55 protein-coding genes and 1 tRNA gene (2 of these 56 cut by a window edge) are annotated in these 57,671 nt (G+C 33.0%); 48 read left to right on the top strand and 8 right to left on the bottom strand.

The window, feature by feature from the left end:
- Nucleotides 1-963, bottom strand: partial view of an ABC transporter permease gene (locus AC28QF_RS12270; protein WP_488202042.1) — the 5' portion only. 360 nt of this gene lie to the left of the window's left edge; 963 of the gene's 1,323 nt are visible here — the first part of the coding sequence; the start codon lies at nucleotides 961-963; its stop codon lies beyond the left edge, outside the window.
- A 5-nt stretch (nucleotides 964-968) separates the two neighbouring features.
- A complete protein-coding gene (locus AC28QF_RS12265; protein WP_488202043.1) occupies nucleotides 969-1,898 on the bottom strand; it encodes an ABC transporter ATP-binding protein in 930 nt (309 codons plus the stop codon).
- 189 nt (nucleotides 1,899-2,087) lie between these two features.
- Between AC28QF_RS12265 and AC28QF_RS12260 the strand changes: the two genes are divergently transcribed.
- From AC28QF_RS12260 to AC28QF_RS12235, 6 genes are all read left to right on the top strand, one after another.
- Complete coding sequence (locus tag AC28QF_RS12260; protein WP_488202044.1) at nucleotides 2,088-2,546, top strand: MarR family winged helix-turn-helix transcriptional regulator; 459 nt, start codon at nucleotides 2,088-2,090, stop codon at nucleotides 2,544-2,546.
- Between the two features lie 17 nt (nucleotides 2,547-2,563).
- Nucleotides 2,564-4,969: a 3-hydroxyacyl-CoA dehydrogenase/enoyl-CoA hydratase family protein gene (locus AC28QF_RS12255; RefSeq protein ID WP_488202045.1), complete on the top strand. Its 2,406-nt coding sequence runs from the start codon at nucleotides 2,564-2,566 to the stop codon at nucleotides 4,967-4,969.
- A 5-nt stretch (nucleotides 4,970-4,974) separates the two neighbouring features.
- Nucleotides 4,975-6,165: an acetyl-CoA C-acyltransferase gene (locus tag AC28QF_RS12250; RefSeq protein ID WP_488202046.1), complete on the top strand. Its 1,191-nt coding sequence runs from the start codon at nucleotides 4,975-4,977 to the stop codon at nucleotides 6,163-6,165.
- Nucleotides 6,166-6,183: 18 nt separating this feature from the next.
- Entirely contained in the window at nucleotides 6,184-7,980 is a 1,797-nt protein-coding gene (locus AC28QF_RS12245; RefSeq protein WP_488202047.1) for an acyl-CoA dehydrogenase family protein, read from the top strand.
- A gap of 728 nt (nucleotides 7,981-8,708) precedes the next feature.
- Nucleotides 8,709-10,550: a PLP-dependent aminotransferase family protein gene (locus AC28QF_RS12240; protein ID WP_488202048.1), complete on the top strand. Its 1,842-nt coding sequence runs from the start codon at nucleotides 8,709-8,711 to the stop codon at nucleotides 10,548-10,550.
- A 16-nt stretch (nucleotides 10,551-10,566) separates the two neighbouring features.
- Nucleotides 10,567-10,926 (top strand): cupin domain-containing protein, encoded by a 360-nt coding sequence (locus AC28QF_RS12235; protein WP_488202049.1) that lies wholly within the window; start codon nucleotides 10,567-10,569, stop codon nucleotides 10,924-10,926.
- Nucleotides 10,927-10,984: 58 nt separating this feature from the next.
- Here AC28QF_RS12235 and trxB read toward each other — a convergent pair whose 3' ends face one another.
- Nucleotides 10,985-11,923 (bottom strand): thioredoxin-disulfide reductase, encoded by a 939-nt coding sequence (gene trxB, locus AC28QF_RS12230; RefSeq protein WP_488202050.1) that lies wholly within the window; start codon nucleotides 11,921-11,923, stop codon nucleotides 10,985-10,987.
- Nucleotides 11,924-12,098: 175 nt separating this feature from the next.
- Here trxB and AC28QF_RS12225 point away from each other — a divergent pair.
- The 36 genes from AC28QF_RS12225 (at nucleotide 12,099) to AC28QF_RS12050 (ending at nucleotide 49,111) form a co-directional block, all read left to right on the top strand.
- Nucleotides 12,099-12,173: transfer RNA gene (locus AC28QF_RS12225), tRNA-Pro, on the top strand.
- Nucleotides 12,174-12,376: 203 nt separating this feature from the next.
- A complete protein-coding gene (locus AC28QF_RS12220; protein WP_068704605.1) occupies nucleotides 12,377-13,636 on the top strand; it encodes a site-specific integrase in 1,260 nt (419 codons plus the stop codon).
- Between the two features lie 54 nt (nucleotides 13,637-13,690).
- A complete protein-coding gene (locus AC28QF_RS12215; protein ID WP_068704607.1) occupies nucleotides 13,691-14,104 on the top strand; it encodes an HYC_CC_PP family protein in 414 nt (137 codons plus the stop codon).
- 108 nt (nucleotides 14,105-14,212) lie between these two features.
- Nucleotides 14,213-17,920, top strand: a complete 3,708-nt coding sequence (locus AC28QF_RS12210) for an efflux RND transporter permease subunit (protein WP_488202051.1) — start codon at nucleotides 14,213-14,215, stop codon at nucleotides 17,918-17,920.
- A complete protein-coding gene (locus AC28QF_RS12205) occupies nucleotides 17,917-19,152 on the top strand; it encodes a TolC family protein (protein WP_488202052.1) in 1,236 nt (411 codons plus the stop codon). Before AC28QF_RS12210 ends, AC28QF_RS12205 begins: the two co-directional genes overlap by 4 nt.
- 27 nt (nucleotides 19,153-19,179) lie before the next feature.
- Nucleotides 19,180-19,773 (top strand): DUF3347 domain-containing protein, encoded by a 594-nt coding sequence (locus AC28QF_RS12200; protein WP_068704612.1) that lies wholly within the window; start codon nucleotides 19,180-19,182, stop codon nucleotides 19,771-19,773.
- Nucleotides 19,774-20,229, top strand: coding sequence for a heme-binding domain-containing protein (locus tag AC28QF_RS12195; protein WP_068704614.1), 456 nt, complete (start codon nucleotides 19,774-19,776; stop codon nucleotides 20,227-20,229). It abuts the gene before it with no gap.
- Between the two features lie 73 nt (nucleotides 20,230-20,302).
- Nucleotides 20,303-22,795: a heavy metal translocating P-type ATPase gene (locus AC28QF_RS12190; RefSeq protein WP_215968330.1), complete on the top strand. Its 2,493-nt coding sequence runs from the start codon at nucleotides 20,303-20,305 to the stop codon at nucleotides 22,793-22,795.
- 4 nt (nucleotides 22,796-22,799) lie between these two features.
- Nucleotides 22,800-24,569 (top strand): efflux RND transporter periplasmic adaptor subunit, encoded by a 1,770-nt coding sequence (locus AC28QF_RS12185; protein WP_488202053.1) that lies wholly within the window; start codon nucleotides 22,800-22,802, stop codon nucleotides 24,567-24,569.
- Nucleotides 24,570-24,604: 35 nt separating this feature from the next.
- Nucleotides 24,605-25,099 carry a heavy-metal-associated domain-containing protein gene (locus tag AC28QF_RS12180; RefSeq protein WP_218773173.1) on the top strand — a complete coding sequence of 165 codons (495 nt, stop codon included), beginning with the start codon at nucleotides 24,605-24,607 and terminating at the stop codon, nucleotides 25,097-25,099.
- A 138-nt stretch (nucleotides 25,100-25,237) separates the two neighbouring features.
- On the top strand, nucleotides 25,238-25,549 hold the full coding sequence (locus AC28QF_RS12175; protein WP_218773174.1) for a DUF6660 family protein: 312 nt from the start codon (nucleotides 25,238-25,240) through the stop codon (nucleotides 25,547-25,549).
- 123 nt (nucleotides 25,550-25,672) lie between these two features.
- A complete protein-coding gene (locus AC28QF_RS12170) occupies nucleotides 25,673-30,073 on the top strand; it encodes a CusA/CzcA family heavy metal efflux RND transporter (protein WP_488202054.1) in 4,401 nt (1,466 codons plus the stop codon).
- Nucleotides 30,074-30,091: 18 nt separating this feature from the next.
- Nucleotides 30,092-31,348: an efflux RND transporter periplasmic adaptor subunit gene (locus AC28QF_RS12165; RefSeq protein WP_179022171.1), complete on the top strand. Its 1,257-nt coding sequence runs from the start codon at nucleotides 30,092-30,094 to the stop codon at nucleotides 31,346-31,348.
- A gap of 115 nt (nucleotides 31,349-31,463) precedes the next feature.
- Nucleotides 31,464-31,802 carry a P-II family nitrogen regulator gene (locus AC28QF_RS12160; protein WP_179004455.1) on the top strand — a complete coding sequence of 113 codons (339 nt, stop codon included), beginning with the start codon at nucleotides 31,464-31,466 and terminating at the stop codon, nucleotides 31,800-31,802.
- 16 nt (nucleotides 31,803-31,818) lie between these two features.
- Nucleotides 31,819-32,241: a Fur family transcriptional regulator gene (locus tag AC28QF_RS12155; RefSeq protein WP_488202055.1), complete on the top strand. Its 423-nt coding sequence runs from the start codon at nucleotides 31,819-31,821 to the stop codon at nucleotides 32,239-32,241.
- 44 nt (nucleotides 32,242-32,285) lie between these two features.
- Nucleotides 32,286-32,639 (top strand): SpoIIAA family protein, encoded by a 354-nt coding sequence (locus tag AC28QF_RS12150; protein ID WP_099647762.1) that lies wholly within the window; start codon nucleotides 32,286-32,288, stop codon nucleotides 32,637-32,639.
- Nucleotides 32,640-32,681: 42 nt separating this feature from the next.
- Nucleotides 32,682-32,903 carry an SHOCT domain-containing protein gene (locus AC28QF_RS12145; protein ID WP_026775389.1) on the top strand — a complete coding sequence of 74 codons (222 nt, stop codon included), beginning with the start codon at nucleotides 32,682-32,684 and terminating at the stop codon, nucleotides 32,901-32,903.
- Nucleotides 32,904-32,909: 6 nt separating this feature from the next.
- Nucleotides 32,910-33,713, top strand: a complete 804-nt coding sequence (locus tag AC28QF_RS12140; protein WP_488202056.1) for an AlbA family DNA-binding domain-containing protein — start codon at nucleotides 32,910-32,912, stop codon at nucleotides 33,711-33,713.
- A gap of 5 nt (nucleotides 33,714-33,718) precedes the next feature.
- Nucleotides 33,719-33,973, top strand: coding sequence for a zinc ribbon domain-containing protein (locus AC28QF_RS12135; RefSeq protein WP_026775387.1), 255 nt, complete (start codon nucleotides 33,719-33,721; stop codon nucleotides 33,971-33,973).
- 126 nt (nucleotides 33,974-34,099) lie between these two features.
- Entirely contained in the window at nucleotides 34,100-34,417 is a 318-nt protein-coding gene (locus AC28QF_RS12130; RefSeq protein ID WP_488202057.1) for a hypothetical protein, read from the top strand.
- Nucleotides 34,418-34,438: 21 nt separating this feature from the next.
- Nucleotides 34,439-35,329 carry a bestrophin family protein gene (locus AC28QF_RS12125; RefSeq protein ID WP_488202058.1) on the top strand — a complete coding sequence of 297 codons (891 nt, stop codon included), beginning with the start codon at nucleotides 34,439-34,441 and terminating at the stop codon, nucleotides 35,327-35,329.
- A 14-nt stretch (nucleotides 35,330-35,343) separates the two neighbouring features.
- Nucleotides 35,344-35,769, top strand: coding sequence for an MgtC/SapB family protein (locus AC28QF_RS12120; protein WP_488202059.1), 426 nt, complete (start codon nucleotides 35,344-35,346; stop codon nucleotides 35,767-35,769).
- Nucleotides 35,762-37,753 (top strand): heavy metal translocating P-type ATPase, encoded by a 1,992-nt coding sequence (locus tag AC28QF_RS12115; RefSeq protein WP_488202060.1) that lies wholly within the window; start codon nucleotides 35,762-35,764, stop codon nucleotides 37,751-37,753. Before AC28QF_RS12120 ends, AC28QF_RS12115 begins: the two co-directional genes overlap by 8 nt.
- 119 nt (nucleotides 37,754-37,872) lie before the next feature.
- Entirely contained in the window at nucleotides 37,873-38,232 is a 360-nt protein-coding gene (locus AC28QF_RS12110; RefSeq protein ID WP_488202061.1) for a SpoIIAA family protein, read from the top strand.
- Nucleotides 38,233-38,257: 25 nt separating this feature from the next.
- Complete coding sequence (locus AC28QF_RS12105) at nucleotides 38,258-38,524, top strand: hypothetical protein (RefSeq protein ID WP_248400097.1); 267 nt, start codon at nucleotides 38,258-38,260, stop codon at nucleotides 38,522-38,524.
- Nucleotides 38,525-38,694: 170 nt separating this feature from the next.
- Entirely contained in the window at nucleotides 38,695-39,243 is a 549-nt protein-coding gene (locus tag AC28QF_RS12100; RefSeq protein ID WP_248400095.1) for a hypothetical protein, read from the top strand.
- Nucleotides 39,244-39,288: 45 nt separating this feature from the next.
- Nucleotides 39,289-41,241 (top strand): heavy metal translocating P-type ATPase, encoded by a 1,953-nt coding sequence (locus tag AC28QF_RS12095; RefSeq protein WP_488202062.1) that lies wholly within the window; start codon nucleotides 39,289-39,291, stop codon nucleotides 41,239-41,241.
- An 89-nt stretch (nucleotides 41,242-41,330) separates the two neighbouring features.
- Nucleotides 41,331-42,176, top strand: a complete 846-nt coding sequence (locus AC28QF_RS12090; RefSeq protein ID WP_215968337.1) for an RteC domain-containing protein — start codon at nucleotides 41,331-41,333, stop codon at nucleotides 42,174-42,176.
- Nucleotides 42,177-42,495: 319 nt separating this feature from the next.
- Entirely contained in the window at nucleotides 42,496-42,774 is a 279-nt protein-coding gene (locus AC28QF_RS12085) for a helix-turn-helix domain-containing protein (protein ID WP_068704635.1), read from the top strand.
- Between the two features lie 33 nt (nucleotides 42,775-42,807).
- A complete protein-coding gene (locus tag AC28QF_RS12080) occupies nucleotides 42,808-43,473 on the top strand; it encodes a hypothetical protein (RefSeq protein ID WP_068704637.1) in 666 nt (221 codons plus the stop codon).
- A 48-nt stretch (nucleotides 43,474-43,521) separates the two neighbouring features.
- Nucleotides 43,522-44,184, top strand: coding sequence for a P-loop NTPase family protein (locus AC28QF_RS12075; RefSeq protein ID WP_068704639.1), 663 nt, complete (start codon nucleotides 43,522-43,524; stop codon nucleotides 44,182-44,184).
- 120 nt (nucleotides 44,185-44,304) lie between these two features.
- Nucleotides 44,305-45,210 carry a sce7726 family protein gene (locus AC28QF_RS12070; RefSeq protein WP_488202063.1) on the top strand — a complete coding sequence of 302 codons (906 nt, stop codon included), beginning with the start codon at nucleotides 44,305-44,307 and terminating at the stop codon, nucleotides 45,208-45,210.
- A complete protein-coding gene (locus AC28QF_RS12065; RefSeq protein ID WP_068704643.1) occupies nucleotides 45,171-46,106 on the top strand; it encodes a sce7725 family protein in 936 nt (311 codons plus the stop codon). Before AC28QF_RS12070 ends, AC28QF_RS12065 begins: the two co-directional genes overlap by 40 nt.
- 2 nt (nucleotides 46,107-46,108) lie before the next feature.
- Nucleotides 46,109-47,149 (top strand): RES family NAD+ phosphorylase, encoded by a 1,041-nt coding sequence (locus AC28QF_RS12060; RefSeq protein ID WP_242176711.1) that lies wholly within the window; start codon nucleotides 46,109-46,111, stop codon nucleotides 47,147-47,149.
- Between the two features lie 1,168 nt (nucleotides 47,150-48,317).
- Complete coding sequence (locus tag AC28QF_RS12055; RefSeq protein WP_068704647.1) at nucleotides 48,318-48,722, top strand: DUF6943 family protein; 405 nt, start codon at nucleotides 48,318-48,320, stop codon at nucleotides 48,720-48,722.
- Nucleotides 48,723-48,733: 11 nt separating this feature from the next.
- On the top strand, nucleotides 48,734-49,111 hold the full coding sequence (locus tag AC28QF_RS12050) for a DUF2493 domain-containing protein (RefSeq protein WP_068704649.1): 378 nt from the start codon (nucleotides 48,734-48,736) through the stop codon (nucleotides 49,109-49,111).
- A 26-nt stretch (nucleotides 49,112-49,137) separates the two neighbouring features.
- Here AC28QF_RS12050 and AC28QF_RS12045 read toward each other — a convergent pair whose 3' ends face one another.
- From AC28QF_RS12045 to AC28QF_RS12030, 4 genes are read right to left on the bottom strand one after another with little or no spacing between them, the layout of a single operon-like run.
- Nucleotides 49,138-49,326, bottom strand: coding sequence for a hypothetical protein (locus tag AC28QF_RS12045; protein ID WP_068704837.1), 189 nt, complete (start codon nucleotides 49,324-49,326; stop codon nucleotides 49,138-49,140).
- A 4-nt stretch (nucleotides 49,327-49,330) separates the two neighbouring features.
- Complete coding sequence (locus AC28QF_RS12040; RefSeq protein WP_068704652.1) at nucleotides 49,331-49,549, bottom strand: hypothetical protein; 219 nt, start codon at nucleotides 49,547-49,549, stop codon at nucleotides 49,331-49,333.
- Nucleotides 49,527-49,949: a DUF5675 family protein gene (locus tag AC28QF_RS12035; RefSeq protein ID WP_068704654.1), complete on the bottom strand. Its 423-nt coding sequence runs from the start codon at nucleotides 49,947-49,949 to the stop codon at nucleotides 49,527-49,529. Before AC28QF_RS12035 ends, AC28QF_RS12040 begins: the two co-directional genes overlap by 23 nt.
- Before the next feature lie 2 nt (nucleotides 49,950-49,951).
- A complete protein-coding gene (locus AC28QF_RS12030) occupies nucleotides 49,952-50,707 on the bottom strand; it encodes a hypothetical protein (protein WP_068704656.1) in 756 nt (251 codons plus the stop codon).
- 223 nt (nucleotides 50,708-50,930) lie between these two features.
- Here AC28QF_RS12030 and AC28QF_RS12025 point away from each other — a divergent pair, with 223 nt between their 5' ends.
- From AC28QF_RS12025 to AC28QF_RS12000, 6 genes are all read left to right on the top strand, one after another.
- The gene (locus AC28QF_RS12025; RefSeq protein ID WP_068704658.1) at nucleotides 50,931-51,125 is read left to right on the top strand and encodes a hypothetical protein; all 195 of its coding nucleotides are present in this window, start codon (nucleotides 50,931-50,933) and stop codon (nucleotides 51,123-51,125) included.
- Between the two features lie 565 nt (nucleotides 51,126-51,690).
- Nucleotides 51,691-54,111: a TonB-dependent receptor gene (locus AC28QF_RS12020; protein ID WP_488202064.1), complete on the top strand. Its 2,421-nt coding sequence runs from the start codon at nucleotides 51,691-51,693 to the stop codon at nucleotides 54,109-54,111.
- A 32-nt stretch (nucleotides 54,112-54,143) separates the two neighbouring features.
- On the top strand, nucleotides 54,144-55,415 hold the full coding sequence (locus AC28QF_RS12015) for a DUF4374 domain-containing protein (protein WP_488202065.1): 1,272 nt from the start codon (nucleotides 54,144-54,146) through the stop codon (nucleotides 55,413-55,415).
- 112 nt (nucleotides 55,416-55,527) lie between these two features.
- On the top strand, nucleotides 55,528-56,139 hold the full coding sequence (locus AC28QF_RS12010; RefSeq protein ID WP_488202066.1) for a DUF4230 domain-containing protein: 612 nt from the start codon (nucleotides 55,528-55,530) through the stop codon (nucleotides 56,137-56,139).
- Complete coding sequence (locus tag AC28QF_RS12005) at nucleotides 56,139-56,504, top strand: MmcQ/YjbR family DNA-binding protein (RefSeq protein ID WP_488202067.1); 366 nt, start codon at nucleotides 56,139-56,141, stop codon at nucleotides 56,502-56,504. The genes AC28QF_RS12010 and AC28QF_RS12005 overlap by 1 nt, the downstream gene beginning before the upstream one ends.
- Nucleotides 56,505-56,506: 2 nt before the next feature.
- Nucleotides 56,507-57,055: a 5-formyltetrahydrofolate cyclo-ligase gene (locus AC28QF_RS12000; protein ID WP_488202068.1), complete on the top strand. Its 549-nt coding sequence runs from the start codon at nucleotides 56,507-56,509 to the stop codon at nucleotides 57,053-57,055.
- Between the two features lie 49 nt (nucleotides 57,056-57,104).
- Here the strand turns inward: AC28QF_RS12000 and rho are convergent, their stop codons facing one another.
- Nucleotides 57,105-57,671, bottom strand: partial view of a transcription termination factor Rho gene (rho, locus tag AC28QF_RS11995; RefSeq protein WP_488202069.1) — the final stretch only. 1,137 nt of this gene lie beyond the right edge of the window; only the last 567 of its 1,704 coding nucleotides appear in the window; the start codon falls outside the window, past its right edge; the stop codon is at nucleotides 57,105-57,107.

Here is a 57,671-nt window from a genome sequence, read left to right as displayed (position 1 = left end):
TGAGCTATACAACATATAACCTCCTAAGAAATAGAAAATAAATAAGAAAAACATTTTTAACAAAGGCAACCTAAGTATTTCCTGAATAACCATTTCACCTTTACCTCCTGCCGCTTTTTGCATCGCTTCCATTTGTTCTGCGGGCACTTTTGCCGTTTGCATTTCTACCATATCAACTCCAAAAACAGATGAAGCTACTAAACTAAATATCAATAATAAAATTCCCCAAATGAAAAATTGCAACAAACCAGCAGATGCATTACCTATAATTTTACCTAACATTAACTGAAAAGGTTTTACTGACGAAACTATAATTTCTATAATTCTGCTTGTTTTTTCTTCAATAACGCTTCGCATTACCGAAGTACCATAAATCATTACAAACATCATTAATAAATAACCAGCTAAGCCACCCATGGCAATTTTTAATCCGTTTATTAATTTAGATGATTTTTCGCCTGAGAAATTAAACATCTTTATATCTGTCGACATTTTTGATGCTTTAATTTGTGCTAAATCAATTCCGAATTTCGTTAACTTTCCGTTTTGTAATGTTTTATCGACCTTACTTTCTAAATTCCCCATGATTGACATACTAGGAGAATCTTTTGAGAAAAATTGAATTGAATTTGCCAACAATTCTAAACTATCTTGTTCAGGAATATATAGTGCACCATAATAATCGCCATCTTCTACCTTCTTTTTAGATTCTTCAATTCCTAAAGTTGTAAAATCTTCGTATTTAACTGTTTTAGAATCTTTAAAAATATCTTTAGAAAATAATCCAGACTCATCTACATATACTATTTTCTTAACTTTTTCGTCATTTTTTTTCATCAAGAAAAAAACCAACGCACCCATACCAATCATTAATAACGGACTTAAAAAAGTCATCATTATAAACGATTTATTTCTAACCTTAGCAATGAACTCACGTTCTATAATTAATCGTAATCTGCTCATCTCTTTTAACTGTTTTTATTTACTGCCTGAATAAAAATATCGTTGGCACTTGGTATTAATTCAACAAAATGCTGCACTTGTCCTTGGGTTGTTAAAAATGACAATAAATCATTTGCCGAATTACCATTGGTTAGCTGTACATTTAATTTTAATCCGTCGTTTAACAATTTAAAATCAGCTGGCAATACGTTAAAGCTCTCTTTTAACTTGGCTTCAACCTCTTTCGGATTTGCAGTGTTTACACCTACCTGAAAAGTATTTGTTCTAAACTCTTTCTTAATATCATCTAACCTACCATCTAAAATCTTGTTAGATTTATCTATTAAAGCAATATAATCACACATTTCTTCTACAGATTCCATTCTGTGCGTAGAAAATATTATGGTTGCTCCTTCATCACGAAGTTGTAGAATTTCTTTTGCTATTAATTGTGCATTAATCGGATCAAACCCAGAAAAAGGCTCATCAAAAATTAATAATTTAGGCTGGTGCAATACGGTTACTATAAACTGTATTTTCTGAGCCATTCCTTTAGAAAGCTCTTCAATCTTTTTATTCCACCAAGCACCAATATCAAATTTATCAAACCAATATTTCAATCGTTTTTTCGCTTCCGATTTACTTAATCCTTTCAATTGTGCTAAATACAAAGCTTGCTCACCAACTTTCATCGATTTATACAAACCACGTTCTTCTGGTAAATAACCAATGTACTCTATATGATTGGGAGCTAGTTTTTCTCCGTCTAAAATAATCTCACCACTATCAGGCATTGTAATTTGATTAATGATTCTAATCAAAGATGTTTTTCCTGCTCCGTTTGGCCCTAAAAGGCCGAAAACACTTCCTTTAGGTATTTTTAAAGACACATCGTTTAATGCTGTATAATCGCCATAGCACTTTACTACATTATTAATTTCTAATAAATTATTCATCGATTTTATAGTTGATTATCTGCTGTTTGTCGAAAACAAGCAATGACAAACTTACATATTTTTATACTGATTAGTAACATCTTTAAAGCAAACGTTACATATTAATTCTGTGTTAAATTTACTATGCACGCATAACTTTTTTAAAAAATACTATGCGTGCATAATAAATTTCTGTATCTTTGGCTTCACATGGATAAAGATAAATCAATAGATCATCAATTAAGAGCCACATGGCAAGCTGTTGCAAAAATGTACAATGAGCAAGCTGCAAAGCATGACAGTACGATGGCAACTGCTTTTGTTTTATTGAATATAGATTTTGAAAACGGAACTCCATCAACTGCTTTAGGCCCTTTAATGGGAATGGAACCTACAAGCCTTTCTCGATTATTAAAAACGATGGAAGATAAAGGAGTTGTTTGTAGAGAAAAAAGTGCAACAGATGGAAGAAGCGTTATTATAAAACTTACAGATTATGGTAAGGAAATGCGTCAGATTTCAAAAGGTCATGTCTATCAATTTAACAACGAAGTACGAAAACATATTACTGAAGAAGAATTAAATTTATTTTTTAAAGTAACAACAACCATAAACAAACTTATTACAGAAAAGACGGTATATAGTGATACCAACAAAAAAGCTGTATAAAACAAACCTATAAACAAATGACAAGAAGAATTAAAAAAGTAGCAATCGTCGGTTCTGGAATTATGGGAAGCGGTATTGCTTGTCATTTTGCTAACATTGGCGTTGAAGTCTTATTATTAGACATCGTTCCTAGAGAACTTAACGACAAAGAAAAAGCAAAAGGACTTACGTTAGAAGACAAAGCTGTTCGTAATCGTTTGGTTAATGACGCTTTAACGGCTTCTTTAAAATCGAAACCCTCTCCTATTTACAAAAAAGAATTTGCAAGTAGAATTACTACTGGAAATTTAGAAGATGATATCGCAAAAGTTGCGGATGTAGATTGGATTATGGAAGTTGTTGTTGAACGATTAGATATTAAAAAAATCGTTTTCGAAAAATTAGAAAAATACCGTACTCCTGGTACTTTAATTACTTCTAATACTTCTGGAATTCCTATTAAATTTATGAATGAAGGAAGAAGCGAAGATTTTCAAAAGCATTTTGCGGTTACTCACTTTTTTAACCCTCCTCGTTATTTAAAATTATTTGAAGTTGTTCCTGGTCCAGATTGTAAACAAGAAGTTACTGACTTCTTAATGGATTATGGCTCTAAATTCTTAGGAAAAACCTCAGTATTAGCAAAAGATACACCTGCTTTTATTGGTAACAGAATTGGAATCTTCGGAATTCAATCTTTATTTCACCAAGTAAAAGAATTAGGATTAACTGTTGAAGAAGTTGATAAATTAACCGGTCCGGTAATCGGTCGCCCAAAATCAGCAACTTTTAGAACTGTTGATGTTGTTGGTTTAGATACTTTAGTACATGTTGCTAACGGTATTTACGAAAACTGTCCTAACGACGAAGCTCACGAATTATTTAAGCTACCAGGTTTCATCAACACTATGATGGACAATAAATGGTTAGGAAGTAAAACAGGACAAGGTTTCTACAAGAAATCAGTAAACGCTGAAGGAAAGAAAGAAATTTTAACGTTAGATTTAGATACGATGGAATATCGTTCTAAAAAACGTGCTTCTTTTGCAACTTTAGAATTAACAAAAACTATTGACAAACCAATTGATCGTTTTAAAGTATTAGTTGACGGAAAAGATAAAGCGGGTGAATTTTACCGTAAAAACTTCGCAGCAATGTTTGCGTATGTTCAAAATAGAATTCCAGAGATTTCTGATGACTTGTATAAAATTGACGATGCAATGAAAGCTGGTTTTGGATGGGAAAATGGACCTTTCGAAATTTGGGATGCTATAGGTGTAGAAAAAGGTATCGAATTAATGAAAGCAGAAGGAAAAGAACCTGCTGCTTGGGTTACAGAAATGTTAGCGAAAGGATCTAAATCTTTCTATTCAGTTAAAGATGGAGCAACATACTATTATGATGTTCAAGATAAAGCTCAAACTAAAAAGCCAGGTCAAGATTCATTTATCATCTTAGATAATATTCGTAAAACTACCGAAGTATTTAAAAACTCAGGAGTTGTTATTGAAGATTTAGGAAATGGAATCTTAAACTGTGAATTCCAATCTAAAATGAACACCATTGGTGGCGATGTTTTAGCTGGATTAAATAAAGCAATTGACTTAGCTGAAAAAGATTTTCAAGGATTAGTTGTTGGTAACCAAGGAGCAAACTTCTCGGTTGGAGCAAATATCGGAATGATTTTTATGATGGCTGTAGAGCAAGAATATGATGAATTAAACATGGCTATCAAGTATTTTCAAGATACAATGATGCGCATGCGTTACTCTTCTATTCCTACAATTGCTGCACCGCATGGTATGTCTTTAGGTGGTGGATGTGAAATATCATTACACTCAGATAAAGTCGTTGCCGCTGCTGAAACCTATATGGGATTAGTAGAATTTGGTGTTGGAGTTATCCCTGGTGGTGGTGGTTCTAAAGAAATGGCTTTACGTGCTTCTGATACTTTCCGTACAGGAGATGTTCAGTTAAACGTATTACAAGAGTATTTCTTAACTATTGGTATGGCTAAAGTAAGTACTTCTGCTTATGAAGCTTTCGATTTAGGATTGTTAGAAAAAGGAAAAGATGTAGTTGTTGTAAACAGAGAACGTCAAATTGCTGAAGCTAAAAAGCATGCAGTATTAATGGCAGAAGCTGGTTATACACAACCTGCTGCACGTAAAGATGTATTAGTTCTTGGTAAACAAGCGTTAGGTGCATTTATGGTAGCGACGGATTCTATGCAAGCAAGTAATTTTATATCAGAACACGATCAGAAAATTGCAAATAAATTAGCCTATGTAATGGCTGGTGGAGATTTATCAGAACCAACAAAAGTTTCTGAACAGTATTTATTAAACCTAGAACGCGAAGCTTTCTTAAGTTTATGTTCAGAGCGCAAAACACTAGAGCGTATTCAACACATGTTAAAAACTGGTAAACCATTAAGAAACTAAGAAATATGAAAACAGCATATATAGTAAAAGGATATAGAACTGCCATAGCAAAGTCTAAAAGAGGTGCGTTCAGATTTAAAAGAGCTGATGAATTAGCTGCTGAAACTATCGCATATATGATGGAGCAGTTACCTGATTTTGACAAAAGTCGTATTGATGATGTTATTGTTGGTAATGCAATGCCAGAAGGTTCTCAGGGTTTAAACATGGCACGTTTAATCTCTTTAATGGGATTAAAAACTGAGGATGTTCCTGGAGTAACCGTAAACCGTTTTTGTTCTTCAGGAATAGAAACGATTAGTATGGCAGTTGCAAAAATTCAATCAGGAATGGCTGAATGTATTATTGCAGGTGGAGCTGAAAGTATGAGTTCTGTACCAATGACAGGATTTAAACCAGAATTAAACTATGATACAGTTGCGGCTGGTCATGCTGATTATTACTGGGGTATGGGAAATACTGCAGAAGAAGTTGCTAAGAAATACAACGTTTCTCGTAAAGACCAAGATGAGTTTGCTTTACAATCTCATTTAAAAGCATTAAAAGCACAAGAAGAAAACCGTTTTCAAGACCAAATTGTTCCTATTAAAGTTGAAGAAACTTATGTAGATGCAAACGGAAAACGCGCAACAAGAGAATATACAGTAACCAAAGATGAAGGACCTCGTAAAGGATCTAACATTGCAGGTTTAGAGCGTTTACGTCCAGTATTTGCTACTAACGGAAGTGTTACTGCTGGTAACTCATCTCAAACAAGTGATGGCGCTGCATTTTTAATGGTTATGAGTGAAGATATGGTGAAGGAATTAAACCTTAAACCAATTGCTCGTATGGTAAGTTATGCTGCCGCTGGAGTACCGCCTAGAATTATGGGTATCGGGCCAGTTGCTGCAATTCCAAAAGCATTAAAGCAAGCAGGATTAAAACAAGAAGATATCAGCTTAATTGAATTGAACGAGGCATTTGCTTCACAATCATTAGCTGTAATTCGCGAATTAGGATTAAATGCAGACATCATTAATGTAAATGGTGGAGCAATTGCGTTAGGACACCCATTAGGATGTACCGGAGCAAAATTATCTGTTCAATTATTCGACGAAATGCGCAAACGTAACATGCAAGGAAAATACGGAATGGTAACAATGTGTGTAGGTACCGGTCAAGGTGCTGCAGGTATTTTCGAATTCTTAAACTAACAACAAAAAATAACAAAAATGGCAGATTTATTAAGAGGAGGTCAATTCCTTGTAAAAGAAACAAAATGTGAAGATATATTCACACCAGAAGATTTTTCTGAAGAACAAGTAATGATGAAAGAAGCGGTTAAAGAATTTAACGACCGTGAAATCATTCCTCATAAAGTACGTTTCGAAAAGAAAGATTATGCTTTAACCGAAGAAACTATGCGTAAAGCAGGTGAATTAGGTTTCTTAGGTGTGTCTGTTCCTGAAGCTTATGGCGGATTAGGAATGGGGTTTGTTTCTACCATGTTAACTTGTGATTATATCTCAAGTGGTACAGGTTCTTTTAGTACTGCTTTTGGTGCGCATACAGGTATTGGTACTATGCCAATTACTTTATATGGCACCGAAGAACAAAAACAAAAATTTGTTCCTGCTTTAGCAATGGGTGAGCGTTTTGGTGCTTACTGTTTAACGGAGCCAGGTGCTGGATCGGATGCTAACTCTGGTAAAACTACTGCTGAGTTAACTGAAGACGGGAAAAACTATAAGATCAACGGTCAAAAAATGTGGATTTCGAATGCAGGTTTTGCTGAAATTTTTATTGTTTTTGCTCGTATCGGTGATGACAAAAATATTACTGGTTTTATCTTAGAATATGACAAAGCAAATCCTAACGGAGTAACTTTAGGTGAAGAAGAACACAAATTAGGTATTCGTGCTTCTTCTACGCGTCAAGTATTCTTTAGCGATACTTTAGTACCAGTAGAAAACATGTTATCTGTTCGTGGTGGTGGATTTAAAATCGCTATGAATGCATTAAATGTAGGTCGTATTAAATTAGCTGCTGCTTGTTTAGATTCTCAAAGAAGAGTAATCACTTATGCTACACAATATGCTACAGAACGTAAGCAATTTAAAACTCCTATTGCAGAGTTTGGTGCTATAAAAATGAAATTAGCTGAAATGGCAACTAATTCTTACGTAGGTGAATCTGCGTCGTATAGAGCTGCTAAAAATATTGAAGACAGAATTTCAATGCGTGAAGCAGAAGGAAGCAGTCATCAAGAAGCTGAATTAAAAGGTGTTGAAGAATATGCAATCGAATGTTCTATCTTAAAAGTAGCTGTTTCTGAAGATGTACAAGCTTGTGCTGATGAAGGAATTCAGATTTTTGGAGGAATGGGATTCTCTGAAGAAACTCCAATGGAGTCTGCTTGGAGAGATGCTCGTATTGCTCGTATTTACGAAGGAACTAACGAAATTAACAGATTACTTTCTGTTGGTATGTTAGTAAAGAAAGCAATGAAAGGTCATGTTGATTTATTAGGACCAGCAACAGCTGTTGGTAACGAATTATTAGGTATTCCTTCTTTTGATACTCCAGATTACTCAGAGTTATTTGCTGAAGAAAAAGGAATGATTGCAAAGCTTAAAAAAGTATTCTTAATGGTTGCCGGTGGTGCCATTCAAAAATATGGACCAGACTTAGAACAGCACCAACAATTATTAACTGCTGCTTCTAATATTTTAATTGAAGTTTACATGGCAGAATCTGCTATTTTAAGAACTGAAAAGAATGCAAAACGTTCTGGTGAAGCTTCTCAAAAAGAGCAAATTGCAATGTCTCAATTATATTTATACAACGCTGTAGATATCATTATCAAAAATGCTAAAGAAGGAATTATTTCTTTTGCAGAAGGTGATGAGCAACGTATGATGTTAATGGGTCTTAAGCGTTTTACAAAATACGCAAACTACCCTAACGTAGTTGAGTTACGTAACACAATTGCAGAAAAATTAAAAGCAGAAAATAAGTACTGCTTCTAATCCTCTAAGAGGAATTAGGTAATAATATATTTCATAATTAGCCAGAGTTGTTATAGTAACGATTTGTTATCTAATTGTAATAGCTAATTACTGATTTAAAATCTTCTTAAACTTTATAGGTTTTAGAATTTAGTTGTTTGTTTAAAGATCGTCAAATTAATTTTTGACGGTCTTTTTTTATCCCTATAACTTCAAATTATTAATAGTATTAAAACGCAGGTTTTAGATTGCCGAAACTTAAAAACGGTACAAAATACTTTTAATGGAATTATATGCGGATTTGTAATCCCTTATTTATCAAAAAATGATTGCTCTAAACTTATTTCAGATTGTACTAACATATTAGATAATAAAGGTATTTTATATTTAAGTTTTGTAAACGGGAATTCCGAGAAATTAGGATTCATATCTGGAAGTTCAGGAAACAGTGTTTACTTTTATTATCATGAATTAGAAACGATGAAAAAAGAAATAGAACTACACAATATGCTTATTATCAACATAATTGAAAAAGAGTATAAAAAATCAGATTCAGCGTTTGAAACACACACTATATTAATTGCAAAAAAAAGCAATAATAAACAATGATAATTGTAAGTAAACTATTCTTATTTGACTACCTATAAAATAACGTTAATAAGCTATAAACAAAGCTTAACAAAACGTGTTGCAATATTTTTAAAAAAATCTAATTAACGTATATTGCAACCTATTTAAAAGTGAACATTATGCAAAAGAATAAAATAGTAAATTATATTAAAGATGTACTAAAAAATATGCCAACAGGTTGGTTAAATATTACAACACATCGATTAGATATTTATAATGAAGAATTAGCAAAAAAAGAATTTTTAGAAAAGTTTGAAACTTTATACAACAATAATAATTCTGAATTAAAGGCACTTGATCAGTTGCCAACTGCATATGATTATATTCGCTTAGGACACCCGTTATCTTGTGTTTTAGAATGGGGAATTGCCAATTTAAATAACCTTAAATCAGAAAACGTAATTAGTTTTGATTCTAAGACAGTTCCTGTTTTAGCAATCTTAAGAAAAAATTTATTAGAAAATAAAAACACTCAAATAGTTTATAAAGGAGAGTTACCAAACTGTTTTGATGTTGAAACTATTCAGCATATTTATGGTTATAAATTTGATTTGAAGCAACTTAAAGAAACAGCTGAAATTCCTGAATTTGATGGTAGCACAATATTCATTTCTCAACAAGATGAAATTGGTTCACTTAACTTAAATACTGCTATTGATTTTTTAATCAATATTCATTCTCAAATAGGAAGTGTTTTAGTTATAAACGGCGAGAAGAACGAAAGTTATATTTCAGATATTCAGCACGTAAGAAGAAGAGAAACTGTTGCTATGACACCTAGTAATTCTCTTGTGGCCTTAAAGGCTTTAACTAGCAAAACATCCATTGAAAATGAAAAAATTGATAGTTCAAATAAAACGAGTGTCTTAAATTCTATTAAAAAAATTACTGGAGCAAATACAAAACCATTAGTAGCATCAAGCGGATTATCTATTCAGTATGCTATTTTAATGGGACTGATACATGATGCCCTAGAGAAACATAGCGGAAAAGATATAAAAATAATTGTACCACCTAATTGTTATGGAGGAACAAACGACCAAGCAAGGCGTGTTGCTGCTTGTATTAAAAATGTTGAAATTGTAGATTTACCAGTAGATGGTGATAATGACATGGTACAGAGTATTGAAATTGTGTTGGCAAAAATCGCTAGCCAAGATGCTGTTCCGTATATTATTGCTGAAATACCTACAAACCCTAGAGTTGAAGTTCCTAACCTTATTGAGTTAAAAGAAGTTTTAAGTAAAAAACGTACAACTTCTTCTGGAGAAACCGCCATTGATCCTGTTTTTATTCTAGATCAAACATTTTGTCCGAATGTTCATTTTTTAGGTGAAAATGAAATTCTATCAACTGTAAGAACAATTTCTTTTGCTAGTGGATCTAAATTTCCTAGTGGTGGACAATGTACTGCTGGTTATTGTATTGGTAACGAAAAAACAACTGCATTAATCAATAAAATAGAAATGCATTTAAATCTTTGCGATAATGAAGCTACAGAGTTTCAGTATGAAATATTAGCAAAACAAATGCCTTCTATGAATCAGCGAATTATAGATGCTTATAAAAACACCCGTGAATTTGTAAACTTTATTCATGAGGTTTTACCTGCTGCTAAAATTAATTTTGTTTCAGAAGAATTAGCTGAACAAGGCTTTACTCCTTCTGTTTTTTCTTTAGATCTTCCAACAAAAGGAAATTCTGATGAAGAAAGAGAAACCTATAAAAGAGCTTTAAATTTAAAGTTAATCAATTTAATGATTACTGAAATTCCGAATGAAAGCAAATACTGTGTAAGTTACGGACAATTAAAAGGTTGTTATTGGACGATACCTGCAACATCAACACAAGGAACCACTAAAGAAGGTGACAAAGATTATATTGCTCGTGTATCACTTTCGCCTGATATGGATCTTGACCGTCATAAAAAAGTCTTTTTAGATTTTGTAAAAAGCATCTAGTTAGAATCTTCTTATCATGAATATAAACGCCGAATTTAAAACTATAGAAAATTATTTTTCTCCAAAAATAATATCCGAAGTTAATGATCAATATGTAAAATTAGCGAAGATTAAAGGAGAAGATATTCCTTGGCATAATCATGAAAACGAAGATGAACTGTTTTTTATTTCTGAAGGTTCTTTATTAATGGAAATTGAAAATGAGCCTAGTTTTACAATGACTAAAGGAGATTTATTTGTTGTTAAAAAAGGCGTAAATCATAGAGTATCCGCAAAAAAAGAATGTTTGATTATGCTTATTGAAAGTAAAACAACCAAACATACAGGAACTACAGAATCGACTATTACGAAATCAATAGAAGAACAAAAATATTAATCGTAAAAAAAGCTTCCAAATTTGGAAGCTTTTTTTATTCTAATAGTAACTTAGTTACTTATTTTAAAGCACCTAAATAACGCTCAGCATCTAAAGCTGCCATACAACCTGATCCTGCTGCTGTAACTGCCTGACGGTATTCTTTATCTTGTATATCACCTGCTGCAAAAACTCCAGGTAAATTTGTCTTCGTAGACTTTCCTTTAGTTATTAAATAACCAACTTCATCCATATCTAAAACTCCCTTAAATAAATCAGAATTTGGTTTGTGTCCAATCGCTATAAAAGCTCCTGTAACCGCAATTTCTTTTTTATCTTTTGTTTGGTTGTTTACAACACGAACACCTTCAACAACATCTTTTCCTAAAACCTCATCTAATTCGGTATTATATAACACTTCGATATTTGCTGTTTTATCTACACGATGTTGCATTGCTTTAGAAGCTCTCATAAAATCTTTACGAACTAGCATTGTAACTTTTTTACAAATATTTGCTAAATACGTTGCTTCTTCTGCCGCAGTATCTCCTGCACCAACAACCACAACATCTTGTCCTTTATAAAAGAAACCATCACACGTAGCACAAGCCGAAACTCCACCACCTATTAAACGCTGTTCACTTTCTAACCCTAAATATTTAGCTGTTGCACCTGTTGAAATAATTATTGTTTCAGCCTCTATCTCGATAGTTTCATCAACAATAACTTTATGAATACCACCAACCTCTGTACTTAAATCAACCTTAGTAACCATTCCAAAACGAACATCTGTACCAAAACGTTCAGCTTGTTTTTGTAAATCGTTCATCATTGCTGTTCCATCAGTTCCGTTTGGATATCCTGGGTAATTATCAACTTCGGTTGTTGTTGTTAACTGCCCTCCCATTTGCATACCTGTATACATAATAGGTTTCATATCTGCTCTTGCAGCGTATATTGCAGCACTATATCCTGCTGGTCCTGAACCAATAATCAAACATTTAATTTTTTCTGCCATCGTCTTAATTTTTTTGGAATTACAAATGTAATTTTTTTTTAGTTCTATTATCTTTTTTTAATATATATTTTGATTATTAGGCGATAAACTAAAGCTATAATATTTTCTGAAAATTTTTATTATTTTTTGTTTCAGATGTATTTATTTTTTATACATTTGCACACCGATAATTATTCGGGGTGTAGCGTAGCCCGGTCATCGCGCCTCGTTTGGGACGAGGAGGTCGCAGGTTCGAATCCTGCCACCCCGACAAAATTAATAATCAATTAACATCAAAACCTTGGTAATCGTAAGATTATCGAGGTTTTATGATTTTTAAGCAATCATAAGATTTGATATTATTTGATTAAAAAAGTGACCTATTCGGTTACCATTTTATAATAGGTATATAGGTAACCGAATTATTGATTTGACTTTCGTCAGTAAACAAATGTTTAACTAAAGACGAAAGATATGAAAACTTCGACAACGTTTAGTATTCTGTTTTGGCTCAAACTATCAAAAGCTAAAAATGGAAAAGCACCTCTTTATGCACGTATAACGGTAAATGGGAAAAGAGCAGAAATTAGCCTCAAACGAAAAATTAAAATTGAATTTTGGAGCTCTGCCAAAAACAAAGTAAAAGGAACCAACCAAGAGGCTCGAATTATTAACGCATATTTGGACCAGGTATCTTCAGAGCTTCACCAATCCAAAAACGAATTAAAATCCGAAGGTAAGATTACTTCAGCTCAAACCGTTAAGGCTCGTTACCTAAAAGAAGATGAACAAAATTATTCTTTAAATGATATCATAAAATATCATAATGAAGATATGGTAGGGAAACTCAAATGGGGTACTCAAAAAAATTACTTCACAACACAAGGGTACATTGCAGATTTCATTTTTGTAAAATATAAAGTTACAGATATGTATTTAAAGCAATTGGATTATAATTTCATTTTAAAGTTTGAAAAATACTTAAGAAATTTCACACCCACAGATCACCAAAAACCAATGGGTAACAATACTGTAATGAAGCATATTGAACGCTTTAGAAAAATGATTACACTATCTTATAAACTGGAATGGATTGAAAGAGATCCGTTTATAAACTTCAAATCTAAATTTGTAAAAGTAGAAAGAGGCTATTTAACTGAAATGGAATTGAACGAAATTGAAGAAAAAGATTATTCAATTGAAAGACTACAATTAGTAAAGGATCTATTTGTTTTCGCCTGTTACACCGGCTTGAGTTATATTGATGTAATAAACTTAACAGCAAGTGATATTAATTATGGTATAGATGGCGAGTTGTGGTTAATTATGAAAAGAGAGAAAACAAACAATGCCTTACGAATTCCTATACTACCTAAAGCACTTACTTTAATTAATAAGTATAAAGAAAATCCAAAATCATTAGCAAATGCTACTGTATTTCCAAAAATGTCAAACCAAAAATTAAATGCTTATTTAAAAGAAATAGCAGATTTATGCAGAATAGAAAAGAATCTAACATTTCATCTGGCACGACATACATTTGCTACAACAGTAACTTTAAGTAATGGCGTACCTATTGAAACAGTATCTAAACTTTTAGGTCATTCTCGCATTTCAACAACACAAATTTATGCTAAAGTGATTGAACGTAAGGTAAGTGATGATATGAAAACATTAAGAGCAAAATTTGAGAAAGGTGTAAAAACAACCAAAAACCAATCAAGTTTTATTTAAAGCAAAGTTAAAATCTATTCAAATTGAATTAAATTTTATACCTTTGTTTTCAATATGAAACAAGTATTCCATAAAATAATGTCACTTTTAATGGCTTTTGTAGTGTTATTTTCTACAATGTCATTTACTGTAGATATGCACTATTGTGGAGATACTTTAATGGATACAGCTATATTCCATAAAGCAGAAACCTGTGGAATGGAAATGGAAAACCCATTAACTGATGGGTGTTCTATAACAAAAAAGAATTGTTGTAGTGATGAACAATTAGCTGTTGATGGTCAAAATGAATTACAACTTCAAGTTGATAAAATTACTTTTGAGCAGCAGGTATTTATTGCTTCTTTCGTATATACTTACATTAACCTTTTTGAAGGGTTAGATAATAACGTATCTTCTTTCGAAGAATACGAACCACCACTTGTCGTCAAGCAAATCTTCAAGATTGACGAGACTTATTTAATTTGATTTTTAAACATTAGACTGTTTTATCCTATGGCTGTATGTCATAAGGATGATTTTTTGTATTCGGTGTTTTCTTAACACCTATGTCTAACTGTTTAATAATCAAAGACAATGCTAAATAAAAGCATCAAATTTTTAATAGAAAATAAACTCGTAGCAGTATTATTACTTGTTCTCTTTATAGGCTGGGGAACGGTAAATGCACCATTTAATTGGGAAACAGGATTTTTACCAAGTAACCCTGTAGCTGTAGACGCTATTCCCGATATTGGAGAGAACCAACAAATAGTATTTACTAAATGGGATGGTCGTTCACCACAAGATATAGAAGACCAAATAACCTATCCATTAACAACATCTTTACTCGGTATTCCAGGAGTAAAAACCATTCGTAGTTCGTCTATGTTTGGCTTTTCAAGTATCTATATCATTTTTGAAGAAGATATTGAGTTTTACTGGAGTCGTAGTAGAATATTAGAAAAACTCAACTCGTTACCAAGCGGATTATTACCCGAAGGTGTTAATCCTGCTTTGGGTCCAGATGCCACAGGATTAGGGCAAATTTTTTGGTACACATTAGAAGGTCGTGATGAAAACGGAAATGTTACTGGTGGTTGGGATTTGCAAGAATTACGCAGTATTCAAGACTACTATGTAAAGTATGCCTTATCATCTGCAAGTGGTGTTTCAGAAGTTGCTTCTATAGGTGGCTATGTTCAGGAGTATCAAGTAGACGTAAATCCAGAACTAATGCGTCAGTATAATATTGGATTGCATCACGTTGTAAAAGCAGTTAAGGAAAGTAATAAAGACATTGGTGCACAGACTTTGGAAATTAACCAAGCCGAATATTTAGTTCGTGGTTTGGGTTATGTAAAATCTATTGCCGACATCGAAAATGCAGTAGTCACTTCAGAAGATTACACCGCAATTAAAATTAAAGACATTGGAAATGTGTCATTAGGCCCTGCAACACGAAGAGGATTATTGGATAAAGAAGGTGCGGAAGTTGTAGGTGCTGTAGTCGTAGCTCGTTATGGTGCAAACCCAATGGAAGTGATCAATAATGTAAAAGAGAAAATTAACGAATTAAGTGCAGGATTACCTTCAAAAGTATTAGCGGATGGAAGAACATCACAAGTTACCATAGTGCCTTTTTACGATAGAACAGAACTGATACAAGAAACATTAGGCACACTCAATGAAGCATTAACATTAGAAATACTGATTACCATTTTAGTTATAATCATTATGGTATTTAATTTACGTGCTTCTGTATTAATCTCTGGCTTATTACCTGTTGCGGTTTTAATGGTATTTATAGCAATGAAACTCTTTGGTGTCGATGCTAATATTGTGGCTTTATCAGGTATCGCTATTGCTATTGGTACAATGGTCGATGTTGGTGTCATACTATCAGAAAATATCATTCGGCATTTAGATGAAGATGATGGGACACAATCAATTAATACGGTAGTTTACAATGCTACAGCAGAAGTGTCTGGCGCAATCGTAACTGCAGTAATGACAACCATTATAAGTTTTATTCCTGTATTTACAATGATTGGAGCTGAAGGAAAATTATTCAGACCGTTAGCCTTTACTAAAACATTTGCCTTAACAGCTTCAATTATTGTAGCGTTGTTTTTAATACCACCCTTTGCTGCATTTTTATTTAAAAAGAAAAGCATTAAAACCAATTTTAAATATGTTTTAAATGGCATTTTAATAGCATTAGGTATTGCTGCAATAGTATACGGTTATTGGTTAGGATTAATATTGGTTGGATTTGGAATTGTTGCACTTATAAAGCAACAAGAAATAGTATCAGAGAAACAAGCTAATCTTATCAATATCATTATTTCAGTATCTACAATTGTGTTCTTATTAGCAGAGTATTGGAGACCACTAGGCGTTAGTAAAAGCATCTTTTTGAACCTCATTTTTGTGAGTGTTATTTGTTTTGGTTTATTAGGTGTTTTCTCATTATTTATCAAATATTACACACGTATTTTAAGGTGGTGTTTAGATAATAAGTTGCTCTTTTTATCTGTGCCAACCGCTATTGTAATTGCAGGTTTTTTCATTATGAAAAATACAGGCAAAGAGTTTATGCCCTCATTAAATGAAGGCTCATTTCTACTGATGCCAACCTCGATGCCTCATTCTGGCGTAGAAGAAAACAAACGAGTGTTACAACAGTTGGATATGGCAGTAGCCAGTATTCCAGAGATAAAAACTGTAGTTGGTAAAGCAGGTCGTACAGAATCAGCTTTAGATCCAGCGCCTTTGTCTATGTATGAAAATATTATTCAGTACAAACCAGAATATATGCTGAATAAAAACGGAGAACGTCAACGTTACAAAGTAAATGATGATGGTTTATTTGAATTAAAAGATGGACGTTTCATCGCTAATCCTAATAATACAGAAAATGTCACTTTGAGCGCTGTAGAAAGGTTACAATTAATAGAAGATAATAATGGTGAATTTTATCGAAACTGGCGACCTGAAATACAATCACCAGACGATATTTGGAATAACATTGTTAAAGTTACCAAGTTACCTGGTGTTACTTCTGCACCTAAACTACAACCTATTGAAACACGATTGGTAATGCTGCAAACAGGTATGCGTGCACCAATGGGAATAAAGGTTAAAGGTCAAGACTTAAAACAAATTGAAGCCTTTGGTGTACAGTTAGAAGGGATTTTAAAACAAGCTGAAGGTATTAAAAAAGAAGCTGTTTTTGCAGACCGTATTGTAGGGAAACCCTATTTGTTAATTGATATTGATAGAGAAAAAATTGCACGTTATGGCATTTCGATACAAGATGTTCAAGATGTATTAAAAGTAGCAGTTGGCGGTATGGTATTAACGCAAACGGTAGAAGGTCGTGAGCGATATGGCGTACGAGTACGATACCCAAGAGAATTACGCGCAAACCCAACAGACTTACAACAGATTTATGTGCCAGTTGAAAAAGGTAGTCCTGTGCCATTAAGCGAATTGGCAACTATAAGATACGAACAAGGTCCACAAGTCATTAAAAGTGAAGATACTTTTTTAGTAGGTTATGTCTTGTTTGATAAATTAGATGGTTTTGCAGAAGTAAGCGTTGTTGAAAATGCACAAGCATTGATTCAAGAAAAGATAGATTCTGGTGAGTTAATTGTACCAAAAGGAATCAACTATGCATTCACAGGAACGTATGAAAATCAGTTACGAGCGGAAAAAACCTTATCGGTTGTTGTACCGTTAGCATTGGCAATCATTTTCTTAATTCTGTATTTCCAGTTCCGTTCGGTTGGTACGTCCTTAATGGTATTCACAGGTATCGCAGTAGCGTTTGCAGGTGGTTTTATAATGATTTGGCTCTATGGTCAAGGTTGGTTTTTAAACTTCAATTTCTTTGGTGAAAACCTACGCGACTTATTCCAAATGCACCCAATCAATTTAAGTGTTGCAGTTTGGGTTGGGTTTATTGCACTCTTCGGTATAGCAACCGATGATGGTGTAGTAATGGCAACTTATTTAACCCAAACATTCGATAGAAACACACCAGATAATAAAAAGGAAATTAGAGCATCAGTAGTTGAAGCAGGAGAAAAACGAATCAGACCCTGTTTAATGACTACAGCTACAACCATTTTAGCATTATTACCAGTATTAACCTCTACAGGTCGTGGAAGCGATATAATGATACCTATGGCAATACCAAGTTTTGGTGGAATGCTTATAGCCTTAATAACCTTATTTGTAGTTCCAGTATTATATAGCTGGAAAGCCGAATTTCAACTTAAAAGAACTGTAAAATGAAACAGATAAAATCACACATAAAAACAGTCTTTATGCTTTGTTCGTTATTCTTGAGTCTCTTTGTAAATGCACAGAAATTAGAAACACTTATAGATGAAGCAGTAGCGAACAACCCAGAGATTCAAAAGTTTGAGTTACAATACAAAAGAGCTTCTGAAAAAGTAAAAGAAGTCAATACCATTCCTAATACCGAATTTGGTGTCGGCTACTTTGTAAGTGAACCGGAAACCAGAACAGGTGCACAACGCTTTAAAGTATCTGCTAAACAAATGTTACCGTGGTTCGGAACCATTACATCGAGAGAAAACTATGTCAGTTCATTGGCAGATGCTAAATACGAGGACATTGTTATCGCAAAGCGAAAACTAATGGCTTCGGTATCACAATCCTATTATAATCTATACGCCAACAAAGCAAAGCAAGAGGTCTTAACTGAAAACATTAAACTATTAGAAACTTATGAGACGTTGGCATTAACTTCTGTTGAGGTTGGTAAAGCATCCGCAGTAGATGTGTTGCGATTGCAAATGCGTCAAAACGAAATGCAACAATTAAAAGATGTATTGCAACAACAATTTTTAGCAGAACAAACTAACTTCAATAATCTATTGAATAGAGATAATGATGTTACCGTAAATGTGGTAGATAGTTTGATGATACCTTCTGAAGACTTTGATATTACTTCTGAAAATTTAGCATTACATCCTGAATTGCTGAAATTTGATAAACTCTATCAATCAATAGAACAATCCGAATTATTAAATCAAAAAGAAAGCAGTCCAATGATTGGTTTCGGATTAGATTATATCAATGTTGCTGAAAGACCAAATATGGATTTCAGCGATAACGGAAAGGATATTGTAATGCCAATGGTGTCTTTATCAATACCAATATTTAATAAAAAATATAAATCGAAAACAAAGCAAAACGAGTTACAACAGCAGGAAATTACTGCACAAAAACAAGAACGCTTAAATACTTTGGAAACGCTTTTAGATAAAGCAATAAAAGAAAGAGTGTCTGCAAGAATAAGTTATAAAACTCAAACCAAAAATTTGAAGCAAGCTAATGATGCAGAGCAAATATTAATCAAAAGTTACGAAACAGGAACAATTGATTTTAATGATGTTTTAGACATTCAAGAACTGCAATTAAAGTTTCAAATGAATCAAATAGAATCGATTAAAACTTATTATTTACAAACCACAATCATCAATTATTTAAGCAACTAAAAACAAGTATAATTTAAAACAATAAAAATGAAATATTTAAAAACAATAGTAGCAATTTTAGTAATCTCTTTAATAAATCTTACAATAATTTCTTGTAAAGATGCAAAAAAGGAGAATACTCAAGACAGCATAGTTCATTCAGAAATGAACCATAACAAAATGGATAAATCCAATAATATGATGGATGATAATTCACAAAATTCAGGTGTTCAAAAAGTGTTAGCAGACTATATGATACTTAAAGATGCTTTAGTAGAAACCGACAAAAACAAAGCTGCTAAAGCTGGCGATAAATTGAACAATACTTTGAGCAAATTTGAAATAAATGGTTTTACTGTTGAACAGCAAAAAGAACTTAAAGATATTATTACAGATGCCAAAGAACACGCAGAACATATTGGTAGAAGTGAAATAGATCACCAAAGAGAACATTTTAAAACATTGAGTAAGGATATTATGGATATGGTTGCAATTACCGGTACTAAAAATACTTTATATCAACAATTTTGTCCAATGTATGATGGTGGCAGCGCTTGGTTAAGTTTGAACAAGGAAATTAAAAATCCTTATTACGGTAGTAAAATGCTGAAATGTGGTAAAGTGCAAAAAGAGATTAACTAAATGAAAATTGTAAAAATCATAGCATTGGTTTTAGTGGTGTGTTTTGTAGGCATACAGTTTATGCCTACAGAACTAAACCAAAGTAATATCGTACCAAAAACAGATTTTTTATTGGTAAATAATACACCTAAAAATATCAATACATTATTGCAAACGTCCTGTTATGATTGTCACAGTAATAATACAAGCTATCCTTGGTATAATAAAATTCAACCCATTGCTTGGTTTCTCGAAAACCATATTGCCGATGGAAAAGAAGAGCTGAATTTTAATAACTGGGACACGTATTCAACCAGAAGAAAGAATAGCAAATTAAAGTCAATTATTAATCAGATTAAGAACAATGAAATGCCACTTTCATCTTACACCTTAATTCATAAAAACGCAAAATTATCAACATCTGAAAAGACATTGGTTATTGATTATATAAAGAAACTAAAAGGCAATTTAAAATAAAGCCCTGATGTGGGAAGGAAATACTAATTAATTGGTTAATAGCCCTTCCCTTGTCAGGCACAAAAATAAAATAATGAAACACACATATCATATACACGGAATGACTTGCAACGGTTGTCGCAGTCACGTAGAAGAAACACTTTCAAAAGTTGATGATGTTTCAAACGTAAAAGTCAATTTAGAAAAATCAGAAGCTATTATTGAAATGCAATCACATATTTCAATTGAAATATTTCAAAAAGCATTAAAAGATGATGGTGGTCGATATAGTATTCATAAACAAGGTAAACACCAACCTAATAAAGAAAAAAAGCAGGAACAACCTAAAGGCAAAGGAACAGGTACATTTTATTGTCCTATGCACTGCGAAGAAGACAAAACATATAATAAAGCAGGTGATTGTCCTGTTTGTGGAATGGACTTGGTGGAAGAAAGAAGTTTAACTACAACAAGTAGCCAATTTACGTGTCCAATGCACCCAGAAATAATTAAAGACGAAGCAGGTTCTTGTCCTGTTTGTGGGATGGATTTAGTGCCATTAGAAGCGGATATTTCAGAAGAAGACAAAACCTATAAAAAATTGTTGAAAAAGTTTTGGATAGCTGTAATTTTTACTGTGCCAATATTTTTAATAGCAATGTCAGAAGCATTAGATAATAATCCTTTATATAATGTTTTAGAACAAAAACAATGGAACTGGATTCAGTTTGCATTATCAATCCCTGTAGTGTTTTATGCAACTTGGATGTTCTTTAAACGTGCTTACACATCAATAAAAACAATGAACCTGAATATGTTTACTTTAATTGGTATTGGTTCGGGTATCGCGTGGTTATTTAGTGTATTTGCAATGGTATTTCCAGATGTATTTCCACAAGATTTTAAAACAGCCGATGGTAATGTATTTGTTTATTTTGAAGCTACAACGGTAATTTTAACATTAGTATTATTAGGTCAATTATTAGAAGCAAGAGCACATAGTCAAACAAGTGGCGCAATAAAAGAATTACTAAAATTAGTGCCTTCAACAGCAACATTGGTTACTAATGGAGAAGATAAAGTTATTGCAATCGATAAAATTGAAAAAGACAATTTATTACGAGTTAAGCCTGGAGAAAAAATTCCAGTAGATGGTAGTATTGTAGAAGGTCATAGTAGCATTGATGAATCTATGATTACTGGAGAACCAATTCCTGTAGATAAGAGCATAGACGATAAAGTAAGTTCTGGCACAATTAACGGTACAAAGTCATTTATTATGAAAGCTGAAAAGGTAGGTTCCGAAACCTTACTTTCTCAAATTATTCATATGGTAAATAATGCAAGTCGTTCAAAAGCACCTATTCAAAAATTAGCAGATAGAATATCTAAATACTTTGTTCCAATTGTATTAGTTGTTGCAGTAATAACATTTATAGTTTGGGCTATTTTTGGTCCAGAACCTGCTTATGTTTTTGCCTTTGTAAATGCAATTGCTGTATTAATTATTGCTTGTCCTTGTGCATTAGGTTTGGCAACACCAATGTCTGTTATGGTTGGTGTTGGTAGAGGTGCACAATCTGGTGTATTAATTAAAAATGCTGAAGCATTAGAAAAAATGAATAAGGTAGATACGCTTATTGTAGATAAAACAGGTACGATTACTGAAGGAAAACCATCAGTTGAAAAAGTAATCTCAATTAATAATTTAAAAGAAGAAAAGCTACTTCATTTCATTGCTTCCTTAAATCAATATAGCGAACATCCTTTAGCAGAAGCTATTGTAAACTATGGTAAATCTAAAAATACTGTAATTACAAAAGTAAACGATTTTCAAGCTGTAGCAGGAAAAGGTGTTATAGGTACTGTTGAAAACAAAAAAGTTGCTTTAGGTAATGCAAAGTTATTAGAGCAGTTTGCCATAACTATTTCTAAAAATTTAGAAACTAATGTGGTTGCAGAACAAGAACAAGGTAAAACAGTATCGTATATAGCAGTAGATAATGAAGCTGTTGGATATGTAACTATTTTCGATGCCATTAAAACCACAAGTCAAAATGCTATTAAACAACTACAAGATAATGGTGTTGAGGTAATAATGCTAACTGGTGATAATAAAAATACTGCAAAATCGGTAGCAGAACAATTAAACCTTAAACACTATAAAGCAGAATGTCTTCCAGAAGATAAATTGAATGAAATTGATAAACTTCAACAAAAAGGAAGTGTTGTAGCAATGGCAGGTGATGGTATTAACGATGCGCCAGCTTTAGCACAATCAGATGTTGGTATTGCAATGGGTACAGGTACAGATGTAGCTATTGAAAGCGCTTCAATTACGTTAGTAAAAGGAGATTTACAAGGTATTGTAAAAGCTAAAAAATTAAGTCACGCTGTTGTTAAAAACATAAAGCAGAATCTCTTTTTTGCTTTTATATACAATGTATTGGGTGTGCCCATTGCAGCAGGTGTTTTATACCCAATATTCGGGTTATTACTCTCACCAATGATTGCAGCTTTAGCAATGAGTTTTAGTTCAGTATCAGTAATTGCAAACGCATTAAGATTAAGAAATATTAAAATATAGAAAAATGAAAAAATATATAGTTTACATAGTAATATTAGCAGTTGGCTTATTATTAGGTTGGTTGTTATTCGGTAGTTCATCAAACAAAGAAACTGAACATAATCACGATGAAATAGCAGAAACCAATCAAAAATGGACTTGCTCAATGCACCCACAAATTATGCAACCAGAACCTGGTGATTGCCCTATTTGTGGTATGGATTTAATTCCTGCCGAAGCTGGAGCAGATGGTTTAGCAGCAGACCAATTCAAATTAACAAAAAATGCAATGGCGTTGGCCAACATTCAAACATCAATTGTAGGTAGTAGTAAAGCAGACGATAACGGTATTAAACTATCAGGTAAAATTGTTGCCAATGAAAAAGCAAATGCTGTGCAAGTCAGTTATTTCTCTGGAAGAATTGAACGCTTAAATGTCAGTTTTACTGGAGAAAAAGTAAACAAAGGGCAATTATTAGCAACCATTTATTCACCAGAATTATATGCAGCACAGCAAGAATTAATTACAGCAGCTTCATTAAAGGAATCACAACCGGCATTATATAAAGCAGTTCGTAATAAATTAAAATTATGGAAACTTTCTGAAAAGCAAATCAATCAAATAAAACAAACAGGAAAAGTAAAAGAAAATTTTCCTGTCTACGCAACTATCTCTGGTACTGTAACAGAAAAATTAGTAGAGCAAGGCGATTATATAAAACAAGGGCAACCTCTATTAAAAATTGCAAACTTAAATTCAGTTTGGGGAAACTTTGATGTGTACGAAAACCAAATAGACTTATTTAAAAAAGGGCAAGAAATAAACGTAACAACAAATACTTATCCTAATAAAAAATTTAAAGGTAAAGTAGATTTTATTGATCCTATTTTAGATAACAGAACTCGTACTGTTAAATTAAGAGTAGTGCTTAATAATAAAGACGAAGTATTTAAACCAGGAATGTTTATTGAAGGGAAAATTAAAGAGGTAACCTCTAATAAAGAAAAATCATTATTCGTGCCTTCATCTGCCATTTTATGGACAGGAAAACGTTCTGTTGTCTATATAAAAACAGATTCTACACAACCTATTTTCGAAATGCGTGAAATTACTTTGGGCAATAAAATTGGTGATAACTATCAAGTTTTAGAAGGCTTAAGTAATGGAGATGAAATTGTAACCAATGGAACTTTTACAGTTGATGCAGCAGCACAATTACAAGGAAAAAAATCTATGATGAATAAAGATGGAGGAAAAGTAATGACTGGTCACGAAGGACATTTAGGTATGGATAGCAATTCATCAAAAAATAATACAGACCATACCAATATGAATGAACGGTTAGAAGTATCAAAAGCATTTCAGAAACAATTAAAAAAAGTATTTGAAAGCTATATTAATTTAAAGGATGCGTTTGTTAAAGATAACTCAAATAAAGCATCAGAAAATGCAAATAGTTTACTTGATAATTTGAATAATGTGGATATGAAATTAGTTAAAGATGAAGCTCATAATCATTGGATGTCATTAGTAAAAGAAATTAAATCTTCAACAATTGCTATTTCTAAAGCAGCAAATATAAAAGAGCAAAGAAATCATTTTAAACATTTGTCTTCGCATTTAATTAAAGCTGTGCAACTATTTGGTATCAATGAAAAGGTATATGTAGAGTTTTGTCCAATGGCAGATAGTAATAAAGGTGCCTATTGGTTAAGCAAAGAAGAAAAAGTAATCAATCCATATTTTGGCGAAGCAATGCTAACCTGTGGAGAGGTAAAACAAGTTATAGAATAATTAAATACAAATAATAACAATTAAATTTTAAAACAATGAATTTTTCAAAGAAAAATCACGAACACAAAAACAAAAATGTAATCGACGTGAGTAAAAAAGTAATTTTAAGTATAGCTGTTATAGCAGCTTTAGGTGTAACAAGTTGTAATAGTCAAACAAAAAAAGAAACAAAAACAACCACTACACAAATGTCAAAAGATATGGCAATGACAGATTTGTCTTTTGGTGTAAGAGGAAATTGCGGAATGTGTAAAAACACTATCGAAAAAGCAGCTAACGGTGTTGAAGGTGTTGCAAGTGCTAATTGGGATGTAGATAAAAAGAAGATTGATGTGTCCTTTGATGAAACAAAAACCGATGCAATGGCAATCCATAAAGCAATAGCAGCTTCAGGTTACGATACTGAAAAAGTAGCTGGTAGTGAAGAAGCCTACAAAAATCTACCAGGTTGTTGTAAATACGATCACGAAATGTTGATGAATCAGTCAAGTGAAATGAAATCAGAAGACCATTCAAATCACGACCATTAAGCAAATAATGAAAGAGTCTTTTTCGGAAGGCTCTTTTTTAATTATATTAAGCTAAAATTCTAATTTGATTTAATGAAATAAAGACTAATCATTTTATTTGCACAACCATTGCACTAAATAATTTATATATTTGTAATAATGAAATCAATAGCATTTATATTATCAATTTATATTTTCGCTCTTAATTTAGCACCTTGTGCAGATTATGTCGCGTCTGATGATGATGCTAAAACAGAAATCTCACAATCTATGGATGATGACCATCAACACCAAGATTCAGATTTATGTTCGCCTTTTTGTATTTGCCAATGTTGCCATATTAATGCAACATATTATCAATTTGCAGATTTGAAACTTGATTTTCCTTACATTTCTACACAAAATTTTCTTTACTTAAACAGTACAGAAAAAGATTTTACTACTTCCATTTTACAGCCACCAAGGGCATAATTCAGTTTTTTAAAGGATAACAATATCCAATTTTTGAGCCTATATGGTTCTTTTCATTTCGTTTAATTCTATTTTTTATATCAGAATTGTATCGAAAAATTTAACTGAATTAATACATTTTCTATGATTAACAAAATCATTTCATTTTCCATTAATAACAAGTTTATTATTGGGCTCTTTATAGTGGCACTTGTTGGTACGGGCATTTGGTCTATGGCCACTATAAACTTGGGTTCTGTACCCGATATAACAAACAACCAAGTACAGGTAATAACCGTGGCCCCAAACTTGGGGACAGAAGATATAGAACAATTTGTTACCTATCCCGTAGAATTGGCAATGGCCAATCTTCCTGACGTCATCGAGCTGCGTTCAGTATCCCGTTTTGGGCTGTCCGTGGTTACCATTGTTTTTAAGGACGAGGCAGGCACTTATCTGCCACGGCAATTGGTACAGGAGAAATTAACCGAAGTTGCCGGAGAAATCCCCGAAGGTTTTGGCACACCTTTTATGGCACCCATAACAACAGGTCTGGGCGAAATTTTTCAATATACCTTAAAAGTGACAGAAGGCTATGAAGACAAATATGACGCAATGGAGCTTCGTACCATCCAAGATTGGATTGTAAAACGCCAAATGGCTTTAGTGCCAGGCGTAGTCGAGGTCAATGCTTTTGGAGGTTATGTAAAACAATATGAAGTTGCCATAAATCCTGATAAACTAAAAAGTTTTGGCATTACAATGAATCAGGTTTTTGAAGCTCTTAAAGTGAACAATGCTAATACCGGTGGTGCTTACATTGAAAAAAACCACCAAGCCAATTTTATCCGTGGCGAAGGGCTGGCTCGAAGTATCGCCGATTTGGAAAACACGGTTGTGACCACTCAAAATGGAAGCCCTGTCTTGGTAAGGGACGTTGCCGAAAAAGTGGGCTACGGAAACCAAGTGCGTTATGGTGCGTTTACCCAAGATGGACACGAAACTGTTGGTGGACAAATTTTAATGCTGAAAGGCGAAAGCCCAGGCGACGTGATCGAAAATGTGGAAAAGCGTATTGTAGAAATTCAAAAATCCCTGCCGGAAGGCGTTTATATTGATGCTTTTTTAAGCCGAAGTGAACTTATTGAGGCAACCACAAGTACCGTTAAAACCAATCTAATAGAAGGAGCCCTAATCGTCATATTTGTTTTGGTCTTGCTTTTAGGAAGCTTCCGTGGTGGCTTGATAGCAGCTTCGATAATCCCTTTATGTCTATTATTTGCATTTATTTTGATGAAACAATTTGGCATTTGGGCAAATTTAATGTCCTTGGGTGCGATCGATTTTGGAATTATTGTAGATGGGGCGGTGATTATCGTGGAAGGGGCGGTTTTCCACATTCATCAACGGATGAAAAAATCCACAACCGCCATCAACCAAGCTGAAATGGATGAAATCGCCTATGATTCTTCAAGTAAAATGATGAATTCTGCCTTCTTCGGTCAACTAATTGTTCTTATAGTTTTTACACCGATTCTTTTTTTGACCGGTGTGGAAGGGAAAATGTTCCGGCCAATGGCATTTACATTTGGTTTTGCCGTTTTAGGAGCGATTATCCTTTGTCTTACCTACGTGCCAATGATGTCATCATTATTTTTAAAACCTGCTAAAAATCAAAATAGTTGGTTCGCCAAGTTTGAAAACAAGATTGATAGGTTCAGTGATAAAATTATGGATGTTCTGAATCGTATCTATCTGCCTATATTAAATTTTGCACTTCGCTTTCGGGCAGGTGTGGTTATAGGCGCGGTTTCCTTGCTTTTGATTTCAGGATTTATTTTCAGCAATATGGGAGCAGAATTTGTCCCTAAATTTGATGAAGGCGATATTGCATTTCAAGCATTGATAAAACCGGGGAGCAGTCTTACAGAATCTATTGAGGCTTCAGAGAAACTTCAGAAGTTAATCAATGAGTTTCCGGAAGTAAAAACAGTAGTTTCTAGGATTGGTGTGGCCGAAATACCGACAGACCCGATGCCTATGGATATTGCCGATAGTTATATTATTCTTGAAAAAGATAAGAGTAAATGGACTTCCGCAGATAGTAAAGAAGAACTGATAGAAAAAATACAGGAAAAAATTTCAGTAGTTCCCGGCGTAAATTTCGTGTTTACCCAACCTGTAGAACTTCGTTTTAATGAATTGCTTACAGGGGTTCGTGAGGACGTGGCAATCAAACTGTACGGAGAAGATTTAGGCGTTTTGGCAGACAAGGTACAGGAAATCGCAGCGGTCATCAGAACCGTTCCCGGAGCGGCTGACCTCAATGTAGAAGCTACAAGCGGTTTGCCACAAATGACAGTGGTGTATAACCGGGCAAAAATGGCACAATACGGTGTAACCGTTGACAAGCTGAATGATTATGTAAGTGCTTCATTTTCTGGAGAACAGGCAGGAGTCATTTTTGAAGGGGAAAAACGATTCGATGTGGTCATTCGTTTGGCAGAGGAATATCGACAAGACATCAATAGCTTAAAAAACCTTTTCATAGACCTGCCAAACGGTGCACAAGTACCTTTAAAGGAGGTTGCAGATATCAGCTATAAGCCAGGTCCGATGCAGATTTCAAGGGACAATACCTCTCGTCGTATTTCGGTAGGGGTCAATGTTCGTGGGCGCGATGTAAAATCGATGGTCGAGGAAATTCAACAAAAATTGGAAACGGACGTGAAACTGCCACCAGGTTATTTTGTAACCTACGGAGGTTCTTTCGAAAACCTTCAACGTGCTTCAGACCGATTGATGATTGTAGTTCCAATCGTTCTATTAACAATATTTGTTCTGCTTTACTTTGCTTTAAATTCAGTTACACAGGCCTTGATGATCTATATGGCAGTGCCTTTGGCGACCATTGGTGGTGTTTTCGTTTTGTTGATTCGTGGAATGCCTTTCAGTATTTCTGCCGGAGTCGGGTTTATCGTGCTCTTCGGAGTTGCCGTATTAAACGGACTCATACTCATAAACAAATTCAATGAATTAAAAGACAGTGGAATGACAGATTTAAAAAAACGTATATACGAAGCAACGCACGAACGTTTACGTCCAATTTTATTAACAGCCATTACAACAATTATGGGTTTTATCCCAATGGCGATTTCTACCTCTGGTGGTGCAGAAGTACAGCGACCTTTGGCGACAGTAGTCATTGGAGGAATGCTTACGGCAACATTTCTGACCTTGGTGGTTATTCCTATTCTTTATTATTGGCTGGAATCCCGAAAAGAAAAGAAGGATAATGATGGTGACGCAAGTTACATTAAGAAAGGCGCAACGGTTATTATTATATTATTGAGTTTGGGAGGTTTTTTAACCCCAAATGCAGCAAATGCACAGGACAACCAGTTGGCTCAAACCCTTACCTTGGAAGAAGCCATATCTATGGCCAAGGAAAATTATCCATCCCTTAAAGAGAGCCAAGCTTTTATTGAACGGGAAAAGGCTATGAAAGGAACAAGTTTTGATTTAGGAAGCACCTCTTTATATACCGGTAGAGAAGACCAAGGGGTGCAACAAGGAATATTGAGTACGTATGGTGTACAACAGGGCAATATTGATTTGCTTTCGGGTTTTTCAAAAAACAAGTTCTACAAAGAACGGGTTAAATTGGGCGAAAAATTCTATGCTGTCAATGAGCAGCAATTGATTCGTAATGTGATGCAGGCGTATGACCTTATCAATTATAACAAGGCACAATTGCGTTTTGCGGAACAGTTGGACAGTGTTTATGCCAACTTTAGGACGGCTGCCGAATTACGCTATGACACAGGGGAAACAGGCAAGCTGGAGTTTATTGCGGCTTCTTCCGAATATCAGCAGATTCAAGTATTAAGGCAACAAGCCTATGATGATATTGAAATTGCAAAAAGAGCATTGAAGCAGTATTTGGGCATTGACCAAGAAATTGAAACTGTGAATTTGACCTATGAACCAATGGATTTTTTGGCCAATTTGGATTCGGCTTCCGCAGCCAATAATCCTTTGCTTCAATATGCTATGCAAAATGCCGAAGTAAGCAAAGCGAATATAGGTGTTGAAAAATCCGAGTTCCTACCAAAATTCAGCATAAGTTATGATAAATTGAAGTACAATGATGTGTCTGGCTTTAGCGCATATCAGGCCGGTATTAGCATACCGCTTTGGTTCTTTCCACAGAAATCAAGGGTAAAGGCTGCCAAGGCAGATGCTATGGTTGCCGAGAACCAATATCTCGAACAAAAAGCAATGACCGAAAGTAGGGTTTCCCAACTATTAAAATCATTGGAAAAGACCCAAAAAACACTTAACTATTATCAGGAAGGTGCATTGCTTTTGGCCGAGGAACAAATTACTACGGCAGAACTGGCTTCTAAGGAAGGTGAAATTGATTATGTGAACTATATCACAATACTCAACAGCGCCATCAGGATAAAACAAAATCATATACAGTTTATAAATCAATATAACCAGCAGTTCATTGAGTTGCAATACCAACTGGGTAACCTATAATCTAAAAAAGAATAAGAAATGAAAAATATAGCAATAGTAACTGTAGCATTAATGACCTTCTTTATGGTTGGCTGCAATGACAAGCCCGATTCAGAATTGGGACATAACGAAGAAAACACAACTACCGAAAAAATGGAAGGTGAAGGAGATGCACACGGTGAACATAATGAAGAAGAAGACGGTCATAATGAAGAAGAAGGCGAGGAAGGTGTGGTAATACTTACCAACGACCAAATCGAAACCGTTGGTCTTGAGACCAAATTGTTGGAAAAACGTAATCTCGGTAACAATATCAAGGTTACAGGAAGACTCGAACTTTTCCCTCAAGACAAGGCCAATATTAGTCCATTTATGGGTGGTAATGTTAGGTCCATCAAGGTTATAGAAGGAGATAAAGTGCGCAAGGGTGAAGTGCTTGCATATCTTGAACATCCGGATATTATAAGTATGCAGCAGGAATATCAGGAAAAAAACGACGAACTCGTATTCCTAAAGCAGGATTTTGAGCGAAAAAAAATATTGTTCGACAAAGGTGTTTCCTCAGGCAAGGAATTCCAAATGGCACAATCAAAATTTCGTTCCACGACCTCAAGTGTAACCGGTTTAAGGTCAAAACTACGTTTGTTGGGGATTAACGCATCCAAGGTAGAACAAGGAGAAATCTACTCTGCAATACCTATAACTACACCAATATCGGGCTACGTAGACGAGGTAATGGTAAGTCTTGGGGACTATGTGGCACCGCAGACCAAGATGTTCGCCGTGAGCGATAATTCTAAAATTCATTTAGACTTAAAAGTGTACGAAAAGGATATTCCAAAGGTAAAGGAAGGACAGAAAATAATCTTTACGGTAGCTTCTAAACCCGATGAATTGTTGACCGCAGAAGTACATTCCATCGGCAAAACTTTTGAGGAAGACCCTAAGGCCTTGCACGTGCACGCTGATATAGATAATAAAAATGGCGAATTACTTCCCGGTATGTATGTTGAAGGCAGGATTGCGGAAGGACAAAAATCAGGATATGCCGTTCCAGAGGAAGCCATTGTCAAGGAAGGCGAACAATCCTATATTTTCATTGTGGATGAGGATGAGAAAACCGAAGAAAACGCGGTGAAATTTAGAAGAATCCCCGTAAGTACAGGTGTCAATGACCTTGGCTTTGTGGAAATCAATATTCCTTCAGAAATGGCAAAAAATATTATGGTTGTCACAGTTGGAGCCTACACCCTTTCTTCGGAAATGGTCAAGGGCGAACTGGAACACGGACATTAATTCAATAATAATCAAAGGTTTTGATTCCGGGTTTGTTTATCGTCTTAATTAGTTAGTTAAAAATTAGAAAACAGGCTCGGTTCAAAATCGATTAAAAATTTAAAAAATTCATAATATGAAGGAAATAAAAGCATATATAAAACCGAACCGAATCCAAAGAGTCATTGAAGCACTTTCTGACAATGGATTTGAAAGTATGACCCTGTCACAAGCAGAAGGAACTGGAGCTTTCAAGGCAAAAGGAGCAAGACCGTCGCTAGATTTTCACGTAACAGATAGTCCTGTGGTAAAATTGGAATTGGTCTGTCAAAATGAGGAAGCCCAAGCGGCCATTGAAACAATTATAGCCAACGCCAAAACCGACGGGCCTGGAGATGGTATTATTTATATAGCAAATATTGAAGATGCGTTTCAAATTAAAACAGGAGATTCCTTAAAACGGCACGACCTGTAAATCTCTTTTTAAACAAATGGAAAAAATAGTTCAATTTTTAGAAAGCAAAGGAATACGACCTACAGCTATGCGCCTTATGACCTATAAGCGGTTGGCAGAGTTGAATGTGGCCATCAGCCTTGGCGACTTGGAAAAAGATTTTAAGGTCAGTGAAAGAAGTACCCTATTTAGGACTATGAAAGCGTTTAAAGAAAAAGGGATTGTGCATCAAATCGAGGATGGGACAGGGGTTATAAAATACGCCCTTTGCGAAGAAAATTGTGAATGCGAGGTCGGCAACGACCTTCATTTGCACTTTCATTGCAACAATTGTAATGAGACGGTCTGTTTAACAGAACATAAAATCCCTCACATCAACTTACCTGATGGTTATATTACCGAGGATATCAACTTGGTGGTAAAGGGTATCTGCGAAAAATGCAGTGGCAATTTGGTTTAAACGTTTGGTTTTTAAATTCAATTATCATTTATAAATAATGAGCAATGATAACAATCTATAAAAAAGAGGCTACTGTATATATGGTAGCAGAGAATAAGCTGGATGCCAAGGATTATGAAAACTTGATACCAGTCTTAACAGAACATATAACTGCCCATCCACAAGTGTATTGGTACATCGAGATGGAAAATTTTGAAGGCTGGACAGCAGAGGCATATTGGAAGGGAATTGAATTAAACCTTCCGAATGAAAAGCATTTAAAGCGTGTTGCTTTGGTGGGTAGCGTTAAATGGCAAGAACAATTTACCGAGGTATTGCTTCCTTTTTCAGAAGCTCATATAAAATTTTATAAGACCGAAGAAAAAGAATTGGCCAAAGAATGGATAGAAATAGAATAACATAAAAAATGGATATACTATTGATTTAAAAACAGAAACACTATGATGGACGATTGGTATTTTGGAGGAATGCACTGGATATGGTGGGGACTTTGGATAATCCTCATCTTTTGGATATTCCTAATTCCTTACCCCACCCCGGGACAGAAACGGAAAAAGGATAGTGCGATGGAAATCCTGAGGGAACGTTTTGCACGGGGCGAAATAAGCAAGGAAGAGTTTGAACAGCGAAAGAAACTGTTACGGGAAAACAAGAAAAAATAAACTGCAATGAAACTGGCTAATGACATACATAATCAAAAAATAGGAGGGCTGAACAGGCAAGGACTTCTTATTGCTATTGTTTTAGGGTTTGCGGTGGGCATAATCATTATACAGCCATTGGGCATTTCCCTATTCCAGTATGACCAGAGCGGTGATACGGGCAATTGGTGGTATTTGTTCAAAAATGCAGTTGGGCAAGCTCTTGGATTTGGAGATGTGGACCAAATCCTAAAAAATATCCTGTTTGGTATTATGGGAAGCAGTCTCGCCCTGATGTTCTATACAAGAAAAACAATATTTCAACTAAATAGGGAGAAAGTCGGAATAACCTTGATAAGGGAATTATTGGACAAAGGTGAAAACCACGAGGTAGAATTCAAAAGTACCTTGCGGTGGGACCTTCGACAAGGTAAGGTAAACAAAGCCTTGGAAATGGTAGTGGCAAAGACCATTGCGGGATTTATGAATACCGAAGGCGGCCATTTGATTATAGGAGTTGACGATGAAGGCCGTATCCTGGGGCTCGAACAAGATTACGGTACTTTAAAGAAACCGGGCAAGGACGGATTTGAACAGTATATAATGCAGTTGGTGTCCTTCAAGTTAGGCACCCATTTTTGCCCTTTGGCAAAAGTGGCCTTTTACCAATTTGAAGAAAAGGATATCTGTTATGTAAGGGTCTACAAATCGCAAAAACCCGTGTATTTGAACCTGGGCGACCGTTCTCATTTCTTTATCAGAACCGGGAACGGTACCCGTGAGTTGGATATGCCCGAAGCATTAGATTATATGGAAACACACTTAAATTAAACAATATGGGATTTTTAAAACATTTATTAAGAGGAAGTTATGGTCATCATTCCAACAAGCATCAACGTAAAAATAATGACCCAAGATTTGATGAACCCAAGGTTGTTGTGAGATGTATAAAATGCGGCAAAAACAATCCTGAAAATGCTTCTTTTTGTCAACATTGTGGCGAGCCTTTGGGTAAAGTAAAATGCAAAAGTTGTGAAGAACCAATACCTATGGATGCAAAATTTTGTTCTAAATGTGGCACTGAAGTATAGTTAAAAAACCTTATTAAAATAGAACTCTAACTTTTACCAATATTTCATATATAGCTTTAGGTTTAAGATTTATAACAAGAAAGTTTATGACATAATTGGAATACAAAATGTAAATAACCAAACTATATGAAATTAATGAATGACAGATTGTACCACAAAATATTCAACGGTGGCATTATTATGATTTTAATTATAACTGTTTCCTTGGGAATCGGGATGCTTGGGTATTATTATTTTTTGAAATTAAGTTGGATTGATAGCTTTTTAAACGCTTCAATGATACTTACAGGAATGGGTCCCTTGGATGAAGCACAAACCGATGCTGGCAAATTGTTTTCTGGAATTTATGCCTTGTATTCTGGGATAATTTTCCTTTCGGCCATAGCAATCTTTATCTATCCCATTATTCAAAAAATTGGGAAAAAATTTGAACACCACCACTAATAACAATTATAATTTCTCAATATGCTCTTAAATAAAAGAATATCCATTGTCAATTTTATTAAAACCATAAAGTTTGATATTGTATTTATTGTATCTTATGCTGTAGCTGTGGGTATTTTGGACCAATATGGTTTTTTGTCAAAAATCTCTATTCCAATTGGTGTTACTGCTGTTTTTGGCACTGCGGTAGCTTTGCTTTTGGGTTTTCGAACCAATCAAGCTTATGAGCGCTGGTGGGAAGCCCGTATTATATGGGGCGCAATTGTGAATGATTCCCGAACACTGGTCAGACAATGTGTTTCATTTTTCAAAAGGAGCAACGGGCAGTACGATATTTTGGTCAATGAAATGACCAACCGTCAAATAATCTGGTGCTATGCATTGGGTGAATCATTGAGAAAACTACCCTTTTCCCCCAAAGTTAAGGAATACCAAAAATCTTATAAGTTGGAGTCTTTTAATATTCCAAATACTTTATTGTCAGAACATTCTGAAACTTTGCTAAAAGCAAAAGAAAACGGTATGGTCAATGATTTTCAGCAGGTACAAATAGACAGTACCATAGCCAGATTATGTGATTCTATGGGCAAGTGCGAACGTATAAAAAACACGGTCTTCCCCAAAGCACATAGTTTATTAATCCATTTAATCATTTATGTATTTGCCACAATGTTACCATTTGGTCTGTCAGACCAATACCTGGCGGTGGAAATAAGTCTAACTATTGGAATACCGATTATTTTCGTTGCCATTGAAAAAACATCCATTTTGATGCAGGACCCTTTTGAAAATCGACCTATGGATACACCTGTAACCGATTTGGCCACAACCATTGAGATAAATTTAAAACAAATGATAGGAGAAGTAAATTTTCCCGAAAGGAACAAACCAACAAATTACTATGTTTTATAATAAAAACAATAACGATGGGTTTTCAAATTGAAATGACACTCATACCAAGATTACTTGTTGCCCTTGTACTTGGCGTTTTGATAGGGCTCGATAGAGAAATTGACGGAAATGCGGCTGGAATTAGAACGTATGCAGCCGTTTGCCTTGGGGCGACCTTAATAACAATTATCAATTCTCACATTGATGTAACAGACCAGACCCGTATTGTCGCCAATATTGTTTCAGGGGTTGGATTTTTAGGAGCAGGAATCATTTTTCGGGATTCAACAAAAAATCTAATTTCTGGTTTGACTACTGTAGCTACAGTTTGGGCAACTGCAGCAATAGGCATTGCAGTGGGTTACGGTATGTATTTAATTGCCGTTACGAGTACGTTACTTGTAATTGGCTTATTGATATTGAATCATTTACCAATTTTAAAAAATAAAAAAAATGAGTAAAAACGAAACACAACATAAAGATGACAGCAATCACGATCATGGTGGAATTTTCGGAAAGAACACCGAATTGTACTTTGCAATTTTAAGTGGCGTATTCTTCTTTGCCGGACTTATTATTGAATTGGCTTTTAAACTGCCAGAAATTGCCTTATACAGCTATATGGCAACCTATTTCTTTGGTGGTTATTACACAACTCTCGAAGCTATTGCAAAAGTTAGAAAAGGTGAATTTGAAATAGATTTTTTAATGATAGTTGCTGCTGCCGGAGCTGCTTACATTGGCAGTTGGGAAGAGGGTGCTTTATTGTTGTTTCTATTTAGTATAGGCCATGCCATGGAAAAATATGCTATGAACAAAGCAAAAAAATCTATTGAAGCACTGGGCAGTCTATCCCCAAAAACAGCGTTGGTAAAAAAAGGCAATAAAGTAGAAGAAGTTCCGGTAGAAGAGTTGCAGATTAATGATATTATTGTTATAAAACCAAACTCAAAAATTTCTGCCGATGGAGTTATTGTAAAAGGGAATAGCAGCATTAACCAAGCCTCAATAACCGGAGAAAGTATGCCTGTAGATAAATTTGCAGTTGCCAATGGTAACAACTTACCGGAATTTAATAAAATCAACAAACTAAATGTAGTTTATACAGGAACCATAAATGGCGATAACGCATTAGAAGTCAAAGTCTTAAAATTAAGCAAAGATTCTACCATTTCCCGATTGGTGAAAATGGTGAGCGAAGTTGAAACACAAAAATCACCTACACAGTTATTAACCAAGAAATTTGAGAAATGGTTTGTGCCGTGCGTAATAATTTTAGTAGCGATATTGTGGTTTTCTTATTTAGTTACAGGTGAAGATGCTACAGCAAGCATTTACAGAGCCATAAGTGTATTGGTTGCTGCAAGTCCATGTGCCTTGGCAATTTCTACACCAAGTGCAGTTTTAAGCGGAATTTCGAGAGCTGCAAAAGGAGGCGTTCTAATAAAAGGAGGACGACCACTGGAAGATTTAGGAAGTCTTACTACCATAGCTTTTGATAAAACAGGAACACTTACAGAAGGTAAGCCTAAACTAACAAATGCCCTTCCGCTAAACGGATTTGATAAGAATGTGTTTTTAGAATTGGTATTGGATGTAGAGAGTTTAAGCAATCATCCGTTGGCAAAAGCCATTTCAAAAGATGTAAAATCGCAATACAATATTGAGGAAAAAAACCAAGCTTCCAACATGAATGCTATTCAAGGAAAAGGAATTCGAGCCACCTATAATGGGGAAACAGTAGTTATTGGCAATGCAAAACTTATGATGGATGAAAACATTGCTGTTAGCAAATCTATTACGTCTCAAATGAATGGACTACTACAAAATGGGCATACTGTCATGTTGGTTGCCTTTAAAAATGAATTGATTGGGTTATTAAGTGTAATGGATGTACCAAGAGAAGCAGCAATAACAACCTTAAAACGCTTAAAAGAAATTGGTATTAAGAAAATGATAATGTTAACAGGCGACCATCAAAACGTAGGGGATTCCATTGCCAAACAAATTGGGCTTACCGAGGCAAAAGGAAACCTCTTACCTGAAGACAAAGTATCAGCCATTCAACAATTAAGGGAACAATATTCAAAAATTGCAATGGTTGGCGATGGTGTAAACGATGCGCCCGCCATGGCAAATAGTACCGTAGGAATTGCAATGGGTGCTGCTGGAAGTGACGTGGCCCTGGAAACGGCAGATGTAGCTTTAATGTCAGATAAAATAGAAAACCTACCTTTTGTAATAGGGTTAAGCAGAAAATCGAAGCAGATAATTAGGCAAAACCTATGGATAAGTTTAGGTATTGTAGGGGTTTTAATTCCGTCAACTCTTATCGGTTGGGCAAGTATAGGAGTGGCAGTTGCCATACACGAAGGTTCAACCCTTGTCGTTGTAATTAATGCTTTACGATTATTGAGATATGAAGATAACAAGGTGATTAAATAGTCAGTATTTGGCAACCATACTTTGCTTGTCGTTTTTTTAATGAAGAAATGGTTTATCAAATATTCAAATGTGTAGAAAATGCACTTCCATTGCATGGTCAATTAAATTAACTTTAAAAGATGTTACAAATAACAGACATAAAACACGAGAATGTGATTGCCACCATTGCAAGCGGAAAATTACAACAGCAGGACATTGAAAAAGTACACCCAATAATCCATGCCATTCTTGATAAAGGCTTAAAAATACGGTGGTATTTTGAGGTGAACAATTTTGAAGGATGGAACATAAAAGGTTTGTGGGAAGATTTTAAAATGGATGTTGCCCATGAAAGGGACTATGAGAGAATTGCCATGGTAGGAGAAAAAAAGTGGCAAGAATGGGCAACACAGTTTATGAAACCTTTTACAAATGCTGAAATAAGGTATTTCAATATAGACCAAAAGGAAGACGCTAAAAAATGGATTGAAAGCCAGTAAAGTTTATAACCGTAAAAGACAGGCGATGAATAAAAAAAACATTCTTATTACCATTTTAATTGGGTTTGCAGTAGGTGTTTTTATCCTTCAACCTTTTGGGGTAACAATTTTCACGTTTAGCAGACAGAATTATGAAATTAATTGGTGGCAATATTTAATAAACAATGTCATTGAAATTTTGAATATCAATGGAAATCAAATTTTTGAGAACACGCTGTTTGGTTTATTAGGTGCAAGTGTTGCGCTGATTTATTATTTCGGTAAAAGAAAAAAGGATATAGATAACAAGTAGCGGTAAATCGTTACAGGAAAGAGCGAAATTTTTTATTTAAAATATATTAAGTGAAAACTTAATTAATAGCAGGCAGCTTTTATGATGCTTTTTTAAGGCAAAATGATTAATAGCATTAAAAGCAAAAGTAGAAGCTGCTTTTTTTAATTATACAAGTAAAGATGGGAATTATGAATATTAAACATTGTTTTTTAATAATCTTGTTGGTTAGTTATTATAAGGTAAACGCCCAAAAAGTTTATACAACTGAAGAAGGTCATATTATGATGATGACTTTGGTTGATGATAAACCCATCAAGGCAGAAAGCCATAAATTGGCACTATATCTTGATTATGATTCCAAAGTCGTAAACGGCGTCCTTGACCTCAAATCTTTATCAACAAATAGTTCTAAAATCAATGCCATTTTACAAGAACAGGAAGACCCATTAATGCTTCGGTTTACTGGTACAATTCCATCACAGGATTTTTTGTCAAAACGGCACGACCCTATCAAATTTAATTGGCTAATAGTTATTACTTATCAAGGGAAATCTTTTAAATCACAATTTAAAGCAACCATTACCCATATAGAACAAGGATTAAGTATGTCCTGCCTGATAAGCGCATCTGGACAATTATTGGTTTCAAATACGGGGTTGGATTCCTTAATAGAGGGTATCGATGATACCATAGAGGTGCAATTTGCACAATTAGTGTTAAAATTGGATAAACAATAATATTTAGCATCAAAGCTTTTAAAAGCAAAACACAATAGCTTAATCATGAAAAAAAAGAAAGTTAATTTAAGAGATTTAAAACCAAGTTCGGAAAAAGAGCATAACCACGATGATGGACACAATCACAGTGCTTCATCATATAACTTCAAGGTCTATATTCCCGCCATTATAAGTTTTGCAATGCTTATTATTGGTATAATACTGGATTATTTTGATATGCCTTTTTTTAAAGATGGGATACGAATTATTTGGTATGGTGCCGCTTATTTACCTGTTGGACTTCCAGTAATCAAAGAAGGATGGGAAAGCATTAAAAAAGGCGACTTTTTTACAGAGTTCTTTTTAATGTCCATCGCTACCATTGGTGCATTTGTAATTGGCCAATATCCCGAAGGTGTTGCAGTAATGCTATTTTATGCAGTAGGCGAATTATTTCAAAGTGCTGCTGTAAATCGTGCAAAAGGAAATATAAAAGCATTATTAGATGTTAGACCTAAAGAAGCCAATGTATTTCGTGAGGGAGATTATAAAAGTGTTTCGCCTGAAGTTGTCAATATTGGAGAGAAAATTCAAATTCGTGTAGGTGAAAAAATTCCATTGGATGGCATTTTATTATCCGAAAAAGCATCTTTAAATACAGCTGCGTTAACAGGAGAAAGCAAACCAGATTCCATTCAAAAAGAAGCAAAGGTTTACGCGGGTAGTATTAATTTGGAAAGCGTTATTGAAGTTGAGGTAACCAATAAGTTTGAAGACAGTTCTATTGCGAGAATATTAGACTTGGTTCAAAATGCAACAGCACGTAAATCTAAAACAGAATTATTCATCAGACAGTTTGCTCGTATCTACACACCAATTGTAGTGTTTTTAGCTATTGGTGTTACTTTTATACCTTACTTTTTTGTAGATGATTATATATTTAGAGATTGGTTATACAGAGCATTAATATTCTTGGTAATATCTTGTCCTTGTGCGTTAGTGATTTCAATTCCATTAGGATATTTCGGTGGATTGGGAGCAGCTTCAAAAAATGGAATATTATTTAAAGGTGCTTCATTTTTAGATGCAATGACCAAGATAAATACTTTGGTAATGGACAAAACAGGAACCGTAACTAAAGGTGTTTTTAAAATCAAAGAAGTAAAAGCAATTGATTGGAAAGAAACCGAATTTATGCAATATTTAATGGCGATGGAAGAACAATCCACGCATCCAATTGCTAAAGCAATTTTAGAGTATAAATCAGAAGGAGAAGATTTTGAAGCTCAAGACGTTTCTGAAATTGCAGGTAAAGGATTAAAAGGAATTGTAAATGGTAAAACAGTTTTAGTAGGAAATAAAGCCTTAATGACTGCGAATAATATAAATGTTCCAACGGAAACGGAATCTATTGTAGAATCGATAGTATTAGTTGCAATCGATAATCAATTTGCAGGTTATGTAGTCATAGCAGATGAATTAAAGGAAGATGCAAAAGAAACAATTACAGCATTACACAAAGTAGGCATTAAAAATATTATGATGCTTTCTGGTGATAAAGATTCCATTACTCAACAAGTCGCTAAAGAACTAAATATTGAAAATGCTAAAGGTGGTTTATTACCAGAAGATAAGTTAAACGAAGTTGAAATTTTAAAAAAGAATCCTGAAAATAAAGTAGCATTTATAGGGGATGGTATAAACGATGCGCCTGTTTTAGCAGCAAGTAACGTTGGAATTGCAATGGGTGGTTTGGGTAGTGATGTAGCTATTGAAACAGCAGACGTTATCATTCAAACCGACCAACCTTCAAAAGTAGTTAGAGCCATTAAAATAAGTCGTTCCACACGAAAAATCGTTTGGCAAAATATTATTTTGGCATTTGGTGTCAAAGTAATTGTACTGATTTTAGGAGCAGGTGGTTTAGCGACGATGTGGGAAGCAGTATTTGCAGATGTAGGCGTAGCATTATTAGCAATATTAAATGCTGTTAGATTACAACGAATGCAATGGCGTTAAATAATTAAAGTCATTGTATTTATTTTAATTTTTTTAAAGTAAAGTATTTTTAAACAAACCAGATTTATTGTCCTCATAACTACTGTAAGTTGAAAAAAATTGAAAGAATAGTAAAAAAATTAGATTCTAATTTAGATTTTTTAGAAAAAGAAATTGAAGGCGTTTTAGAGAAGTCTGAAGAGGGTATTAAGGTAACTCAAAGAGCTCTTGAACAAATAAGAGAACTTTTGTTAAAACGAAAATCAGCATCAACTTCTGATGAAATCTATTTTTTCAAAAATATTAAGCCTCAAGTTTTTAGTAAATTAATTTATTATGTGAAATTATTTAGTATTGAAAGTAAAAGACCAAGAAGTAGTAACAAATCTCAAGTAAAGTATTTTAACAAACATATAGATAGGTTGCAAAATTATTTTAATGATAATTTAGAGTTTTATCATTATTATAGACGAGGTGCTACTTTTTTGGATAACGAATATTTTATAAGAGGAAAAGCTAATATTCGTTTATTTCCAGATTCTCTTTCTTTTTTCGCAGATGATAAATTTTCTACAAGCCACGATTCTACTGTAGCCACAATTCTTGCTTATGATATGCTAATAATTTATTTAAAAACTGAAATTGATAAACTTGAAAATAACAATGGTATGGAAGCAAATTATAACGCTTTTCAAAAGCAATCAAAATTATTTTGGACAGGTAATAAAACAGATTTAATAGAACTCATTTATGCACTTCATAGTTCTGGAGTAATAAATAGTGGAACAGCAGATATTAAAGAGGTAGCCTTAATTTGCGAACAAATGTTTAACGTTAGTTTGGGCGATTATTACAGAACTTTTTTAGAAATCCGTTCACGCAAAATAAATCAAACAAAATTCATTGATAAACTAAAAGAGTCTTTAGTAGATAAAATGCTAGAATCTGATGAATAAACACCCAACTTGGGTGTTTTAAAGAGCAAATAATTATCATAGTATTTGCTCTTTTTTATTGCCTATGTTTTACAAGTAAAACATTAAAACAAATCAATGTAACTCATTAAATATGAGCGTATAAAAACACCCAAGTTGGGTGTAACTTGTGAAAAACACTCAATAATTCACTTCATATTTGCTAAACGAAAGTCAAATCACAGATTCACGAATACCTATTTGAAAAAAACATTCTAACTCGTGAATTAAATCAATTTAATAGCTGCCATTGATAACGAAAGTTTGATGTGGTAGCTGTTTTTAACTTAAATCGTTTACTATGGCAGCAACAATTATTACAACCGAAGATCTTCACGAATTCAAATTAGAATTATTAGAAGGTATTAAAACAATCATCAATAACAAAACAGGTTTAGCCACTAAAAAATGGTTAAAATCACCAGAAGTTCGCGACCTGTTAAGTATTTCACCAGGTACATTACAAAACTTACGAATTAACGGAACGTTACCATACACTAAAGTTGGTGGTGTTATTTATTACGATTATGATGATATTCAAAAAGTAATGCAAGACAATAGAATACACAACAAGTTTTAATGCCACTTTAAGTGCAGCTAAAACACCTATTCTATGCAAAAAGTTAATTATATAAAACACCTAAAAGGTGTATTTATTCAATTCTCTAAAGACAACCGTTTAAATCCAACACATATAAGTTTATATATAGCATTATTCCAAATCTGGAATAACAATCGGTTTTTAGACGAATTTTATATCAATCGAGAAGAAGTAATGAGCTTTTCAAAGATAGGCTCTAAATCAACATATCATAAATGTATTAAAGAGCTAAATCATTGGAAATATATTATTTACTATCCATCACACAATCCATTTAAGGGAAGTAAAATTAAGATGTTCAATTTTGAGACAAGTTATAAACAAGTTATGGACTCATACAATCCTATAAACGGACAAGCACTGGTATCTAATAATAAACATATACAAACTAATAAAAACATTAATAAACTTGACCAGCCAAAAAATGAAAATGATGTTATTACTTTTTTTAAAAATGAAAAATGGCCAATAATTGAAGCTCAAAAATTTTTTAATCATTATCAAGGTATTGGTTGGAAAGTAGGTGGAAAAACAAAAATTGTCAATTGGCAAGCTACTGCTAAAAATTGGATGCTAAAAGCTGAAGAAATAAAAACAAAAATAAATCAAAAAGCAGTTAGCCAAAATCAAGACAACCTAAAGACAAGTAAAAACAAAAACTACAATGAGCCTTTATAACGCTTTGCGTCATACGGCGCTTATTTCAGTAACTCACTATCTAAAACTATGAATAAGATACAACCACATATTATAAAAGAAGGAGGTGTTCAATACCAATTAGGAGAATTTAATAACAATAATATTTCATACGATTTCAAAAAAATATTAATTTATCTTGATGCAAAAGGAAAGCTGCTCTTTGGTAAAAACTTTAAAATCTATGAAGAAGATGAGGTTATTTTATATAAACTATGTGTCTATTTTATAAGTGATTTTGAGGCTTGCAAAAAATTAGAAATAGATCCAAACAAAGGGATATTATTATCGGGACCTGTAGGCTGTGGTAAAACAAGTTTAATGAAATTATTAAGGTTTATGGTACCACATCAAAAACCGTATGAACTAATTCCTGCTAGAAATATCACATTCGCATTTAATAATATTGGTTACAAAACTATTGAAGAATATGGTAATAGTAGTTTTTATTGTTTTGATGATTTAGGTGTTGAATCAACTGGTCGTCATTTTGGTAAAGATTGTAATGTAATGGGAGAAATTCTTTTATCTCGTTACGATTTATTCCTAAAAAGAAAAATAAGAACACACGCTACAACCAACCTAAATGCACAAGAATTAGAAGAAAGATATGGTAATCGTGTACGTTCTCGAATGCGACAAATGTTTAACTTAATAAGTTTCGATTCAAGCAGTAAAGACAAACGAGGTTAAAATTTTAATAGCTTTTAAATATTGAAAACAATAATAAGTAAATAGACGTGTTTTAAATCTATAACAGAAAAAGTCGTTAATTATACGACTTCTTAATGAAATTTGTAAATTTGTTGAATAATGGACAAAACTAGCGACATAACCCAAATAAGAAGTTTAGCTCAAATATTTTCTGCCTCTAATTTTAAAAAAATAGTAAGAGAAGATAATTATTTTGATACATTTTACCGTATAAACAGATATGCTAAAATTAATGAGAATACTACTAATCTTGAGGTGCTAAATCAAATTTACAAATCATTATTAAAGGTTTATAAAAATGAATATGTCTATAAAAACGTACTAATTAACAAGCTTTTAATTAAAAAATATAGTCTTAAAAATACCATTGCTTTAAATGAATTTAAAGTAGGTAATTCTATTGCAGATTTTGTGCTTTTAAATGGTGAAGCTCGTATTTATGAAATAAAAACAGAGCTTGATGGTTTAGAGAAATTAGATAAACAAATATCAGATTATGAAAAATTTGCTGATAAAATTTACATTGTAACAAGCTCTAAACACATTCCTAATTTATTGACAAAATATTACAATTCTAATATTGGTATTATTGAATTAACTAATAGAAATGCACTTAAAACTTTAAAAGAAGCAAAAGTAAATCAATCAGTTTTTAACCACGAAACATTATTTAAAACATTAAGAAAAGACGAATATTTAAGTATAATTAAATCATATTTTAATGCTGTGCCAAATGTGCCTAATACACAAATATTCAGAGAATGTCTTAAGTTGTCAAAAAATATTGATATTTTAGAATTTCAAAAATTAGTAATTCAAAAATTAAAATTTAGAAATATTTCTAACCCAGAAAGTTTTAAAGAAAGACAAATTCCAGAAGCATTAAAACATATATGTTATTCTTTAAACTTTTCTGATAATGAATACCAACAGTTAGATAATTTTTTATCCCAAAAAAGCAAAGTATGTATTTCCCATATGTTAGAGGTAAACAATTTGAATTAATCGCATTAAGAGATTTATGCTCTATATTTTCAGATGATATATTAAAAACTTCACCAGTAATAGAACCAGTTAAAAGTACATCAACTTTTAAATCAACATTAAAAGAATTAGCTTCTAAAAATGTTAATTTTAATATTATTATAAACCCTAGAGTTGGCGATTTAAAAGGAAAACATCAAGAAATTATTGATGTAGTTTCAGAAAGTTTACAAGGCTATGAGAACTTCCAATTAGCTGTTATTTTGGATGATAAGTCCGAAAGAAATATCCAAACATTTATTGATTTTATAGGTGCTCTGAATTTTAATTTTAATGGTGTTACCTTAATTCACAATTCTGAAGTTTCCGGTAATAATATAGAATTACTTACTACAAATCTTAATATCGTTTATAACTTAATTTACTTCTCTAAAACAAGTAGAAGATATTATAGAGAGTTTGCTCAAAACACGCGAGTATCACTAGATGATTATTTTAAGGAAATGCCTAAAAATGCTGATTATCTTGATTTAGAAAGCAGCTTTTCTGAAGAATACAAATATTATCAAGAAGATGGTTTTGTTGGTTTTGGCGATTTTCTTACTATAGGTGATAATTATTCCGATTCAGGATTTTTACCTAGAGCTGTAGCAATACATTTATCTTATATAGATGGTAATGATAGAATAAGAGTAAAACATTTTGTGTCTGACTCTAATGGTGATGTATCAGATATTGGTGGTAAATTTTCTGAAGCCATACATAAGTTAGTTACTTGGTGCAACCAACAAGACATACAAACAAATGCAGTAAATACTTTTCGAGATTTGCACCAAAGAGGTCATTTCCCTGGTCTTGGCACTTTAAAAAAGTTGTCAATTATGAATCACATCGAATTAGTAATTAAAAACATTTAGTTATGAATTGTTGTGTAAACTGTTTTACTAGTGATTATATCATTAGTATAATAAATGCTGATGATAGAGTTGGTAACTGTAATTTTTGTAAATCAACAAATGTATCTATTTATACACCTAGAGAGTTAATTCCTTTTTTTAGAAATTTCTTGTCCTTATACGCTGTTGATGCTAGCTCTAACCAAGATATAGCTCAATCTTTAAAAAAAGATTTTAACCTTACAACAGATATAGTTGAAGATTCCAAAGAACTATTTAAAGCAATTTTTATAGATGAAATGGAAGATATTACCGAATTATTTAATAGTAACGTATCTTCTGAAATTAAGATAGAATTACTCTCTGAAACAAATCAAATTCACGGTATTTGGGAAGATTTTAAAGAAGAAATAAAATATACAAATCGTTACCACATTCAAAATACAATAGATTTAAAAAAACTAGCCAATTTTTTTGAGCACGAAAGTTTTTATAAAGAAATTAAAAAAGGAAGAATATTTTACCGTTGTCGTATTTCAGACAAGAAAGGTTTTGCGCCAGATAAAATGGGTAATCCACCAAAAGAAGTTACTACTGGAGGTAGAGCAAACCCTAAAGGTATTTCTTATTTATATGTTGCAGATACACTTAAAACATCTTTATATGAAACAAGAGCTTCACTCTTTGATTATGTAACTGTTGGCGAATTTCAGTTAAAAGAAGATTTAAAAATTTTAAATTTAAGGAATCCAAAAGATGATCCAATTCCTTGGTCAGAAAATGAAGCAATTGAAGATTTTTTAATTTATGTTCCTTTTATTCAAACATTACAAAAAGAAATTTCATTACCAATTCGTAAGTTAGATAAACAATTAGATTATATTCCTACTCAATATATTTCAGAGTTCATTAAATCATTAGGTTTTGATGGTGTAGAATATCAAAGTTCCTTATATTCTGAAGGATATAATTTGGCAATTTTTAATCCTGAAAAATTAAATTGTAAAACAACACAAGTTTATGAAATTGAAGGTATTGATTTGCATCATAAAGCAGCTATATAATTTCCCCACAAACTAAAACCTAGTTTTTTCGTTCCTCAAAATCCTCTGTCTTTTAGTTTGTTCCCCTCGCCATTCCTTTATAGCGTTTAAATTGCCTCACTTATGCAGCACATTACAGCTTGTTTCATTCGTGCCTCATTACACAACTGCAAAGAGCTGCACAATGCCAAAAGCTAATAATTTAAACGCTATCCCAAGCTATATTTACATAACGTGCAGTTATACTGCTCTTCCGTGAAAAACTCCAGGCACTATAACGCCATTATGTAAAATAGCCACACATCCGACGCGCATCCAGTAATTAATAATAACAAGTAGATAATTTAATAACATTCCGTCTTTTTTACATTGTTTTTATAAGTGCCTACTGGTAAATTTAAGTGAATATTTTTAAAATCATTAAAATTTCAGTTTATAAAAGAAATTGTAAAGCACCTATAAAATCAAAAAAAAGCCAATAAGAGTATAACTTTTTATTTGAAAAAATCAGGATAGTTGGTTTCACTAAAAGTAAATGCTATTAACAATCAAATAAACTTATATATTTCAATAATCTAACTCATAAGTAATATTTTCAAAACATTCACTTTTAACAAAACCAATCAAAAAAACAGTACAATCAAATAAAAAGCAATACACTTATTCTCGCTGCTGCCGGCGCACTAGGTATTTTAACTTTATTATAATTCCTTACCTCATTCAACTGCACAAAACCATCGTTAAGTCCAAGTATTCCTTATCTCAAGTCTTTGTTTGTTTCATTTCTTTAAGTAATCAAAAAAAATCCAGATAAAATCTATCATTTTAGATATAATAAAGGATAAAAAGAAAAACAAAAAAAAGACAGCAAAACAAATGGTTCTCTTAATGTTGCAATACTTTCAGCATCTGTTTCCCTCAAGAAAAAATGTATTTGTATAAAATTTTATCTTTTAAAAGCCTCCGCTTTTAGCCTATAAAGGTCAAGCCCTTCGGGTTTTGAAAAAAATCTCCACCACTAACAGTTTAATACTTAAAATTCAACATTCAGTAGTTGGTAGTATTTTTTTCAAAAACCTTGATAGTCTATCCTCCCCATTTAGAAACAGCTTTCTTTTTGTTGTTTTTCTTTCCAAAATTTTATGGGCAAAAAAACAGCAAAAGAACCTGAACCTAAAAATGGATACTTATGCAAATTTTTGAAATCAAAACCCACAAAATTGGACGAACTTACTCAAACCCACATTTTTTTATTTTGAATAAAGGATTAAATTCTGGAAAGCCATTAGACAAACCTTGTCCAAACTGCTTTGTAATTTCCACAACTTCTACAACAAATAGAGAGTCTTTGTATTATCTGTGTTTATCCTTAAAAGTTGGTCAATACTTTGGGTGCTATTTAAAAGGCTCTGTCATTCCATTTATTGGTATTTCAGACGTAAAAAAAGTAATCACTACTGCACTGCAGAACTATGAAGAACAACAATGGCAATTGAAAGTTGAAAAACTCAAAAAAATAACTGCTTTCGAAGAAAACTTACAACAACAATTGTTAACTATTTCAAAACTAAAAATAGCCTTACTAAGATCTTAACAAATTAAACTATGAAAATAATTATAGCTGGGAGCAGAAACTTCACCAACTACCAAAAATTAAAACACGAATGTGATAAATTTCTGGACAAACAAAAAAATATCGAAATTATTTCTGGAGCTCATTACAAAGGTGCTGACAAATTAGGAGAGAAATACGCGTCTGAAAAAAACATCAACATTATAAAATTTCCGGCTGATTGGATAAAATATGGTAAAGCTGCTGGACCAAAAAGAAATAAACAAATGGCAATATATGCAGACGCATTAATTGCTTTTTGGGATGGAAAAAGTAAAGGAACAAAAAACATAATTCAACTTGCTAAACAAAGACAATTAAAAACTAGAATAATTCTCTTTGAAAACGAAATTCTAAATATCAATCAATAAAAACAAAAGAATACCCAGTACTAAAACTAGGTATTCTTTTTTTGCTTTCTAAAAAACAACCACTTTAATAATGTAGAAACAGAAAAACTAACAATTGCTCCAATAACAGCCATAATAACAGTAAAAAGTATATCGTCTAAACTAATAGTAAAAACTGTAGAGAGTAATGTTCCCCCAACAACACCTGACTTTATTTGAATATCGTTCTGAAACATATTTTTAGTCATCCTTTTTTTCATTAGAAACTACAGCTTGACTAACAGCAGTTGCAACAGTTCCTGCAACTGTCATATAAGTAGCAATTGTTATTATTGTTGCAGGAATACTTATTGGAGCTGCAATAATTGCACCTCCTGCAGTGGCTAAGGCTATACCAATGTTTCTTAACACTCGAAAGAATTTCGGTGTTGGTTTTTTATAACGTTCTATAATTTTCATAATTCTGTGATTTAATGATTAATACAATTTTTTCTTTTCGGTCTTTAGCTTGATACACTAATGACAATAATTTCTGCATAGCATTTCTGGAATATACACCTCTACCAATACCATTTAAATAGGTTACAGGAGCAATACAGCCCTCTAAATCTCTTTTAACATCATTTGCAGGATGAAATAAAATAAAGCTTCTACCTTTCACATTTTTCAAAATCAAATGATATTGAAATCGTTTTGAAAATCTTGGTAGAATTTCATATTGCCCTTCTGGTATACAAGAGATATTTCTTTTGTTATTTCTCCAGGGCAATTCAATGGTATGACAAAGGAATTTATCAGAATTAAAGAGAGTACCATTAGTACCCTCTTTAAAATATGCTCTTTGAAGTATTAACTCCATTGTTAAGGTTTATCAATAATCGTTACAGATAATGCGTTATAAGTACCATTTTTCAAAGAATACATTTGTCCATTTACCTCTTGGTAGAACTCTACTCCTAAAACCTGTACTACTGGTAATGTAGAATTAGCAGTTATAGAAGCTGTTAATGCAATTGCAGCTGTATCTGCAACTGTGTAAGGTAAAATTGCAGTTTCATCATTTTCAAAAGTTGAGGTTTCATTTACGAAATCTAATTCTGATGCTCCCATTACAATTTTAAAATGTGTCGTTCCTGCAGGAGCTGCAATTCTAACTGTTGGTGAAAAAGCAGCTAAATTTAAAGTTGTATCTCCAGAAACTCTATCAAAAGCTTTAACAAACGGAGCAAACAGAGTTGCTCCTAACTTTCCTTTCAAATTAAATTCAAACGCTTCTAAAAGGTTTAAATTACCATCCTGTAAAGTTCTCTGTCCTCTTTCATTAACAATATCGGTTTTAGTAACGGCTACTAAAATTTTTGTTAAACGAGAAACCACTCTTTTGTCTTTTGCATTTTGTAAAAGCACACGAATCGCATTTCGCAATACTTTTCCACCTTTACCTGCTCTACCAAATTCAGAACCATTTTCTCGCGTTCTTTGAAACGCTGGGTCATTTTGAATTCTACTTTTGTCTACACCACCTTTTTCACGAGCAAGATGTCCATCGCTTGTTTTGTAAAAAGAAATACCTCCGATAGTTCCTTTTAGCTTAATAATTCCAGTTTGTTTTGCCATAATTTTTACTTTTTTTTGTGATTAACATTTCAAATCACGTAACTTTATGGCAGTCAATAAAAAAACGAAATCCGTTTTTGGATGTTCGTTCCGATAACTCCAAAAACGTCATTAAAATATTGATAACACGAAAGTGTTCACAACATTTTAACAACGCATTATCAACATCATCATAAAAATATTAAGTCTGTTTTAAGTATTGATAAAGTATAGATAGAGTATTATGAATCAGAAAAGAGCTTGTATATACCCAAAAGACATTCAGCGCATCACAGGGCGTAGTGAACGTTATGGACGCAAGTTATTAAATGATATCAAGAACTTTTTAGACAAAGAACCTCATCAATTTGTTACTATCAATGATTTTTCAGAATATTCTGGAATAGAAATTGAAATCATTAATCTGTATATTAATTAGTTATAAAATCACTTCCATAAATCATAAAATTTGCGTAAATTTATGTTGCTTTGTATGTATAAGGTTTTTATATTTTTACCTCTTTTGTATAAAGCAATTCAAAACGAAAGTTCATATCATTAAAGTTACCTATTCGGTTACCTCAAAAAGGAAACAACTTGTAACTAATTGATAATTAAAGACATTAGAGTGGTAGTTACAATCCTGCCACCCCGACTAAAAGACTTAAGATTTTTCTTAAGTCTTTTTTGTTTTATAAAAACTACCCTGCTTAAACAAATTAATCTACGTTATTTTATAAATTAAGGATGTTTTCTGCCTTAAAAAAGAATAATTATTTTGTTTTTATAGCTATTCTAAAAACTCACCTCATTTTTCAGTAGATAAATAATAAGCCTTCCTCGCTATTTCATTTAGCTATCCTTCTGTTTTAAAACACATTATTTTTTTTCACACCTATAAACTAGTTATTTCAAAATAAATTAAAAATATTTAATTTTTAATCAATCTAAATAAAAACAATAATTATATTTGCCTTGCTATTTAAATCTAATCTAAATAAATTTTGAGAGCTATATATCTATTATCAATATCCCTACTAATAAGTTTTAACTGTTACAGTAAAACACCAAAAGAGACTTCGTTAAAAAGCTTATCTGGTAAAATAGTCTATAAAAATGGTACACCGGCTGAACTAGCTTTGGTTTATATTAAACAAATAAGTAAAAGCACCTATACAGATGAGAACGGAAATTTTATTTTCTCTGATATTCCTGATGGAAAATACACTGTTTTTATTAAAGCCTACGAAACAAATGGAATTACAGTAAAGGTAGATTTAACTAAAAAATCAGATCATTTAACTATTGTTTTAGAAAACAACGAAAGCACCACGTTAGATAATGTTACTATAACTAGTAAGTCTAAAGGGAAAATTATTAAAGAAAAAGGATTTTCGGTTGCTATAGCGAATACTCAAAAGTTAGCTATTCAAAACCTACAATCAACCGAAATTTTAGGCAGAACAGCAGGCGTTAAAATAAGACAAAGTGGAGGACTTGGTTCTCACACACATTTTAATCTTAATGGTTTAAGCGGCAATTCTGTTCGGGTTTTTATTGATGGAGTTCCGATTCGAAATTACGGTGAGTCATTTTCTTTGTCAAGTATTCCTCCCGCAATGATAGAACGCATTGAAACCTACAAAGGTGTTTTACCTGCCGAGTTAACAGAAGATGCTTTGGGTGGCGGCATTAACATTATTCTTAAAAAAAGTATTGGCACGCATCTTAGTGCATCATATTCATATGGATCTTTTAATACACATCAAGTTAATATTGATGGTGGTTATAGAAACCCTATAACAAACTTTATTATAGATATTTCAACTTTTTTGAATAGTACAGACAACAATTATGAGGTTTGGGGCGATAATGTTTATGTTATAAACCCAAATACGGGGAAAATAAAATACGTGAGAGCAGAACGTTTTCATGACAAATATAAATCTAAAGGAATAAAAACAAATATTGGTTATAACTCAATAAAATGGGCAGATGAAATTACCTTAGGTTTTATAATCTCTGACATGGAAAATGATATACAAACAGGCCCTGTTATGGATATTGTATATGGTAATAGAAAAAGCAAACGTACTAGTAAGATGCTATCTTTTAAATACCGAAAGAAGGATATCGTAATCGATGGTTTATCTCTTAACACCTTTACCTCTTTTTCCCATACAAACCGTACTGTAATTGACACCGTTCCTTATATGTATAGTTGGCTAGGAAAAATCATAAGAGATAATAATGGCGATCCTGTTAATTGGCAAAGTAATGGCGGAGAAGCAGGTGATGCTACATTAGCTGAAAACAAAGAAATTAATATAGCCAATAGAACAGGGCTTTACTACCAACTACATCCTCAGCATAAAATAGGGTTACATTACTTTTATAACAGATTTACAAGAGATATTGACGATCCACTACGCCCACAAGCAGAAAGAGATTTAACAGATACAAGATATCTTACCAAGCAGATAATTAGCTACTCTTATGAAAGTAATTTTTTTACAAAAAAGCTAAAAACAAACCTCTTCTATAAACAGTACAAACAAGATGTAAAACTATCTGACCCTAAAAAGGTAGGACAAGAAATTGTTGCTACTACTTATAAAAAAGACATTAGTCATAATGGTTACGGAGCAGCTATTTCGTTTGCTATAACCCCTAAAATAACCCTATTAACTTCTGCTGAAAAAGCATTGCGAATGCCTGGTATTTCCGAATTACTAGGAAACACTAGTGATAACATCCAACCAACTTATACTCTTTTGCCAGAAACAAGTACGAATTTTAATCTAGGGTTTCTTTTAGGAACTTATACTGCAAAAAAACATCATTTTAATATTGAAACTAATTTCTTTATAAGAGATATAAAAAACCTAATTACAAGAGGAATTAGCGGAAGTATTTCAGATACCTATGGCTTTGAAAATTTGGGTAAAGTAAAAAGTACTGGTTATGATATTGAGTTAAAATACAACTATAACAATCGCTTATTTATAACTTCTAATTTTTCTAATTTTAATGCCCGCTATAACTTAAGGTATGATGAGTTTGGATCAGAATATATTTATTATAAAGACCGATTAAGAAACGCTCCATATTTAACAGCAAATACTTATGTAGAATACAAATTCAATGATTTTATAAAGAAAAACTCAAAACTATCTATTAATTACAATTTCGGATATACACATCAATTCTATAGAAACTGGGAAAGCTTAGCTAGCAAAGGAAAAGCTTACATACCAACACAAACACTTCATGATTTAGGTATTTCATACACAGCTCCTAACAACAAAACATCCTTAAGTTTTAATGCTAAAAACATCACCGACAAGCAAGTTTTTGATAACTGGGCTATGCAAAAACCAGGCAGGTCTTTTTATTTAAAACTTACGTATAGACCAATATTTTAATCAAATTTTAAATCTAAATATAAATTACAATTATGAAAACAAATTTAATATCAATAAGCAAATCATTGCTATTAACAGCTGCCTTTGCAAGTACCTTGCTTATAAGTTGCGAATCAAATGACACTATCGAGGATAAAACACCTACAGGTACTCAAGAATTTTACAATGTAGCTTTTGGAGTAGGATCTACGGGTAATTCTGCTACTTTCGTTCAGGCTTTTCCTGAATTAAAAGAGGGCTCTATTTCTTTTAAAGGTAAAGGTTTTGAGGTGCCTTCGGTACGTACGGCAAGAATTTACGGAACTCCTTCTGGAAAATTTTTATACAACCTTAGTTATGGTGGTGGTATACTTTATAAATATGAAATAAACGGAGCATCAAATTACACTCAGCTAGAAGAAACAAGTGTTCAAGTAGCAATGGGAACCGCTTACCCTAGATGGAAAGTTCTTAACGAAAATGACGCTTTAGTACACGCCATTAATACCGAAAAAATATATAAAGATGACGTATACACACATACAGATGCGAAAGCAGTTTTACAGAGAATTGAACTTGCAGATTTGTCTTTAGCTGAAAAAGAAGAGGTAGCAATACCACAAACAGCAGATGGTTTACATATTTGGAGAATTGACAATCCAACAATTCAAAACGGAAAAGCTTATTATGGTGTAGCCAAAAGAGGTTACGATCCAAATACTAATGAAAATATTAGAACAGATGAATATAAAGCTACTACCTTAGTTGTAGATTATCCTTCTTTAAAAAACCCTGTATTACTAGAATCTGAAGTTGCTAAAGGATCTACTTATGGCTACAGAGCTCCTGTATATCATGTAGATGAAAAAGGAGATATTTATCATTTAACTTCTAACCCTGCAAAATTAGTTCGTATTAAAAACGGAAACTATGATAACACATATCAATTAGACCTATCTACTGCATTAGGAATGACACAAGTTGGTGCTAACGGATGGTATTATGTTGGTAACGGTATTGCTTATGCACCCTATTATGATGCTTCAGTAGGAAGTGGTAGTAATAAAACTACACCTTGGGGAGTTACAAGAATTGATTTATATAACAATACTGCTGTAAAACTAAATGTCCCTAGCAACTTATGGATGTGGTATTATCAATCTGGTGTCTTAGGTAAAGATGGTAAATTTCATATGGCTATCGCTCCTCTTGGTGAAAAAGGGAACATATATAGTTTCGATCCTAAAAGTACTTCACCAGATGGTTATACAAAAGGTGCCGAACTTGATAATGGAGCAGATTCATTTTATATAGGTATCTATTAATTAAAAACTTTTTCATTCCCTAACAAAAGGCTTAAGAAAAATCTTAAGCCTTTTTACTTTCATTCATAAAATCATTTTTATTCTCTACCATATTTTACGTAAATTCGTATTTATGGAATTACTTTTTTTAGGCTTAATAGGCGGAGCAATTGGCGCTTATTTTATTTTTCAAAAATTCTCATCAGTAACTAAAAAAAGTTTAACTGAGAAGCAATCGGTTATCTTACTTGATAAAATTAAAAAAGTATCTAAGTTAATCACTATCGAAGGAGAGTTTGCTGAAATTTACCATCATGAAAACTCTAAAGAAAAGTTTTTAGGTTTATTTACTAGTAAGAAAAAAGCTATTATTTTAATTAATGCGAAAGTGCATATTGGTTTTGATTTTAGAAAAATTAAGATGCATACCGATACCAAGAAAAAAATATTAATCTTATCAGAATTTCCGGAGCCAGAAGTTTTTTCGGTTGAACCTAACCTGCGTTTTTACGACATTCAAAACGGATTATTAAACAAGTTTAGTTCAGATGATTTAACAACAGTAAACAAAGAAGCTAAAGAGCATATTTTACAAAAAATACCAGAAAGCAACTTAATGCAAACCGCAAACAAAGAAGCCTTAGAAGCTATCTCTTTAATGCAAAATCTTGTAGAAACAATTGGATGGAAACTAGATTTCTCTACGCTAGAAATACCTGAATCATCTAAAAAAATATCAAAATAATGCATATTGAACAGCTTCGAGATTATTGCATTACTAAAAAAGGGGTTACAGAACATTTTCCTTTTGATGAGGTTACACTCGTTTTTAAAGTAATGAATAAAATGTTTGCTTTAACTGGGTTGGATAGTTGGGAGAAAGGAGAAACTAAAATGAATTTAAAGTGTGATCCTGATAAATCTTTAGAACTTCGAGGTGAATATGAAAGTATAAACCCTGGTTGGCATATGAATAAAAAACATTGGAATACGGTTACTTTAAATAACGATGTTTCTGACGATTTTGCTTTTCAGTTAATCGATCATTCTTATGATTTAATTGTAAAAGGCTTAACAAAAAAACTGCAAGAAGAACTAAAATCGATGTAAAAATGCTAAAATCAAATCTCAGAAAATTATACAAACAAAAGAGAAAACAGTTAACCCAGGATGAAAAAAAAAGATTTCAAGAAAGCTTATATCAGCAAATTTTCGATTTAGATTTTAACGACATCAATAATGTTCATTTGTTTTTATCGATGCGGAAGTTCAATGAAATAGACACACAACCGATTATTGATTTCTTCAGGAAAAAGGATAAAAAAATTATTGTGAGTCAATGTAATTTTACTGACGATTCACTTTCTCATTTTTACCTAAAAGAAGACACTAAAATTGCTGTAAATAAATTTGGCGTTCCTGAACCTATAAATGCAGAAGAAGTTGCGGTAACAAAAATCGACTTAGTATTTGTGCCTATGTTAATTTCTGATAAACAAAACTACCGAGTTGGCTACGGAAAAGGATTTTATGATCGATTTCTAGCCGCTTGCAGAAAAGATACTAAAACGATTGGTATTAATTTTTTCCCTCCAATACAAAAAATAGAAGATACTCATAAATTTGACGTTCCTTTACATCAAATTATTGTTCCTAAATAGAAAAATCCCGCTTTGCAGCCGGATTCTTTATAAATTATATTTCAGTGAACTATCCGTTCATAGAAATTAAAAACTCTTCATTATTTTTAGAAACTCTAATTCTGTCATTAATAAATGTCATTGCTTCAACAGGATTCATATCTGCTAAGTATTTACGCAACACCCACATACGTTGTACTGTTTTCTCGTCTAATAATAAATCATCTCGACGTGTACTTGATTTAATTAAATCAATAGCCGGATAAATTCTACGATTAGAAATATTACGATCTAACTGTAATTCCATATTACCTGTACCTTTAAATTCTTCGAAGATAACCTCATCCATTTTCGAACCAGTTTCAGTAAGAGCTGTAGCTATAATTGTTAACGAACCTCCGTTTTCAATATTACGAGCCGCCCCAAAGAAACGTTTTGGTTTGTGCAATGCATTTGCATCAATACCACCAGATAATATTTTACCTGAAGCTGGTGCAACAGTGTTATAAGCTCTTGCTAAACGCGTAATTGAATCTAATAAAATTACCACATCGTGTCCACATTCTACCAAACGTTTTGCTTTTTCTAAAACGATATTTGCAACACGAACATGCTTATCTGCAGGTTCATCAAAAGT

The sequence above is a fragment of the Tenacibaculum sp. M1.3A genome (assembly GCF_057732375.1).
The sequence above is the reverse complement of the archived record's forward strand: the minus strand, read 5'-3'. Positions and strand labels throughout refer to the sequence as shown.

Coding starts and splice junctions, on each gene's coding strand:
- AC28QF_RS12050 (WP_068704649.1), top strand. CDS start 48,734: ATGAAAATAATTATAGCTGGGAGCAGAAACTTCACCAACTACCAAAAA.
- AC28QF_RS12080 (WP_068704637.1), top strand. CDS start 42,808: ATGCAAAAAGTTAATTATATAAAACACCTAAAAGGTGTATTTATTCAA.
- AC28QF_RS12185 (WP_488202053.1), top strand. CDS start 22,800: ATGAAAAAATATATAGTTTACATAGTAATATTAGCAGTTGGCTTATTA.
- AC28QF_RS12235 (WP_488202049.1), top strand. CDS start 10,567: ATGAATATAAACGCCGAATTTAAAACTATAGAAAATTATTTTTCTCCA.
- AC28QF_RS12135 (WP_026775387.1), top strand. CDS start 33,719: ATGGGATTTTTAAAACATTTATTAAGAGGAAGTTATGGTCATCATTCC.
- AC28QF_RS12220 (WP_068704605.1), top strand. CDS start 12,377: ATGAAAACTTCGACAACGTTTAGTATTCTGTTTTGGCTCAAACTATCA.
- AC28QF_RS12165 (WP_179022171.1), top strand. CDS start 30,092: ATGAAAAATATAGCAATAGTAACTGTAGCATTAATGACCTTCTTTATG.
- AC28QF_RS12245 (WP_488202047.1), top strand. CDS start 6,184: ATGGCAGATTTATTAAGAGGAGGTCAATTCCTTGTAAAAGAAACAAAA.
- AC28QF_RS12075 (WP_068704639.1), top strand. CDS start 43,522: ATGAATAAGATACAACCACATATTATAAAAGAAGGAGGTGTTCAATAC.
- AC28QF_RS12025 (WP_068704658.1), top strand. CDS start 50,931: ATGAATCAGAAAAGAGCTTGTATATACCCAAAAGACATTCAGCGCATC.
- AC28QF_RS12260 (WP_488202044.1), top strand. CDS start 2,088: ATGGATAAAGATAAATCAATAGATCATCAATTAAGAGCCACATGGCAA.
- AC28QF_RS12005 (WP_488202067.1), top strand. CDS start 56,139: ATGCATATTGAACAGCTTCGAGATTATTGCATTACTAAAAAAGGGGTT.
- trxB (WP_488202050.1), bottom strand. CDS start 11,923: ATGGCAGAAAAAATTAAATGTTTGATTATTGGTTCAGGACCAGCAGGA.
- AC28QF_RS12200 (WP_068704612.1), top strand. CDS start 19,180: ATGAAATATTTAAAAACAATAGTAGCAATTTTAGTAATCTCTTTAATA.
- AC28QF_RS12040 (WP_068704652.1), bottom strand. CDS start 49,549: ATGAAAATTATAGAACGTTATAAAAAACCAACACCGAAATTCTTTCGA.
- AC28QF_RS12180 (WP_218773173.1), top strand. CDS start 24,605: ATGAATTTTTCAAAGAAAAATCACGAACACAAAAACAAAAATGTAATC.
- AC28QF_RS12240 (WP_488202048.1), top strand. CDS start 8,709: ATGCAAAAGAATAAAATAGTAAATTATATTAAAGATGTACTAAAAAAT.
- AC28QF_RS12115 (WP_488202060.1), top strand. CDS start 35,762: ATGAGTAAAAACGAAACACAACATAAAGATGACAGCAATCACGATCAT.
- AC28QF_RS12065 (WP_068704643.1), top strand. CDS start 45,171: ATGTATTTCCCATATGTTAGAGGTAAACAATTTGAATTAATCGCATTA.
- AC28QF_RS12205 (WP_488202052.1), top strand. CDS start 17,917: ATGAAACAGATAAAATCACACATAAAAACAGTCTTTATGCTTTGTTCG.
- AC28QF_RS12155 (WP_488202055.1), top strand. CDS start 31,819: ATGGAAAAAATAGTTCAATTTTTAGAAAGCAAAGGAATACGACCTACA.
- AC28QF_RS12060 (WP_242176711.1), top strand. CDS start 46,109: ATGAATTGTTGTGTAAACTGTTTTACTAGTGATTATATCATTAGTATA.
- AC28QF_RS12095 (WP_488202062.1), top strand. CDS start 39,289: ATGAAAAAAAAGAAAGTTAATTTAAGAGATTTAAAACCAAGTTCGGAA.
- AC28QF_RS12130 (WP_488202057.1), top strand. CDS start 34,100: ATGAAATTAATGAATGACAGATTGTACCACAAAATATTCAACGGTGGC.
- AC28QF_RS12055 (WP_068704647.1), top strand. CDS start 48,318: ATGCAAATTTTTGAAATCAAAACCCACAAAATTGGACGAACTTACTCA.
- AC28QF_RS12215 (WP_068704607.1), top strand. CDS start 13,691: ATGAAACAAGTATTCCATAAAATAATGTCACTTTTAATGGCTTTTGTA.
- AC28QF_RS12150 (WP_099647762.1), top strand. CDS start 32,286: ATGATAACAATCTATAAAAAAGAGGCTACTGTATATATGGTAGCAGAG.
- AC28QF_RS12000 (WP_488202068.1), top strand. CDS start 56,507: ATGCTAAAATCAAATCTCAGAAAATTATACAAACAAAAGAGAAAACAG.
- AC28QF_RS12250 (WP_488202046.1), top strand. CDS start 4,975: ATGAAAACAGCATATATAGTAAAAGGATATAGAACTGCCATAGCAAAG.
- AC28QF_RS12035 (WP_068704654.1), bottom strand. CDS start 49,949: ATGGAGTTAATACTTCAAAGAGCATATTTTAAAGAGGGTACTAATGGT.
- AC28QF_RS12110 (WP_488202061.1), top strand. CDS start 37,873: ATGTTACAAATAACAGACATAAAACACGAGAATGTGATTGCCACCATT.
- AC28QF_RS12175 (WP_218773174.1), top strand. CDS start 25,238: ATGAAATCAATAGCATTTATATTATCAATTTATATTTTCGCTCTTAAT.
- AC28QF_RS12085 (WP_068704635.1), top strand. CDS start 42,496: ATGGCAGCAACAATTATTACAACCGAAGATCTTCACGAATTCAAATTA.
- AC28QF_RS12140 (WP_488202056.1), top strand. CDS start 32,910: ATGAAACTGGCTAATGACATACATAATCAAAAAATAGGAGGGCTGAAC.
- AC28QF_RS12120 (WP_488202059.1), top strand. CDS start 35,344: ATGGGTTTTCAAATTGAAATGACACTCATACCAAGATTACTTGTTGCC.
- AC28QF_RS12010 (WP_488202066.1), top strand. CDS start 55,528: ATGGAATTACTTTTTTTAGGCTTAATAGGCGGAGCAATTGGCGCTTAT.
- AC28QF_RS12125 (WP_488202058.1), top strand. CDS start 34,439: ATGCTCTTAAATAAAAGAATATCCATTGTCAATTTTATTAAAACCATA.
- AC28QF_RS12015 (WP_488202065.1), top strand. CDS start 54,144: ATGAAAACAAATTTAATATCAATAAGCAAATCATTGCTATTAACAGCT.
- AC28QF_RS12170 (WP_488202054.1), top strand. CDS start 25,673: ATGATTAACAAAATCATTTCATTTTCCATTAATAACAAGTTTATTATT.
- AC28QF_RS12030 (WP_068704656.1), bottom strand. CDS start 50,707: ATGGCAAAACAAACTGGAATTATTAAGCTAAAAGGAACTATCGGAGGT.
- AC28QF_RS12255 (WP_488202045.1), top strand. CDS start 2,564: ATGACAAGAAGAATTAAAAAAGTAGCAATCGTCGGTTCTGGAATTATG.
- AC28QF_RS12210 (WP_488202051.1), top strand. CDS start 14,213: ATGCTAAATAAAAGCATCAAATTTTTAATAGAAAATAAACTCGTAGCA.
- AC28QF_RS12145 (WP_026775389.1), top strand. CDS start 32,682: ATGATGGACGATTGGTATTTTGGAGGAATGCACTGGATATGGTGGGGA.
- AC28QF_RS12265 (WP_488202043.1), bottom strand. CDS start 1,898: ATGAATAATTTATTAGAAATTAATAATGTAGTAAAGTGCTATGGCGAT.
- AC28QF_RS12045 (WP_068704837.1), bottom strand. CDS start 49,326: ATGTTTCAGAACGATATTCAAATAAAGTCAGGTGTTGTTGGGGGAACA.
- AC28QF_RS12105 (WP_248400097.1), top strand. CDS start 38,258: ATGAATAAAAAAAACATTCTTATTACCATTTTAATTGGGTTTGCAGTA.
- AC28QF_RS12160 (WP_179004455.1), top strand. CDS start 31,464: ATGAAGGAAATAAAAGCATATATAAAACCGAACCGAATCCAAAGAGTC.
- AC28QF_RS12195 (WP_068704614.1), top strand. CDS start 19,774: ATGAAAATTGTAAAAATCATAGCATTGGTTTTAGTGGTGTGTTTTGTA.
- AC28QF_RS12190 (WP_215968330.1), top strand. CDS start 20,303: ATGAAACACACATATCATATACACGGAATGACTTGCAACGGTTGTCGC.
- AC28QF_RS12070 (WP_488202063.1), top strand. CDS start 44,305: ATGGACAAAACTAGCGACATAACCCAAATAAGAAGTTTAGCTCAAATA.
- AC28QF_RS12100 (WP_248400095.1), top strand. CDS start 38,695: ATGAATATTAAACATTGTTTTTTAATAATCTTGTTGGTTAGTTATTAT.